Here is a 57,671-nt window from a genome sequence, read left to right as displayed (position 1 = left end):
AAACCGTCTGGCCGTCATGATAAATGAGCGAAGTCTTCCCGTGCATTAATCGCTCCGCACGAATGACTTTTCCCCCGAATACCTGCGCCAGGGATTGGTGTCCCAAACAAACGCCAAAGATCGGAATTTTTCCGGCAAATGCACTAATCGCATCAAGGCTGATGCCTGCTTCATTCGGACTGCATGGGCCAGGGGAAATCATCAAATACTTTGGGTTCATTTCCGCTATATCCTCAAGTGTGATTTCGTCGTTGCGCCGAACAACCAGCTCTTCTCCAAGCTCCCCTAAAAACTGAACCAGGTTATACGTAAATGAATCGTAGTTATCGATCATCAGGATCATGTTGTCATCTCCTTGCCTTCCGCTAAATCTTTTGCGTGCCAAAGGGCTCGTGCTTTTTTTAGTGATTCCTTGTATTCTCTCTTAGGGTGGGAATCAATCACCACGCCTGCTCCTGCCTGAACATGGCCGATTCCCTCCTGGACAAGCATTGTCCGAATGACGATGTTCAGCTCCATGTCTCCATTAAAGCCAATCCAGCCGATTGAGCCTGTATACAATCCTCGTCTGACCGGCTCTAATTCCTCGATAATCTCCATTGTTCTTACCTTTGGAGCCCCAGTGATTGTACCTCCAGGGAAAACAGCACGTATAACGTCCGCTTCATTGTAAGCCGGATCCATTTCCCCACGGACATTTGATACGATATGCATTACGTGTGAATATTTTTCGATTACCATGAACTCATTTACTTCCACCGTTCCGTACCGGCTGACACGTCCAAGATCATTTCGTTCAAGGTCAACAAGCATCACGTGCTCCGCACGTTCTTTTTCGTTTTGAATCAGCTCATCAGCAAGCTCCTGATCCTCCTGTTCATTTTTCCCTCTTGAGCGGGTCCCCGCAATCGGTCTGGTGCTTAATTCATTGCCGGCTTTTTTCACTAGTAATTCTGGAGAGGCTGATACAATTTGAGCGTCCGGCAATTGAATATAAGACATATAAGGAGAAGGATTAAACGAGCGGAGCTCCTTGTAGATGGAAAGCGGTGTTGCAGCCAGCGGTTTTGACTGCCGGACAGATAAATTCACTTGAAAAACGTCTCCCTGGGCAATGTACGCACGAATTACTTCTGCCGCCTTGCTGAATGCTGCCTCGTCCATTGAGTACATCATTTGATCGTCTACATCCGCACTTTTTCCTGCTGAGTCTTCTTGTCGTTCTGCCATCTGTTCCCACGACGCTGCCCATTCATCCAAGCCTGTTTCTCGTTGATTTTTCTCATGAAGCACCATAAAATAAAGCAGATTCGTTTGATGATCGAACACCAGCCATCGGTCAAACAGCATAAAACAAATATCCGGAAGCCCGTGGTCATCTTTTGCGAGTTCTGGCAGCTGTTCAATGGATCTGACGTAATCATACGAAATATATCCCATCGCTCCTCCCTGGAAATCAGGAAGCGCGGGAATAGGGTCCATTTTATAAGGTTTCATCCAGTCAATCAGGCTCCGAAGCGGATCCCCCTGAATTGTATTTTCGGAACCTTTATCATAAATCGTTAACTGATCGTTTTTGCCTTCTGCCCATGCAAATGGACGGATGCCAGCCATACTGTAGCGCCCGCCCCTTCCGCTCTCTAAGAAAATGTGCCGGTCTTCAAGAACGGTTTGCTCGGTATAGCTATGAAAAAACGCATCGTGCGTTGTTTTGGTCGTTCTATATGAAATCGTATATTCACTCATTCTGGTGTCACTCCTAAACGTATTCTTCTTCTCTCATCATACACGATCCCGCCTATTGAATCACCGGAAAAATCCTGCACATCTTCTTGTAGGATCTGTTTAAGATCTTACCCTCATTCTTATCTGCCCAGCTCTTTTTGATCTCTTATTCATCAAAAAAGCAGACCCCCAATTTTGGGATCTGCTTTTGGTTTTATTAATCTTCAAACTGGTAAAGTGGCGTGCTAAGGTAGCGCTCACCATTACTCGGAATAACCGTAAGTACTTTCTTGCCTTTTCCAAGCTCCTTGGCCACCTTTAATGCTGCATAAATAGCTGCCCCTGAGGAAATACCGCCAAGAATTCCTTCTTCTTTTGCTGCTTTTCGCGCTGTTTCAAATGATTGCTCATTTGATACCTGAATGACTTCATTGTAGATTTCTGTATTCAAGATATCCGGAACAAATCCTGCTCCGATTCCCTGAATCTTATGCGGGCCCGGGCTTCCGCCGGATAGAACCGGTGAATCAGTCGGCTCAACTGCATAAATTTTGATATCAGGATACTTTTCACGAAGAACCTGGCCAGCTCCCGTAACGGTTCCGCCTGTTCCGATTCCTGAAACAAATGCATCAAGCTGATCGCCCATCTGTTCGACAATTTCTTTCCCTGTCGTACGGCGGTGAACCTCTGGGTTAGCTGCATTTTTAAATTGCTGCGGCATGAAATAGCCTTTCTCGCCTGCAATTTCTTCTGCTTTAGCAATTGCACCCTTCATGCCGTCAGGACCCGGAGTCAATACAAGCTCTGCTCCATAAGCACGAAGCAGGTTGCGACGCTCCATACTCATCGTTTCCGGCATAACAAGCACAGTGCGGTAGCCTTTTGCTGCAGCCACCATGGCAAGACCAATTCCTGTATTCCCACTCGTAGGCTCAATGATTGTATCGCCTTCTTTAAGGCTGCCTTCTTCCTCGGCTGCTTCGATCATGGCAAGAGCAATACGGTCTTTTACGCTGCTTCCAGGATTCATGTATTCCAGCTTCAAGTAAATCTCAGCTGAATTTTCGTCAGCCAGTCTGTTTAACTTTACAATCGGTGTGTTACCCACTAATTCTGAAATATTGTTTGCGATACGTACCATTTTAACACTCCTAATCCCTAGTAATGTGATCGGTATTTCGTCATGTACCAAATTTACCAACTTTTCAGAACAATTTCAACTACAAAGTTTTATGTTTTTCATATTTCTGCAAAAAGGAGATAAAAAAGAGACACATATTCGCTTGTGTCTCTTTTTTTAATGATTATTTTTACTCGGTCGGTCCATAAAACCAGGTGATCGGTACCTCATTCCAAAAAGATTCAGCGGTGACAGGGACATTCAGCTGCTCAATTGCAAGCTGTCTTTCGATCCGTCCCTTCACGTCATCAAAGCTGAATTCAACGCCTGTCGTTACTTCGTGAAGCAGGACTATCGTAAAGCCCCCGTCCGTTTGGATCGGCTCTGACCATTCTCCGGGAGATAGAGATTTTGCTGCATTCAATATATTTTCATCGATCGCGTTTGAATCCTCCGGAACATAACCAAAAAGTCCCCCCTGGCTTGCTGTTGCCGTATCAATAGAGCGCTCTCGTGCCAATGCTTCGAAGGAGGAATCATTTTCAAGCTCCCCAAGAACCTGGGCAGCCTCCGCCTCTGTTGCGACAACAATCTGGGATAGACGGTACATGGAGGGAACCACATAAAGGGATTTATTTTCCTCATAGTAAGCCTTTAGTTCTTCTTCAGAGAAATCCACTTCATTTGTAATGAGCTTTTCAAGAATCACTTCTGTTTTCAGCTGTTCCTTTAGTACTTCTTCATTCGGAAGAGTCGCCTGATCATTTACATTCAGAACTGATCGCAGCATGGAAAACTCCTGATCCAGTTCTTCCTGAGAAATTGACACATCAAATTTGTCAGCAGACTGCTCCATTACACGCTGATTAATTAATTGCTGCAAAACCTCTTTCCCGTAGCGCAGCTCAATGGCATGGAGCCATTCCTGCCGGGAAATTTCTTCATCACCTACTGTTGCTACAGCCTCAGAAGCACCCTCAGAGCCTTCTTTTGTGACCCATGCAATAAGCGTAAAAAGATTGGTTAACAGCAAAATTCCGATAACATAGACAAGGGGCTTCGCTTTTAAGCGCCGGTTTCTGAGATCTCTCACCATGGTCTGTTATTTTGCCTCTGCTAAAAAGGCTTCTAATTCTTGTTTATCATAACGATAAGTCTCCTGACAGAAATGACATTGCGCTTCTGCCTGACCGTCTTCATCAATCATATCCTGAATTTCTTCTGTTCCAAGACTGATAATGATTGTACCAAATCTTTCCTTTGAGCATTTGCATGTAAAGGAGACCGGCATTGTATCAAGAAATCTCACATTGCCTTCTCCAAGTACTGTCGTTAATACTTCTTCCGGAGAAAGACCGTCCTGAATCATTTTTGAAATAGGCGGAATGGATTTAAGTCTTTTTTCTATCGCATCGATCGTCGAGTCATCTGCTCCAGGCATAAGCTGCACAATAAAACCGCCGGCAGCAAGAATCGTATTATCCGGATTCACCAGTACACCCACACCAACTGATGATGGCACCTGTTCTGATGAGGCGAAATAATACGTAAAATCTTCTCCCAACTCGCCGGATACAAGCGGTACCTGGCCTGTGAAATTATCCCGCATGCCTAGATCTTTCACAATGGTCAGGGAGCCCTCTGTGCCAACTGCTCCTCTAACATCAAGCTTTCCCTGTTCATTTAAATCAAGATGGGTCTGCGGGTTCGTTACATACCCTCTCACCTGTCCCTTGGCATTGCTGTCAACCAGGATAGGTCCAAGCGGTCCATTGCCTTCGACCTTAACCGTAAGATTGTTATCGCCTTTTAGCATGGCCCCCATCATGACCCCCGCAGTCATTGTACGTCCTAATGCTGCAGAAGCGGTTGGCCAGGTATAATGGCGTCCCTGTGCTTCCTGAACAGTGTCTGTTGTATTAACGGCATAGGCACGAACATTGTCATTGAAAGCTAGTGCGCGAACCATATAGTCACTCATAGTAATTCTCCTTTCACTCTTCCATATTCCGTTTGTAAATCAGCTGCAGCCCTTTTAGCGTTAAGAAAGGGTCCACATGATCAATTATATCGGATTCTCTGGCAATTAATGAAGCCAAACCGCCTGTGGCGATGACTTTTACCGGACCTGCTGCTTCTTTTTTCATTCTAGAGACGATACCCTCAACCTGACCGACATAGCCATAGACAATGCCAGACTGCATCGCTGTAATCGTACTCTTTCCTATAACTTGATCCGGACGGGCGATTTCAATACGCGGAAGTTTTGCTGCTTTAGCATATAGTGCCTCTGTTGAAATGCCGATCCCAGGGGCTATAACCCCACCCATATACTGACGGCTTTCATTGATATAGCAATACGTCGTTGCTGTTCCAAAATCCACAATAATCAACGAGCCGCCGTGATCCTGAATGCCTGCGACTGCATTGACAATCCGGTCAGCACCGACTTCTTTCGGGTTATCATATTTTATATTTAAGCCAGTTTTCATCCCGGGTCCTACCACAAGGGGCTTTAGACCGAAATATTTTTGGCACATTCTCTCAAGCGGGAACATTATAGGAGGTACAACAGATGAGATAATAATCCCATCAAATTGATTAAACGAAAGACCCACATGCTCAAACAAACTCTTTATTAGCATACCGTACTCATCTTCAGTCTTATGACGATTGGTTTCAATACGCCAGTGATAATTCATGCGTTCTTCTTCATATACCCCGAGCACAGTGTTTGTATTGCCGACATCCAAGACAAATATCATTGTTTTTCACCATTCCTAAAGAATTTTAACACTGCAAATATCATACCATAATTCTTTCAGTAATCTATGGTCAGGAATTGAATAGAAACTGCTGAATATATACCTGTGAAAATCACAATAAGAAAACAGGCGCCCGGCAAGGGCGCCTGTTGAATTTAGTCTTTTTTGTTCTGGTCACTCGGTCCTAATTTTTGAGGAGGAGTATTATCTTTAAATACCTCATCAGTTTGAGGTGATTTGCCGTCCTTGGATTCTTCCAGCAACTCATCGGATGACTTTTCAGTCGGGCTTACCTCTTCAGAAGTTACCGTCTCATCCTTTACGTTGTTACCATAATCCCGTACCGGTAACTCACCGTGGTCAACCAGATGCTTAATTTGTGCAGCATCAAGCGTTTCAATCTCTAACAGTGTTTCTGCGATTAATTCAAGCTTATCGCGGTTTTCTGTCAGAATGGTTTTCGCACGCTCGTAACACTCTTTAATGATCGATTGAATTTCTGTATCAATGTCATAGGCAATTCGATCAGAATAGTTCTGCTCGCTGTTGAAATCACGTCCAAGGAATACTTGTCCCTGAGACTGTCCAAATTGAAGCGTACCAAGCTTTTCACTCATACCAAATTCCGTTACCATTCGACGCGCAATTCCTGTCGCACGCTGGAAGTCGTTTGAAGCCCCTGTCGAAGCTTCGCCAAAGATAATATCCTCAGCAACACGCCCGCCAAGAAGTCCCGTAATTTTGTCGAGCAGCTCAGGTCTGGTCATAAAGTAACGATCCTCTTTTGGAAGCATGACGGCGTAGCCGCCTGCCTGTCCACGGGGAACAATAGTTACCTTGTGAACCATATCTGCTTCATCAAGCACTACACCAATAATGGTATGTCCTGCTTCATGGAATGCAACGATTTTGCGTTCTTTTTGAGAAATGACACGGCTCTTTTTCGCAGGACCGGCAATGACGCGGTCTGTCGCTTCGTCAATATCACTCATATCAATCGATTTTTTGTCACGGCGTGCAGCCACAAGTGCAGCTTCGTTCAGCAGGTTTTCAAGGTCTGCTCCTGAGAATCCTGGTGTACGCTGTGCAATCGCTTTTAGGTCGATGTTGTCGCCTAATGGCTTGTTGCGCGCATGTACTTTAAGAACAGCTTCACGTCCTGTTACATCTGGACGGTCAACCGTAATTTGACGGTCAAAACGACCTGGACGAAGCAATGCCGGATCAAGGATATCAGGACGGTTTGTCGCAGCAATCATAATGATTCCTTCGTTTCCGCCAAAGCCATCCATTTCAACGAGAAGCTGATTCAGCGTCTGCTCACGCTCATCATGGCCTCCGCCAAGACCTGCTCCACGCTGGCGTCCAACTGCATCAATCTCATCAATAAAGATGATACATGGTGCATTTTTCTTCGCATTTTCAAACAAATCACGCACACGGGATGCACCGACACCGACAAACATCTCAACGAAGTCAGAACCTGAAATCGAGAAGAACGGTACGCCAGCTTCACCGGCTGCAGCACGGGCAAGTAATGTTTTACCTGTACCCGGAGGACCTACTAAAAGAATCCCCTTAGGTATACGTGCACCTACATCTGTAAATTTGCGAGGATCTTTAAGGAAATCAACAACTTCCACAAGCTCCTGCTTTTCTTCATCCGCACCCGCTACATCTTTAAAGCGGACTTTTTTCTTTTCTTCCGTATAAAGCTTCGCTTTACTTTTACCAAAGTTCATAACACGGCCGCCGCCGCCTTGTGCCTGGTTTAATAAGAAGAAGAAGAGAATGAATATAATTACGAAAGGAATGATCGTCGTTAAGAATGTTACCCACCCGCTGGTTTCAGGGGCTTCAAGAACATTGACATTGGTCGGTGTATTTGCAGCCGCCTCATCAATTGCCGGTAATACGGTACTATCCATCGGAATATTTGTGACGAAATATTCGTCTTCGGCATAATCGCTCAGCTGTCCGACAATGTTATAAACACTGCGGTTTGGCTGAATGTCGATTTCCGTTACCTCACCATTTTCCAGTGCGTTGATGAAATCGCCGTATGTGAGTTCCTGGTTCGGCTGATTGCCATTATTAAAGAGCCCGACAATCCCAATAATAACCAGAAATACTAGTAAATAAAATATCGTGTTACGAAATATTCGGTTCATCCCTTACCTCCTCCCACGGTTACAGAAACTAATAACAATAGTATCATAGTGAAATAAAGCATGACAACCATTTAGACCCATAGCTGCATACTTTATACACGGTGCTTTTTCATTCATTTTCATTACTCAGCATCCGCGTAAATTTCAGGCTTTAAAATACCGATATATGGGAGGTTTCGGTAGCGTTCGGCGTAATCTAGTCCATATCCTACAACAAAAGCATCCGGTACAATAAATCCAACATAATCTGCTGTAATATCAGCTTTTCTTCCAGATGGTTTGTCCAGAAGCGTCACAATTTTGATGGATTTTGCTTTCCGGTACTTGAAAAGATCAACTAAATAGCTAAGCGTGAGACCACTATCAATGATATCCTCTAAAATCAGAATATCTCTTCCCTCTACCTTCGTATTTAAATCCTTAATAATCTTAACTTCTCCTGAAGACACGGTTGAATTGCCGTAACTTGAAACATCCATAAAATCCATTTCCAAATACACGTCCATACGCTTAATCAGATCGGCCATGAAAGGAAGTGCTCCTTTTAATACACCGATAGCCAGCGGATATGAATCCTTGTATTCGGCTGTAAGCTCGGCTCCAAGCTCTTTAATTTTTTCCTGAAGCTGTTCTTCTGTATACAATACTTTCTCAATATCCTGATTCAACACGAACAATGTCCCCCTAGAAGTTATCCTTATAGTGAATTAACGTATATGCACGGCTCCCGTCCTTGGGCTTCACTGCAGCTTTTGCTGTGCGCATGCCCGGGATCCAAAGTACCCTCCCGCTGGCGTCTGTAATAATCGGCCACTGGCCGCGAAGATCCACCGGAACCTTTTCATCAATAAATATCTTTTTGATTTTTTTGGGCCCGTCCAGTCCCTTGAGCTCAATTCTGTCTCCATCCTTCCTTGTGCGGACAGTCAGAGGCCAGGCTGTTTGGGATAATTCGAGCCGGCAAAAATCAGCCCTTTCAGGCAGACCCTCCACCAAACCTTCTGCCGCAGTTACATAAGCTCCCGATGGAAGCTTTATGGTTTGCCCGATGTCCAATTGATAGCGAAAAGGTGATGCTGAATTGGAGGGTGCAAATTCAAATACAGCAGTTGAGTACGAACGCTTTACAAGTAAGCCCTCAGGCAAATGAAGCTCGCCTGATGGATGCTTTTGAAGCAGCAGCTTTTTAATAGCGGACGTGTGAGTGGAAGTTAATGACGTGGGTACTTTTGCATAAAGATAATTCAATATTAGATGAATCATTCTTCTTTGTAAAGGAGGAGCCACCTCACTCCATTTTTGCTGGTCCAGCTTAATATACTGATTCTTTTGATGAATTATACAGGCCGGTAAACACTCCTTGGTTTTTTCCTCCATAAAGCGTTCATCCTCGAGCATCTCTTCTGTATAGCGGATTATCTGTTCATGAAGTGAGGGGTTTTCTTCTTTTAATAATGGAATCACATGATTGCGTAACCGGTTTCTTGTATAATCATCCTTTTCGTTGCTCGGGTCTCTTCTTACTTTTATGCGGTGATGTTCACAATATTGTTCGATTTCTTCTTTTGTGACCATTAAAAGCGGGCGTACCAATTCACCCGGCCCAAAGGTGCGTTTTGGTAAAATGCCCGCTCTTCCTTTCATTGTAGAGCCCCGGATTAAACGAAAAAGAACCGTCTCGATTTGATCATCAGCATGATGCCCGAGCACAAGCTTTGAGGCCCCGGCCCTCTTCATAACCTCCTTTAAAAAGGAATAGCGCATTTCACGGGCTGCCTCCTGCAGCCCTATGCCGCTCTCGCTCATTTTCTCCTTTACGTTAACATTGGTGATGTGACAGGGGATCCCCTGCGTTTGGCAAAACCCCTGGACAAACGAAGCATCAGCCGCTGACTCCTCCCCTCTTAAAAGATGGTCGACATGCGCTGCTTCAATCTGAAGCGCCATACCTGCCTCGTTCAGTAAATAATGGAGAAGAGCCATTGAATCCGGTCCCCCCGAAACCGCAACAATGATTTTTTCTCCCTGGGTAAATAATGAATGCTCATCTATATATGAACGTACTTTTGTACTGAATCGGTTCATGTACTGCTTCACCTTTTTCTAAGATTCCTTTTTTAAAAGGAACGGAATGGCTCTATTGTATCAAGACTTTCCCGCCACTCCATAAAATTTTGATTTACTAAAAATTTTACCCTGTTTTTATGGCAGCGGGAATCGCCGCCCATTTTGGCATTTCACGCTGGATCTGAACAGCCATAATGGTCATGTCATCCTCAATTTCCCCTCCCGAGGTCCGGACGGCTGCCTCCATTAAAATATCAGCCACCTCCTGCGGCTCTGCAGTTTTTAATTCTGAGATCTGCCGTTTTATCCACCTTTCCGGATTTTCGATAAATCGCGGACCGTCCAGTACGCCATCGCTTAGCATAATTAACAGATCTCCAGCTTTTAACTGATCCTCGAGCACCTCCATTTCCAGCTCGCTGAAAAAGCCCATAGGCAGATTGCCCGCTTCGATTGTTTTGACTGTCTTCCCCCTTTTTATATAGCTTGGCACTGATCCTACTTTTAAAAATTTTGCTTTTGCGTTTTGTAAATCAATCATAGCTAAATCAACCGTTGAGTACATATCTCCCGTTCGCTTAACGGTTAAAATGGAGTTGACAGATTTTATGGCGAGCTCTTCTTCAATTCCAGCCTGAAGCATCTGCCTCAGCAGCTGAATCGTTTCATCACTTTCAAGCTTGGCTTTTTCCCCATTACCCATCCCATCACTTATGGCGATCGCATATTTTCCTCCATGCAGATGCACCGCTGCGTGGCTGTCTCCAGAAATAAGCCCTCCTCCGTGAGCCGCATGAGCAATGCCCACGCTGACTTTAAATGCTTTTGATGATCTGAACGTTACAACCATCCCTTCATACGGAGAAGGGAGCTCCACCTTTTGATGGACGACAATCGTTTCTTTAAGAATGGATGAGAGCATGGGCGCTATGAGTTTTTCACACTCCCCATGCTTCACGACAAAAGGCAGCATCACATCCACATCAATATGGCCATAATCCATACTGTGAACATCTACATTGTCTACGTTGATTCCAAAATCGTTAAGAGCCTGAAGCATCTCATCCTCCTGTTGATCATGCTTTTCGGTTTCCCTTTGGAGATCCACGGCAAAATCCTTCATCACAGAAGAGAGTCCCCTGAGCTGATTGGACACAAACTGATTGCTCTCCATCATCTGTTTTTTCATTTGAAGCTGGTTTGCCCTTAAGGCTGCCTCATCCAGAAAGGCTGACTGCACCTGCTCAGCCTTCACACATAAATTCTGCCAGGCTTTTGGAGGTTTATGATCATCCGGCGGATCTGCGAGATCCTTCATCCACTCGTACGTTCGATCAAAATGGGTAGACCAGCAATAATCTTTCTTAAAGCACATCTGGCACGTATTTTCCGTTACGCGGCTTAAGGTGTTATCAATCGTGACTGCTTTAGAAAGAGACTCATTCCCTGGATCGGTAAATTGAAAGCTTTTAGAAAGCGTGTCAAACATGTCAGAGAATTTTTGTACTTTCTCTGCAGTCACATCCCTTACATTGCGGGCGTAGCTTTGCTGATCCTGTTCATGCTCAGCAGAACCGGGTATATGGCGCGCAATCGCAAATAAGAAGCGTTTAGGCGTCAAAAATACCGCAAGTCCAGCAAGTGCTGATTCATATAATGAAATTTCAAGCAGGGTCCCCTGATTCATAAACAGACCCATAAGAAGTGTTGCCATCATAAGCCCCAGCGTTACGCCGGTAGCTTTACCGCTCTTCATTAATCCCCCCAATAAGCCTGCTACGGCAAGGACTGCCACTTCAGGCAAATGATTTACTGAAGCAAGACAGAATACAAGCCCTGTGACAATACCAACAGTGGAGCCTACCATTGCTCCAGCTGCAAGTGCAGCAACAATGACGACATAACGGGTAATGATATGGTCTATTGCTAAGCCTCCAACGGTAAAACCGATCAGACCGGTTGCGATGGAGGCTACAACAATCGCAATAGCCACCATCTCCTCAGGCGCATAAGTGCGCTTTCGGGCTTTTGTTATAAGCTGCATGCCCTGTAGGAAGACAAGTGTCAGGATCCCTGCCAGGGCTGCCTCAAACGCCACCATCACCCCATCCACCCAAGTGAAGGTAGCAGGCAGCTCGATACTTAAATAGATCGTTCGGGCGATCACGACGGAGAGTGCGACCGTTCCTGCCAGGACAAAGCGATTTTCCTTCATTTTATTTTTAACGAGTAAGGATCCAAAATAAAAAAGTGCAATTGTACTGAAGGTATAAACCCCCTGCCAGATCCCTAAGGTTGAAGCTCCTAAAACAAGACCGGCCATAACCATTAATGCTTTATTCCGGCTGACCATAAAGATCACCGCGAACATCGGCAGAGCGAATGGAGTGAATTGAGACAAAAATAGAGCTCGTCCTAATAAAATGCTGACCAGAATATGAAGGACTCCTTTATGAAGCATCCAATGCGACATTAGGATCGTTAGACGATTTTTCCATCGTGGAATTCTCTTCTTTGCCTGCATTAACGAAATCGAATCTGTCACTTTCATGTTTACTTCATGTACATTCTCCATTTACTCCACTCCCTAACGTTTCGTTGCGATTGATTATAGAAGAGAAATACCCAAAGAGTTTGTCAAAATACAGAGCCGATTTACTTGAATCGTTCGACGTTTTTTTGAAAAACCTATGTTTTCGGTAATGATTTCATCCATTCGCCTTTATCTTTTTTAAAAGCAGGTCGAAGGGTCGTTCTTTTTCTCGGAAAGTAAGGGAAAGAAAAATGTTTGAACCGGATTATGCTTGAAATGAAACGAGTATACTGAACGTTATCGTCAATTAGGCGGCATTAAATCTGCCTGTGAACCTGTTTGACCAATGCTGGATAAGTGATGAGGAACAAAGGGAAAAGAACCTGCGCAACCCAATAGTTGAGGGGAACGATGACTTGTGACTACTATATAGAAAGTTTTCAAGAATAAACAGAGCAGGCACAGGCAATAAATGGTCCAGGTGGACTTGTAAAATCTTTTCAAAAAAAGATTGACACTTTTTACAGCGCTATGTATTATATAACTTGTGCTTCAATTTGCTTTACGAGCAAAAGCGAAGGCTCAGATAAGATTTGGCGGCGTAGCTCAGCTGGCTAGAGCGTACGGTTCATACCCGTGAGGTCGGGGGTTCGATCCCCTCTGCCGCCACCATATAGGCCCGTTGGTCAAGCGGTTAAGACACCGCCCTTTCACGGCGGTAACACGGGTTCGAATCCCGTACGGGTCATCATATAAGAAGAAAAAACACATCAGCGTAGATGCTGATGTGTTTTTTAGTATGAAATTTTATCCTTTTGTTCAAGTAGAGGTAATTGACGATGGGCTAATTCGACCTTCAGCTTTTCAGTTTCCAGCAAAAAATTCTCATGGCGCAGCTTTTCCAGCTCAAGCTCATCTTGAACGATGGATTTCTTCATTTGTGTCAGCCGTTGAAAGTGCATCGTAATAATCGCTGTGATCGGTATGGACAAGCCAAGCACAACCGCCACAAGACCCGTAATATCTTCGGCATTCATTATTCTTCCTCCAATTCTTTATCTTCTCTTTAATTCAGCTTCTTTTGCTCAGAGATCTGATGGCGCTGCTCCAATTCCAGCCTCAGCTTATCTGTTTCAAGCAGGAAGTTTTCGTGCTTTAACTTTTCCAGTTCAAGCTCTTCTTTAATTGCTTTGCGTTTATTTTTCGCCTGTTTTTGCAAATGGTCTGTAATGATGCTCGTGATGGCAATGGCCCCTATGATCACAAAGAATGTCATCTAACACCCTCCTTCCGGGCTTCCCTGCTTTAGCCAGAGAATGGTTTTCCTTTTATACGGATAACTCCCTGATTTGGTTTCGGTGATGATCATCGTGCTGCATAAAATCGGTCAAATATTCCTGCATGGTGATGGTTGTGTTCCTGATTGAACAACTGGCATGGTATTCCCGGTCATTTACATTTCGCACCAGGTCTGTAAGCTCTGTTCTTGCCTGTATCGCACCATCTATTACTTGTTCTTTTGTTTGTCCATTATGCGCTCTTTCTTCAGCTTCTTTATTAAATGAATGAAAATCAGGAGACGGTTTAAGCTGTGCGCCTTCCTTCATATATGGAAGCCTTTCTTTAAGCGTGAAGAGATCCCATGCCTCGAGATGGGAAATCACCGCTGCAACCGACCACTTACCCTCTTTAATAGGTGAAAAAAATTGCCCGTCCTCCATTGTTTTTAATTCTTCAAGCCAAAAGCGGTAATCTACGCTGTGCTGAATCCATTGTTCCTTATTCATTTCGTTGTCATCCCTCCGGAAAAATTCTTTATCTATTAGCTTCTACGAATGAGGAGAAAAGTCCTCTTTTACCACCTAACCAACTACAAAAAGAGTGCGAAGGGTGCTGATACTAGATGTTTCGATTTCCTCTTCCGAAAGAGTTGGCAGTGTTGTGCCTTTTTTAAAACAGGTGAGCAGAGATAGATGTTAGAAATTGTTAAAAAAGAAAGAGGGTCATTGAGCAGCTTTTGAGGGGATGGTCTTTTGTATGTGGGTTTGCAGAAAGAGTCTTCAGCGGAAATTGGTTAGCTGCGTTGCAGCAATTGAGCATTCATTTAAACGAAAAAAAGGTAAACAGAAAAGAGCCGGCGTCTATAGCCGGCTCTTTTCACTATTGCACTGTATCGATAGATCAAGATTATTGATGCCATCTAAAAATACGAAATTGACAGCTTATTATCCTTTTTTAGCACCTCTGCCGCCTCGTTTTGACTCTGTGTGGCGCTTAAGTGATGTCAGGCGATCCTCACTATCTTTCAGGAAACGAGCCATTTTTTGTTCAAATGTTTCTCTTCCTACAGCACCCCCGCCGCTATTGCTGCTTCGGCCTCCGCGCTGATCATTACTGCGGTTGGGTCTTGGACGCTGCTGAGCTTGCTGAGGCGGCTGATCTTTTGCTTTGCGAATGGACAGACCAATTTTGCCGTCCTTCTCCACATTCAAGATCTTTACTTCAACCTCGTCTCCTACTTTAAGATGCTCATTGATGTCCTTGACATAGTTATCCGCAACTTCACTGATATGCACAAGTCCTGTTGAACCTCCTGGCAATTCAACGAATGCCCCGAAATGAGTGATGCCTGTCACTTTACCTTGTACCTTGCTGCCTACTTCGATTGACATAAAAAAAATGATCCTCCTTAGAAAAATAAAAAATAGACCTTACTTATTATTATAGCTAACATAAAAAAAGAGTGTCAACATACCGACACTCTATTTGTAAAATATTCTATTCAGATGTATTCCACAATTGATCAGTTTTCCTGATCTGAAGCGGTTTGACCATCCTCGGGAATATTAAAAATAATTTCACCTTCATCTGATAAGAAATAGTCTCTTCTGGCTAATTTGGCTATGTACTCATCGTCATTCAGCTTTTCGATCTCGTTATTAAGTTTCTTTTCGTCCTTTTTCAGCTGAACTAATTGTTCATCCAGCTGGACTTTTTGCGCCTGTTTTTCCTCCAGTACATTCGCTCGGGTCACCATGGAAGAAATAAGCAGGCCGCTAACAACCACCGCAAAAACGATAAAGAGTGATAGCCTTCGAATAAGTCTCTTTTTATGAAGTTCTTTTCGATGCTCTGAATTTTTCTGATCCACAATGTACTGATTTTCCAGGGAGGTTACATTTTTGCGTTTAGTTCCCATATGTGGTTGCCTTCCTCCTTCTTATCCAACTCGTGAGACTTAGCCACGGAATCCTTATGCTTATTCCCTATTATATAACAGATTAAGCCACTTTTTTATCTTTTTTGCAAAAAAAATTCCCTTTTTACGAGAAAACTGGATAAATGGCCGGAATGGAAAGGCCACAATTCGTCCCACAACCTGCAAAATACGACAAAAAACGGTAAATCCCCCAATGGCAATCAGCAGAATCAGTTTCCAAATCCACAAAATTGGCGTAAAAACGAAGATGGTAAAAATGGAAGTAATGACTTTAACGACCCACTTAACCACCCGGTCCACAATCCCAAGAAGGTAAATAAAGCTTTTTTTCACTAAGGCCTCATAGCCAGCAAATCCGCACAGGATGGAGAGAAGCACATAAAGTCTCCACTCCCCGCCATTCACATTAAATAATAAAATAAATACGAGCAGGGCTTGTACGACCCAAAAAACGCCATCTGTAACCCAGCGCCAGCCGGTAGAGCCTGACCGGGTAATATACCGGTCATAAAGGGTCAGGTTCAGCCCGATAACCAATCCGGCGGCAAGCATCGTTGACATTACCTGGAGCTGCAGATCAAGAATCATCGAAACAGCTTACTGAACAGCCCTTTCGCTTCCTGCGGGCCCGGTTCATCAATATAAAGCAAATCATCAATTTTGCCTTTAAGGGAAACCTCGCCTTTATCCACATCTAAATTGACCATCTGCAGATTCTTTCCCTTAATAGACAAAAAGCCCTGAACCGTTTCCAATAAAAATTCTTCATTGTCAAAGCTTTCTACCTGCCGAACCCCTGTTATGGATAACGTTTGTCTTTTACTCATAATAATTTCGTGCTCCGGTTTATTTGCCTGAGGCTCCATTGAGTAAGGCACTTCATCCACCCCGCTTTGAAAATTCAAACTGTTACTTAGCACATTGTATGCAGCAGAAAGGGGATGTATGACGCTTATTCATGATGCCTCCTATTATTCTTCCGATCCTAATCGCTCTTCCTTTGTAATCGTGTACATCGTCGCAGCTTCTTCTTTTCGCGTAGTTTCCTGCAGCCGGTCTACAGTTGCCGTTACCACACGCTGTCCAAAGCGAATGACAAGCTCGTCTCCGGGCTTAACGGTGGAACTTGCTTTTGCCTGCTGGCCGTTGACAAGTATGCGTCCTTTATCTGCTACTTCTTTTGCCAGTGTTCTTCTTTTAATTAAACGAGAAACCTTTAAAAATTTATCTAATCTCATGTTCTTTCCCCCGCCTTCTATAGTCCTTTTCGTTTAGCTTCATCCCAAAACTGATCCAGCTCCTGCAATGTATGGGCGTTAAATGGCTTTCCAGATGCCTGCACGCATTTTTCCACATGCATAAACCGGGCTTTAAACTTTTGATTGGTCATAATGAGTGCTTCTTCTGCATGAATATCATGAAAGCGTGAAACGTTCACGAGAGCAAATAACACGTCTCCGAATTCCTTCAGGCTTGCTTCTTTATTGCCGTTAGCTACTTCCTCCTGAAACTCCTGCCACTCTTCTTCAAATTTATCCCACGCACCGGAGTGGTCCTCCCAGTCAAATCCTGCTTTTGCTGCTGCTTTTTGAATCTCAGCTGCCTGAATAAGAGCGGGCTTTCCTGCACCAGTGTCTTTTAAAAAGGACGTATACTCCTTTGTATCCCCTTTTTCTTTCTGTTTAATGGCTTTCCAGTTTTTCATTACATCCTCAGTCGTTTCAGCTTTTACATCGCCAAACACATGAGGGTGTCTCCGGATCATTTTTTCAGAAAGAGTTGAAATGACGTCCTGAATCGTGAAATAGCCATCGTCCTCGCCAATCTGGGCATGCAGCATGACCTGCAGCAGCACATCGCCTAGCTCTTCGGTTATATGATCGTAATCCTTTTGGTCAATTGCCTCAAGCAGCTCGTAGGCTTCCTCGATTAAATGCTTTTTTAAGGACTCATGCGTCTGTTCCCGGTCCCACGGACAGCCAGTCGGACTTCTCAGTGCCGCTATAATTTGACGCAGCTTAAAGAACTCCCCGTTTAGCTGATCCTCCTTTAACGGTGGAACGTAGACGCTTGTCAGGTTACTAAGGGCCATTCCATGATCCAGTTCATAAAGCGGCACCGTAGTCATTTGCTGCCCACTGCTTCCTGCAGCTGTAACAATGGTAACAGGATGTTCATCAGGATACTTTTCCATCAGGGTAAGCTTAACCTCTGATGCGATAAAGGCATCATACACCTGTCCAATAATGATATGCTGGGTAACCTGCAGGCCATCTCTTTCAAGTGCTGTTCCGTCCAGCAGCTGAAAGCCTTCAATAGGATCTATTTCTACAGCAGTAAATAAATCATCCAGAAAGCTTTGGCCGCCGTGAACCGTTACAGTAACGATTCCCTTACGCTGATATTCTAAAAGGATCTGAACGGTCTGCTCCGCCACCAGGGGATGACCTGGGACAGCATACATCACCGGTCCTTCCTCTGCCTGCTTAATAAGCGTACCGGCTATTTCCTCATAGACATCTTCAAAGCGGTCATGTGCTTCATACACATAATCGAAGGAAGAAAAGGCTAGGCCCTCTTTTTTTAATGCTTCGATCACCGGGTGTGACAGTGTTCGCGCTATAATGGATGGTGCTTGTGTAAGTTTTTTATAAATACCAAGCGGCAGCTGATCCAGATCCCCTGCCCCAAGGCCAATAATGTCAATGTGTTTAGCCACAAAACTGCCTCCTTTATGGTTTACTTTTCTATATAGTTATGGCAATCTGCCAAATAATCGTTCGAGTTTTCTTCCAAGAGGAATTTGTTTTACCTCATCCTGCGTAAACAGTCCTTTTCTCCAGCTTACTTTAAAAAAGACCCATGCTCCAGCTGTTACACCAAGTAAGCACATAATAACTGCTGTCAGCCGGCTGTCTGGGAAGGGAACCGGCAAATGCAGCAACGTCTGCACCGTCAATGTCATAGCAAGAAGCCCCAGAGCAAGCCTCATATAAAAAAGACGCGAAAGTAAATAACCGACTTTCCTTCTGAGTCTCCAAACAACTGCAGCTGTGACAAATACGAGAGCTGCTACAGTAGAGATTGACGCTCCCATTGTGCCATAAGAAGGGATTAAAAGCCCATTTAAGCCATATTTTATCACCAGACTGAAAACAATCGACCACGCCGCTAAATGGTAATCTCCCACACCCTGCAAAACTGCGCTTATCGTCAGGATGACAGAAGCAAAAAGGACTGAGGCACTAAGGACAGCAAGAACAAGTGAACCCTGAGAATCCTGAAAAAGCATGTGATTGAGCGGATCTATTATGTTCATTAACCCTGCTGCAGCTGCAGCGCCAAATAACAGCCCAACCTTAACTGCTAGCCTGGCCTGCTGCCTGACGATCTCCAATTTTTTATTTTCATGCGCAGAAGCAATAATCGGTACGATAGCCAGGGACAGTGAAGTGGCAACCACTACCCCCATTTGAAGCAATGGCTGTCCCCGGTCATATACACCTTTTAATGACTTCGCCGCCCCTTCTTCAATCCCTCCTGCAACAAGCATCGAGTACACATTTAATGAGTCCATCAGCTGGTACAATACGAGCAACATACTGCCCATGCCAATCGCTGTTCCGGTTATGGTCAGCTGACGGATCACCGACCAGTCTTCTCTTCTAATGGTGAATGAACCAAGCGACCGCCAATTAATGTCCTGCTTTTTTAAGAAAAATAGAAGGATGCCAACACCGGTTACAGCACCGGCAAGGGAGCCAAGAACCGCTCCTTTCCCCACATCATAAAGCGAGGATTCAAGAGTCATAAGCAAAATGGACAAGCCCAGGATAACGATTACCCGGATTAATTGCTCACCGGTTTGTGAAAAGGCTGAAGGAACCATATTATAATTTGCCTGAAACCACCCTTTACTTGTCGATAAAATAGGCATCAGTAAAAAAGGATACGCCATTAAACCAATTAACGGTGCCAGCAGGGGATCCCCCATCCAGCCCGCAATCGAATTTGCTCCTAGACGCAAAAAGAGAAAGATGACAATGCCGACAAAGGTTAAGTAAAGAAACGATAGTTGAAGTACGCGCAGCACTTCCTTTTCAGACGAATGCTCCTTTTTATCAACGACCATTTTTGAAATCATAACGGGAAATGCATACGTACAAAGGGCCAGCAGAATGCCATACAGCGGATACACCTGCTGATAAATATAAAACCCTGTATCGCCTACAATATTTTGAAAGGGAACGCGATATAATGCGCTTAAAATTTTAGAGAAAATGGCTGCCAGCGTTAAAATGGCCGCTCCTTTCATCATATTGCCTGATGTTTGACCCATCGGGATGCCACTCGCCTTTCGTTCCGTTCCAGTATTCATACTTGTCAATTATAGCAAAATCCATGATTCCTGTCGTTTAATGCCTGTTTTCAGACCCTTTTTAAATAAAATAAACGCAGTCCTGTTAAGGCTGCGTTTTTTTTCGATTATTAATGCTCCATTTGACGTCCAAGGAAGCTTGCTGCTGTTTCACAGGACTTCATTTCAACTTCACTGAGCGCCTGATCCTTTGAAAAAATGATCACCGCGCCGATTGGATCTCCTGATGAAACGATTGGAGAAATCGCATAAGAAGCTGCTTCATCATCCTGGTGCTCAATTACTGCTAAGCTCGTTTGTTTTTCAGATAGGATGCTTTTACGAGCAGCCATAATTTCTTCTACCCCGGAGCCGATTCTGCGATTCAGGTATTCCTTCTTGGAGACACCGGCAATCGCGATAACATTATCCCGGTCACAAATTAATACAGGATGGCCAAGGCTGTCCTGCAGTGCTTCTGCATATTCCTTTGCAAAGCTTCCCAGCTCGTTAATAGGAGAATATTTTTTTAAGATGACTTCCCCTTCACGATCAACAAAGATCTCAAGCGGATCTCCTTCTCGGATGCGTAAGGTTCTTCTGATTTCTTTTGGAATTACCACACGTCCTAAATCATCAATTCGACGGACAATACCAGTAGCTTTCATTTCGTGGTGCCTCTCTTTCTGTGAGCGAATTTTTCCTGTCCTGTTTATCACACTGCTTGTTACTTACTTGCTAGTATTAATTAAATGGACATATTTATACCGATTCCACGCAATTTCTCCAAAAAAAGTATTTATTTGATTAAAATATGCATTTTTTTTGCGTTTAATTAGGTATTTTGAAAAATTCGCTTCAGACAGCAGACCCGTTGAATGAACGGCTGTTTAATTCGTTTATCCCTTCACGCTTCCCGCAGCAAGCCCTTCTATAAAGAAACGCTGCAAGAACAGGAAGACAATGACCATAGGAAGAGAGGCCATTAAAGCTGCCGCTGCAACAAGATTCAGCTGACTGCCATTTTGACCAAAGAAGCTTGCCAGAACAACTGTGAGTGTCTGCACACTGGAATCCTGTAAAAAGAAGATCGCAAATTGATAATCATTCCAAATATAAACGGAAGAAATAATTAATACAGTGGCAGTAATCGGTTTGAGCAGCGGGAAAATGATTTTGAAAAAGATGCTTAGAGTATTTGCTCCGTCAATTTTCGCTGCTTCTTCAAGTTCTTTCGGAATGGTAGATCTTATAAACCCTGCATAGAGGAAAATTGTTAATGGAAGAAAAGCAGCAACATTATTTAACACTGCTACTAAATGCGTATTCATAAGACCAAAATTAACAACCATTCGATATAACGGGACCAAAGCGGTCAGTGGCGGAATAACCATAACACCTACAAAAAGGATGTAGATATATTTATTTAATTTGGTTGTTCTTCTTGCAAGAGCATATGCCGCCAGAGACCCAAACAGGATCAGAACGATAGCAGCAAAAGAAGTAATAATAATGGAGTTAACAAGCGCATTTCCCAGATTGGCCTGTTCCCACGCAATCGTAAAATTTTCTATGTTTACATAATCAGGGAATGACCATTTCGAAGAGAAATCCCCTGTTCTTTTAATGGCTGTTGTAAGAAGGATGTAAAAGGGTATAAGGTGAAAAGCAGTAATCAAGAGAGCCGCTAAAGTAAGGATCCACGTTTTCCGCGATGTTCTTGCTTTCATTATGCTTCTACCTCTTTTCGTTTAAAATAGAGCAGTGCAGCCATACTGATGACCAGGATAATTAACGCCATCAAGACCCCTTGTGTTGCAGCATAGCCTGCATCTTGCCTTGAAAAATATAAATTGTACATAAAGGTGGACATTGACTGAGAGGCATTTCCAGGGCCTCCATTCGTCAGCGCAACGATCACATCAAATAACTTCAACCCTCCAATAATATTTAAGACCAAATTAATCGTAATAGAGGGCATCAGCAAAGGGATGGTAATAGCTTTAAATTTCTGCCAGCTGTTTGCACCATCTATATTCGCTGCTTCGTAGTACTCTTTTGAGATACTCTGAAGACCGGCAAGATAAATAATCATCGCAATACCGACAAACTGAAATGTATTAACAAAGACAATAATATATGGATTTACAGCAGGATTTCCCAATGCATTAACTGGTTCACTTCCAAACAAGACAAAAAGATCGTTTAATGCGCCTCCATTATAAGCAAAGAAAAAATACCATATGTAGCCCATAATTAAGGGGGATATAATAACAGGCAAATAAATGATCGTTCTGGTTAAGCTTCGAATCTTCAAGTTCTGGTTAAGCAATAAAGCATAGCCAAGTCCCACGATATTTTGCAAAATGGTGCTCCCAATACCGTAAAGCAATGTATTCTTTACCACCAGCCAAGTATCAGGATCAGAAAACATTCTCTTGTACTGATCAAATCCAATATAGCTATAGGTTTGTGAGAATCCGTTCCAATTGGTAAAGGATATTCTTATTCCGTCTATAAATGGAAAAACAATAAACAAACAGACGATAAGCAAGCTGGGTAAGTACATCCACCACAGGGAAGAATCTCCCCTTTTTTTATACATTTTTGCATTTTTATTCTTCACTTTTACTGCTGTTTTTGTCACTGTTTGGACCATTTCTTCAACCCCCTTTGCTGAATAAGGAGGGAATGAAGCAAAGTAATTGCTCCATTTCCCTTTTCTTTATTCACTTTTCAAGCGTGTATACTCCTGGGCCATTTTTTCAGAAACCTGTTCAGGTGTCATTGTACCGGCAATGAGCTCCTGGCCGGTCGAGCCCATGGGATCCCACATTCCGCTCGGCAGGAAAACGCGATCAAAATAGGGCTGAATTTCAATGCCTTCATACTCGTTATAAAACTCAGCAAAATAATTATCCGCCTCAACATTCGTCAGTGCATCAGGAAGTGACGTTCCTTCTGCTAATCTTTTAGCGATTTCAGGTTGCGAAATAAATTCTATAAACTGCTTTGCCTCCTCTTTGTGCTCAGAGTTATTGGCAACAGCGAGGGTAAAACGTTCTCCTCCAATCCATACCGGAGAATCACCTTCATGGATTGCCGGAACCGGCATGGTACCAACCTGTACTTCCGGATTAAGCCCTGTAACCTCGCGGCCGATTGATCCGTTCAGCATGACAAAAGCTACTTTATTTTGTGCCATGAGTTCAGCGCCCTGTGTTACCTGTGCTGTTAAAATATCGGTGTTCAGCAATTCTTTATCATGCATTTCTTTTAGCTTCTCAGGAAGATAAGTATAAGCAGACCAATCAAAGGTGCCATCTAAAAGTTCCTCTTCGTAATTGTTGTTTTCATCTGTAATAAGCAGAGGTGTAGCGAATTGGTCAAAATACTGTCCAAATTGACTTTTTTCTGCCCCTCCCAGCCAAAGAGGAATGACTTCACCATTGCTTTTTTCTTTAACCGTTTCCAAAGCTGTCATAAATTCATCAAAGGTTGAAGGTGCCTCAATTCCATATTCATCAAGAAGTGTTTTATTGTAAGATAGGCCATCCAGCGCTTGATTGACCGGATATGCATGAAGCTTTCCATCTTCATCCGTTAATATTGATTCCATCGCAGGTTCTAAATGCTCGACCCAATCCATATCGCTTAAATCCTCTGTATATTCACTGTATCGATTAGTCGACCAACCATGTGTATCAAACAGATCAGGCATGTCATTTGCCGCCATTTTGACACGCGCCAAGTCTTCGTAGCCATCGCCTGGATAAGAATCTTCGATAGCTATATCAGGATTCGCTTCTTCAAATTCCGCTACAATTTCTTTGAAAATATCCTGGTCTGCCTTAGTAGTGGCAGTAGAGGTGAGAGTCAGCCTTACCTGGTCACCGTCTCCTCCGTTTGCATTGCCGCTTCCGCAACCTGCTAAGACAATAACTCCTGATAATGAAAGAACCGATAACATTCCTATTTTTTTCATTACTTTTTCCTCCTTAAATAAAATGAGTCAAAGTGAAAACAACTTTTAGAGCGCATGGTTTTCGCTTAAATGCAGCTTTCTCTGACGACTAGTTCTGCAGGTACAAGAACCTTTAACGGCAGCTCCCGCCCCTGAAGCCGATCGATCATCAGCTTGACACCCATGCGCCCCATCTCTTCGGTAGGGATTTTCACCGTCGTAAGCGGCGGTGAGGTATATTGTGCGATCTCTATATCATTAAAACTGACAATTCCTATTTGTTCGGGCACACGAATATTTGCTTCCTGCAGAGCTCTTAAAGCTCCAAGGGCCATTGAATCACTTGCGATGAAGAACGCTTCCGGTAAATTCCCTTTTTCAATAGCAAGTTTCATTAAATCGTATCCTGATTGGATGGTGTATTCTTTTACATAAACCAGTTCCGGGTCAAAGGAATTTCTTTGTCGCATTTTGTTTTCATAAACGATTTTTCTTACGTCTTTTGTATTATTCTTTTTTAGTGCCTGAAGCTCTGCAACCGTTATTTTTTCTTTACCGCCAATATAGCCAATGCGGCTATATCCCCTTTTAGTTAAGTGGTCTAATGCTAAACAGGTGGCTTTGTCGAAATCAAAAACCACAGAATCATATTCTGCTGCTTCCTGATTGATTAGCACAATATTGCGATTATAGAGATTTAACGATTTTAAGATGGCACCATCCACTCTTCCAATAATGATTAAGCCATCCAAATCGGAAAATTCTTTTTCGGCACCTGTTAACTGCTGAAGGCGAATTAACTTCACCGAGCTGATCCCCCGGAGAGCACATTCTTTCTCTACACCTTCCCTTATTGAGAGCCAAAACGGATCATTTGTTTCTTCTTCCTTTGAGTGAAGCAAAATCATGGCTAACCTAAATTGAAGACCTTCTGCTGTTTGTTTTAAAAGAAATTGATTTTGCTTACGTCGGCTTCGTAAGGTTTGATAGTTTAATTCTTTTGCTGTGGAGAAAATTTTTTCTTTAGTAGCGGGTGAGGCTGATAGGGTTTCATCGTAATTTAGAACTCTTGATACTGTTGCAGCTGATACATTTACTCGTTTAGCAATTTCTTTGATCGTAGCCACCTATTTCCCCCTCCCAGGTATGAAGTTGACTGCAAGCCTGTAAAGATTTTGAAGTTAAGCGCTTACAATTTTTTATAAAACGATCAAACAGATTACTGTTTGATCGTTTCCTTATCAGATTGGTATTCAGGAAGCATTTCGCCATGTGCTTCAATCAGCTCATCGCAAAGGCTGATGATGTCATCCATGGAAAGCTCACTTGCTGTATGCGGGTCGAGCATGGCAGCCTGATAAATCTTTTCTCTGGATTTAGTGATTGCAGCTTCAATTGTAACAAGTTGCGTATTAATATTTGTCCTGTTTAGGGCAGCAAGCTGTTCAGGAAGTTCTCCCATATAAGCTGGTGTAATTCCATTTCGATTTGCGATACAAGGAACCTCTACTACAGCTTTTTCGGGCAAGTTGGAAATAAGACCGCCTGTATTTAACACATTTCCACCAAATACAAATGGTTCATTCGTTTCCATCGCTTCGATAATTCGAGAGCCATACTCTTTTGACCGTTCATGTGTCAGGTTTTCTTCTTTTAACAGACTTTCCTTCGTTTTAACCCAATTTTCAATTTGTGCCTCGCATCTTCTCGGGTACTCATCAAGTGGAATATTAAACCGTTCAATGAGTTCCGGATAATTGTTTTTAATAAAATAAGGGTGGTACTCTGCATTGTGCTCAGAGGATTCCGTTACATAAAAACCGAACTTATCCATTAGCTCATATCTAACCATGTCGTAGTGTTTAGTTTTTTGTTTTTCTTTAGCACGCTTTTTAATTTCAGGATACAGGTCTTTGCCGTTTGATTTAATTTCAAGGAGCCAGGCCATGTGATTGATTCCTGCAATGCGTTCTTCAATATTTTCATAGGGGATTTCCAAGTCTCTTAATAAATGACTCGTACAAATCTGGACACTGTGGCATAATCCAACCATTTTAACATTTGAATAACGGGAAACTGCTCCAGTTAACGCGGCCATTGGATTGGTATAATTCAAAAGCCAGGCATCCGGGCAAATCTCTTCCATGTCCTTTGCGATATCGAGCATTACAGGGATGGTGCGAAGTGCACGAAAGAGTCCTCCAATGCCAATTGTATCGGCGATGGTTTGACGCAATCCGTATTTTTTGGGAATCTCAAAATCAATGATAGTGCTCGGTTTATAGCCTCCAACCTGAATGGCGTTAATTACATATTTCGCGCCCTTCAGTGCTTCTTTACGATTTGTATACGTTTTGATTTCTACTGTTGATCCCACTGTTTTTTTAAGCGCTTTCAATAATACTTCTGATTCGGAAAGGCGATTTAAATCAATATCAAATAGAGCAAATTCAAAATCCTGCAGAGCTGGCGACAGCATACAGTCACCTAATACATTTTTTGTGAAGATGGTACTTCCCGCGCCAATAAATGTGAGTTTTTTCATTTGCTTTCCTCCATAGATTAATTTGTTGAAAATTTAGTAAATTTTAATTAATGTAAATCTTATAACAAATGATACAGGGGTAAAAATTGTTAGACAATGGTAAATAAAATTTAATAAGGGGGTAAAATATTGCTTTATCGTCAAAATGAAATTCATCACAGCTTCGTCTATCACTCCTCAAATGACCCATTAACCGAGGCCGCCCGTATTGTTTCGATCGGCTTTGAGAAAAGGGCTTCTACTGACTATTACTGGGATGGCCGTATGCGTTTAAACGATGGAAATACATGTATTTTTCAATATACGATCAATGGTTTTGGCAGATTTCAGGCTGCGGAAAGAACGTATACAATCGGTCCCGGGGAGGCTTTTATTGTTAAAGTGCCGAGTGAGCATTGCTATTATCTTCCGGAGGAAAGTGCGGAATGGGAGTTTCTCTTTATTACTCTCGAAGGAACCAAAGCACAGGAATGCTGGGATCTGCTGCTAAAGAAATATGGCCATGTAATTAAGGCTGACGCAAACGATCCGCTTATTTTTCTTTTGCAAAAGATCTATCAATTTGTCTTAAAAGAGGGCATCAATGATACATTTATCTCTTCAGCTCAAGGGTATGAGTTCATCATGGGGCTGCATCGATTCTCAAGGGGTCTTAGCCGTCCGCAATCTGAACTGCCTGAGGATATTCTTAAAGCAGCAAACTATATGAAAAACCATTACGAAAAACATTTATCCCTTGATGACATTACTGATTATGCAGGGCTGTCCAAATACTATTTTACAAATAAATTCCAAAAGCATATGAAAACAACCCCAATGCAGTTTTTAGCCAAGGTGCGACTGCAAAAATCGATGGATCTATTGATCACTACTGATAAAACTGTCCAAGAAATTGCGGTCGAAACAGGCTACACAAATGCCAATTATTTTAGTAAAGTTTTCAGGAAAATGATCGGCATGTCTCCTGACCGCTTTCGAAAAGATAAGAAAATGGTGGATTTTAACCATGTAATTTTTTAACAAAAAAAGAGTTGAGACAAATGTTTGTCTCAACTCCTTTATCCGGTTCTAAAACGAGTAGTCATGAAATGTGTACTTTTTAAAGCTCCCGTTATGTCCCGAGCTCTTACTTTATTTATTAAGCCGTTTCTTTTACAGCCTCAGGCAGTCCGCAGACCACCTCGTGAACAATGCTGAACCATTGCTCCGGTTTTTTATTGCGAATTTGAACAGTGACTTTCAGCTTATTATTATCCATACCAAGGCCAACGTCCCGTCCAAAGCGGCTGCTGATTTCAAAGGCTTTTCCACCGTCAATTCGGCTCGTTCCGTCCTCGCTCAGCTCAAGCTTGATCGCATCCTTGGTCTGATGAATAGCTTCGAGGCCAATTTCATTTCCAAAGGCTTTAATCTCAGCAATTTGAAACAGGGTTTGCACTTCTTTTGGATAGTCTCCAAAGCGGTCGATCATTTCATCCTTTAATTCGGCTACGTCCGCAGCAGTTGCTGCCCCTCTGAACTTTTTGTACATCTCAATCTTCTGATGCCCGTCCGGAATGTACGTGGAAGGAATATACGCATCCTGCTTAACATCCAAATCAATTTCAACCGCGGGCTTTTGAGGCTCTTTGCCGCGGGAGGCTTCCGGAAGCTGATCCTTTCTCTCTTCAATTGCTTCCTTAAGCATTTGAGAATACAAATCAAATCCTACAGAATCAATAAATCCGTGCTGCTGGGAGCCAAGCAGATTCCCTGCTCCCCGAATTGTTAAGTCTCTCATCGCGATTTTAAATCCGGAGCCAAGCTCTGTGAATTCCTTAATGGACTGCAGGCGTTTTTCTGCAACCTCTGTTAAGACCTTGTCCTTGCGGTAAGTAAAATAAGAGTAGGCTACGCGGTTTGACCGGCCGACACGTCCCCGCAATTGATAAAGCTGTGATAATCCCATTTTGTCCGCATCAAAAACAATAAGCGTATTAACGTTCGGTATATCCACCCCTGTTTCAATAATCGTGGTCGTCACTAGAACATCATATTCTCCTTCTAAAAACTGCAGGATAACAGATTCCAATTCCGTTTCGGTCATTTTCCCGTGGGCTACAGCAACCCGTGCGTCCGGTACAAGGGTAGCAATCTCATCTGCTTTTTTCGCAATATCCTCAACCCTGTTGTAAAGGAAATAAATCTGTCCGTCGCGGGCAAGCTCCCGCTCGATCGCTTCACGTATCAGCGCTCCATTGTATTCCATTACATAGGTCTGAACCGGAAAACGGTTCTCCGGCGGCGTTTCAATTACAGATAAATCACGCACACCGAGCATCGACATATGGAGTGTTCTCGGAATTGGTGTTGCGGTAAGGGTAAGAACATCAATATTGGTTTTCAGCTGCTTAATTTTCTCTTTATGCGTTACACCAAACCGCTGCTCTTCATCAATAATTAAAAGACCGATATCCCGGTATTTAATATCCTTCGAAAGCAGACGATGTGTCCCTACAACGACATCAATGGTTCCTGCCGCGAGTCCCTTCATTGTTTCCTGCTGCTGCTTTCTTGTTCGGAAGCGGCTTAAAAGTCCGATATTAATCGGAAAATCCTGCATGCGTTCCATCATGGTTTCATAATGCTGCTGGGCAAGAATCGTCGTTGGCACTAAAATGGCCACCTGCTTGCCGTCCATAATGGCTTTAAATGCAGCTCGAATCGCTACCTCTGTTTTCCCGTAGCCAACATCACCGCATAACAGCCTGTCCATCGGGCGGTCGCGCTGCATGTCCTGCTTAATTTCTTCAATTGAGCGGAGCTGGTCATCAGTTTCCTGATAAGGGAAGGATGATTCAAATTCCTGCTGTTCATTTGTATCTTCCGTAAACGCAAAGCCTTTGGCCGATTCCCGCTCAGCATAAAGCTTAATAAGGTCGTCGGCGATATCTGCTACAGAGGACTGAACCTTGCTCTTCACCCGTTTCCATTCTGTTCCGCCAAGTTTATAAAGCTTTGGTTCTTTTCCTTCGGAGCCTACATATTTTTGGACAAGCTCAATCTGTTCAACCGGCACATAAAGCTGATCATTCCCCTGATAGCGGATATTTAGATAATCCTTGTGCAAACCATTAATTTCGAGGGTTTCAATTCCTAAATACTTCCCGATGCCGTGGTTAACATGAACAACATAATCCCCGACATTCAACTCTGAATAGCTTTTAATCCGCTCAGCATTTGACAGCTTTTGCTGACGCTTTTTCTTTCTTGTTTTTTGTCTGAAAAGCTCTTCCTCTGTCATAACCGCAAGCTTATGCATTGGCAGCTCAAACCCTGATTGGAGGGTACCGCTGAGGATTTGAACAGCATTTGAAATAAGCGGCTGCCCATCTTGAATGATTGCTGCATCAATATCGTAATCCGCAAGCACCCGTTCAAATTTTTGCAGTCTCTGTCCATCCGGAGCCAGGAGAACAACGGTATACTTGCTGTTTTTCCAGCGCTCAAGCTCAGCCTTAAGCACATGCATCTGACCGTGAAAGCTCTGCATCGGCTTGCAGGAGAACGTATGCACTTTTTTAGGGCTTGTATGAGGAATCTGTCTTGTGAACAAAGAAAAGTAAATCTTTCTTTGCTTAGCCAGTGCCAGAATTTGAGCGAGACTATGAGATACCGGTACATCGTGAATGATTTTCCCTTCCTCGAGGAGAGAGATATACCAATCCGTTTCTTCCTTCTCAAGCGTTTCATCCATTTCATGAATCCGGCTCATTTCATCAAAGAAAACTAGTCCGTTTTCCGGAAGATATTCTACTAAGCTCGTATCTTCTTCAAAAGCCAGAGATTGATATTTGAATAGCTGATCCGGCTTCTGCCCGTTTTTTAATAAGCCGATTTCATATTCGGCCTGCTGGGCCATCGCTTCTTTGATAGAGGCTTTTTTCACTTTCTTCAGGCTGTTCTTAAGCCTCTTTGACAATTCATCGGCAACAAGCTTTAGATCCTCCTGCTCCATAATGACCTCGCTTGCAGGACTGATGGTTATTTCCTGGAGGGTATCGATGGAGCGCTGATCATCAGCTGAAAAGGTACGGATAGAGTCTACTTCTGTATCAAATAATTCAATTCTCACAGGATTTTGAGAGGTTAGCGGATAAATATCAAGAATTCCGCCACGAACACTGAACTCACCCGGCCGGCTGACCATATCGGAACGGTCATATCCCATTTTCAGTAAAGCGTTTAGCGTATCCTGCACATTGATATCATCTCCGAGGTGAATGGCAAACTGATTTATTGTCCATTTATCCTTAGGCGGTACAATCTTTCGCAGACCAGCCATCGGGACGATATAGAAGCCACTGCCATCCGTCGCAAGGTGATTCATGGTATCCAGGCGCTGTGCAAGAAGCTCAGGGCTTGCGATACTCATCTCTGCTGCAATCAGCTCATTTGCCGGATACAAAAACAGCTCGTCCTCCCCGATATACTGAAGCAAATCCTCATATAAACGCTGCGCCTGCAGCAAATTATGCGTAACCACCATCATCGGCCGGTTTAATCGCTTATAAACCCCTGCCATAAACGAACTTCGAGCCGATCCCGACAAACCTGAGATCAGCTGTTCACGAGTCCCGCTATCCAAATCCTCAATCACAGACGAAATCTGCGCATCATTCAAAAACCCATCCAACAAAGAATTCAAAACACTCTCCTCCTATAACTAAAAGCGGAAACGGGCGTTCAGCTCCGACAGACGTAAGAGGATCAGCCAATCAGGCGCTTTTTACCTGAATGGATGAGCAGCTTACGATCCGAGGAGCTGCCCGTTGCAGCTGGATAATAACTAAAAGCGGAAGCAGGCGGTTAGGGGCGACAAGCACAAGGCGAGTGCGGACAGAAGGCGCTCTTTGCCTTCAGTTCGCGCTCGACTTGTGACCTCGAGCCCCTGCCTGCTGCAGCTGGATAATCTAAAAGCGGAAACGGGCGTTCAGCTCCGACAGACGTAAGGCGAGTGCCCAATTAGGCGCTTTTTGCCTAAATGGGTGCTCGACTTACGATCCGAGGAGCTGCCCGTTGCAGCTGGATAATCTAAAAGCGGAAGGCGCTTGCTCAGCCCCGACAAGCATAAGGCGCTGTGTCCAAGTGGACGCTCTTTGTTCACTTGGACAGCGTGACTTATGACCTCGAGGGGCTAGCGCCTGCAGCTGGATAATCTAAAAGCGGAAACTGGCGTTTAGCTCTGACAGACGTAAGATGATCAGCCAATCAGGCGCTTTTTGCCTAAATGGGTGCTCGACTTCCGATCCGAGGAGCTGCCATGTTCCGCATATAGTGAAAAACGCCTTGGATGGCGACATCCAAAGCTGCTTATTGTATAAACTGGTCTAATTCGTGGTAGTCCGGGTTACGCTCAAGTGATTCCTGGCAATCCTCGCAGATTGTCTGAATCTCAACGTGCCCTTCCTTTGTATAAGATACCATGCTTTGACGCTCTTCATTGGACAGCTTGTGAATGCCAAGCTGTTCCGAATTAACCGTATGTGTATCCAATTTCCCAACAGTGTTTCTGCAATGACGGCACTGATAGTGAATCGCCATCTCGGTCAGCTCCCTTCAATAAGGCTTGATAACTTAGTATAAGCCGCTTAAAGAAGAGATATTCACTCATCCGCCATTAAATTCATTCATGACTTCAAGAAATGGTTTTTCGAGCCACTTTTCACAAGCCTCTGCGCTGCGCTTAACGACATTCTCCATCTCAGCCCATTCTTCCTTTGAGAACCGGCTCAAGACATAGTCAGGAACCTTCATACCTTGAGGAGGCCGGCTGATTCCGATCCGAATACGATTAAAATCCTGAGTGCCTAAATGAGCGATCGTGCTTTTAATTCCATTATGCCCGCCCGCACTTCCTTTTTGACGAAGCCGAAGCCCGCCGAGCGGTAAATCCAAATCATCATAAATTACTACGACATCCTCCAACGGAATATCAAAATAATCCATTAGTGGACGAATGCTTTCACCAGATAAATTCATATACGTAAGAGGCTTAAGCAAAATAATCTTTTCCCCGTTCCGGTGGACCGTTGCGAACGCTCCTTTAAACTTGCTTTGCAAAAGTGGGGCATTCCATCTTGCTGAAAGCTCATCTATCACTTCAAAACCAATATTATGCTTTGTTTTATCATACGTTTTTCCCGGGTTGCCTAAACCAACAATTAATTTCATCTTTTCTACACCTCATTACAATACAGTGAGAGTTTTTCCCTCTCATCTATCATAAACCATTTTGGGCGTAACCTCCAAAAAGGTTACGCCCAAAATTAAAACATTATTCGACTGATTGTTCCTCAGGCGATTCTTCTGTTTCATTTTCTTCTGATTCATCTGCTTCTTCCTCGGTTGTTTCTTCCTCAACACGCGGAGCTAATACAGAGGCAATCGTTTCTTCGTCTTCGTGATTAATCGTTACATTGTATGCTGAACGAACATCGCCAACTGATACGGAATCGCCAATCTCAAGTCCGCTGATGTCTACCTCAATCGACTCAGGAATATCGTCTGGTTTAGCAGAAACAGATAGTTCATGAAGGGTTGTCTGAACGACACCGCCTTCCTTCGTGCCAGCAGCCTCACCAGTAAGATTTACTGTTACTTCAACATCAAGCTCGGATGCCATATTAACTGCCAGGAAGTCTGCGTGGATAATTTCATCCTTTAAGAAATCTGACTGGTAGTCACTTAGGACTACTTTTTGTTTGTTGCCATCAATATCCAATTCAATAATTCCGTTACGTCCTACCTCACGTATAACCTTGATTAAATCAATTTCATCAACAAAAATAGATGTGTTGTCGACTTTATATCCATAAACAACAGCAGGAAGCTTTCCTGCACCTCTTAATTCAGTAAGGTCTGATTTTTTAAATCCGTCGCGTTTTTTAGCTTTTAATAAAGAGCTCATAGTTATAGTCACCTTTCAATAATGAATTTTAGATTATAAATCCCTATCATCAAGTTACCCATGAGTGCCTTCACTTAAACATTCTATTTTAATTAAGCATGATGTTTTTTGCAGATATTATTACAATATACGACTTATTTATTGATTTTATGACAAAAAAACCACCCGATATTCAACTTGAATACCGGGTGGTTTTGACAAATTAATCAAAAAGCATACTGACAGATTCTTCCTCAAATACGCGAATAATCGCTTCAGCAAGGAGATTGGCTACAGAAAGCTGAACAATTTTTCCGCCCTTTTTTTCTTCACTTAACGCAATGGAGTTTGTTACCACTAATTCTTTGATTGGAGAGTTATTAATACGTTCCATCGCAGGACCGGATAATACAGGATGCGTACAGCTTGCATAAACATCCTTTGCTCCATTTTCAATTAGCGCATTTGCCGCTAATGTGATCGTACCAGCCGTATCAATAATGTCATCAATTAAAATGGCGGTTCTTCCTTCAACGGATCCGACAATATTCATAATTTCTGCAACATTCGGCTTCGGACGGCGCTTATCAATAATAGCAATAGGCGCTTTCAGACGCTCTGCCAGCTTTCTTGTACGCGTAACTCCGCCGTGATCAGGTGATACGATGACAATTTCATCAGGATTAAAGTTTTTCTTAATAAAGTACTCAGCAATAATCGGAACTCCGCGAAGATGGTCAATCAGAATATCAAAGAACCCTTGAATTTGAGGTGCATGCAGGTCTAGAGTAATAACGCGAGTGGCACCAGCGGTTTCAAGCAGGTTTGCAATAAGCTTAGCTGTGATTGGTTCACGTGCCCGCGCTTTGCGGTCCTGTCTTGCATAGCCGTAGTACGGCATAACAATATTGATCGTTTTAGCAGAAGCCCGCTTCAGCGCATCTACCATGATCAGTAATTCCATTAAGTTTTCGTTTACAGGAGTAGAAGTGGACTGCACAACGAACACATCGCAGCCGCGAATACTTTCTTCAATATTGATTTGGATTTCCCCGTCGCTAAAACTTGTGACAGAACATTTACCCAGCTTGGTACCCACTGCAGTTGCAATATCTCTCGCTAACTCTTCATTTGAGTTTAAAGAAAAGATTTTCAATTTCGAGTCTTTATATTCTCTAGACATGATAGCCTCCATTATTTTTTAGTATGAATTCTGCTCGCGTATCCTTCTTTATTTTCCTGACGCGCCCGCGCAATGGATAATGAATCCCCCGGCACATTTTTCGTAATTGTTGAACCAGCTGCTACGTATGCGCCTTTCCCCACCGTTACAGGAGCTACCAGATTTGAATTACAGCCGATAAAAACATTATCTTCAATTTTCGTCAGATGTTTGTTTTTGCCGTCATAATTAACCGTAATAGATCCGCAGCCGATATTTACGTCACTTCCTACTTCAGCATCTCCGATATAGCTTAAGTGGGAGGCTTTGCTTCCTTTGCCAAATTGAGCTTTTTTAATTTCAACGAAGTTTCCGATCTTTACTTCGTCTTCAATAGCTGATTGCGGACGGATGTGAGCAAAAGGCCCGATTGAAACATCCGAACCGATAGAGCTGTCATGAACGACCGATTGCTTGATTACGGTTCGATCAGCAATCTTGCTGTCCTTAAATTCACTCGCCGGTCCAATCACACAGTCTTCACCTATCACGGTTTCACCAAGAATAACGGTTCCCGGATAAACAACGGTATCGCGGCCAATTTGGGCTTCACTGCTGATATACGTGTTTTCTGGATCAATTAACGATACACCATTACGCATATGCTTTTCATTAATGCGTGCTCTCATTAGTTTTTCTGCTTGAGCCAGCGCTACCCGGTCGTTGACGCCAAGCGTCTCACTTGCATGAGCAGTCTGGAATGCACCGATCGTTTCACCCTCTGATTGAAGAATTTCAATCACATCAGGCAAATAGTATTCACCCTGAACATTGTCATTGTTTACTTTTTCAAGCGCTTCAAAAAGAGCACGGTTGTTAAAGCAATACGTACCGGTATTCACTTCATTGACTGCAAGCTCTGCTTCACTTGCATCTTTATGCTCGACAATGCGTTTCACAAGACCAGCTTCATCCCGAATGATACGCCCATATCCAGCCGGGTCTTCCTGATGAGCAGTTAAAATCGTCGCTTTAGCCTGTTGCTCCTCATGATGCTGAATAAGAGAAGACATGGTTTCAGCTGTAATCAAAGGAGTATCCCCGCATACGACCAATGTAATCCCATCTTTATCTTGTAAACGATCTTTTGCCTGCATCACGGCGTGCGCTGTTCCCAACTGCTCTGCCTGTAATACAAACTCTGAACGATCGCCAAGCTGAGCTTGAACGAGTTCAGCACCATGACCAACAACGGTTACCACTTCATTCATATTTGCATGTTTTACCTGCTCAAGTACATGTTCAACCATCGGCTTGCCACATACCGGATGTAAAACTTTATAAAGCTTTGATTTCATACGAGTTCCTTGACCCGCTGCTAAAATTACGGCAAATCGATTCGACATTGTCGGTCCTCCAGTCAACATTTTTCCCCTTCGAATATATATTAAAAAAGCGTTTATTTCAAGGAAACTAGCGATTTCAGAAGAATCTGTCATCCATTTGTCATATCTTCTGCCTAAAAACAAAAAAAATAGGATTAAAAATTAAGCCGCAAATTGGTATTTAAATAGTGTAAATAGAAAAAAAAGGCAAAATCAAAAAACCTAGCTGATTAAATAAGCTAGGCTCTCTCTTCATTTCTTATAATCACTCCATTAAGCCCCAGCTTCTTCAAGCTGTTCTGCTTCTTCGGCAGTTCCAACACGTATGTATTCTTCAAGGACAGACGCTTGAATCATCTCTCTCGTGTTAGAGTTTATCGGGTGAGCAATATCACGAAATTCACCGTCTGGCGTTCGCTTGCTTGGCATCGCAACAAAAAGTCCGTTATTCCCATCGATTACACGAATATCATGTACCACAAACTCATTGTCAAGCGTTATGGAAGCGATTGCCCTCATCCTGCTGTCGGTATTTACTCTTCTTAATCTTACATCTGTAACTTCCATTCATTACCACCACCTTTCCCCATAGATGACGCTCCCTTTTTTAATTCGTCATTTAACTGTCATTTTCCTACTTAAAAATGAAAAAAGTAGAAATTATTTTGATTTATTTGATTTTTTGCAATCATTTGCCTATTTTTCCTCTCCTGAATAAATTGAAAAAGATCCCTTTAGCATAGGCTAAAAGGATCTGATAATTTTTATTTAACGAGAGCGATAACTTCTATTTCAATTCCGGCGCCTTTTGGCAGTTTTGCCACCTGAACGCACGATCTTGCCGGCCTATGCTCGCCAAAGTAGCTGCTGTAAATCTCATTTACCTTCCCAAAATCCTCCAGGTCATGTAAAAACACGGTTGTTTTAACAACAGTTGAAAAAGAAGCTCCTGCCTCCTCCAGTACTGCCTGCAGATTTTTGAAGACCTGATGTGTCTGATCTTCAATCTGCCCCGTAATTAAGTCCCCTGAGGGCGTCAGAGGGATCTGACCAGAGCTGTAAAATAGGTTATTGACGACTACTCCTTGTGAATAAGGACCGATTGCAGCAGGGGCATTGCTTGTTTCAACAAATTTCATTTTGATCTCCTCCCGGAACGTTTACTTTTTATCGTCTAAAAAAGATTGGACTTTATCAAAATAATTACCTGTCTTCACTTGAATCGTTTTTCCTTTTTCATCAACGCCTGTTAGATTTAACAGCGAAATCCAATTATCAACTAATCGTTCTTCACTGTATTCAGACTCAATAAAGATTCCCACGCCGACAGCCTTCGCAGAAAACTCCTCGAGCAGGTTGATCATCCCTGCAGCTGTTCCACCGGCGCGCATAAAATCATCGACGATTAATACACGTGCTCCCTGGGCAATACTGCGCTTGGACAATACCATGGTCTGAATGCGTTTTGAAGAGCCGGAAACATAATTAATACTCACCGTTGATCCTTCCGTAACTTTGCTGTCCCGACGTGCAACCACGACCGGCACGCCAAGATATCTGGCAGCTGCATGAGCAATGCCAATGCCTTTGGTGGCAACCGTCATGATCATATCGATTTCCTGGTCAGCAAAAGCAGCAGCAAAGAGCTTACCAACATGATTCATTAAATGAATATCCCCAAGAATATCAGTCATGAATAAATACCCGCCAGGCAGCAAACGATCGGAATGAGAAACATTGGTCCGTAAAGATCCGATAAGCTCCTCTGCGTGCTTGCGTTTTATGCCTGGGATGTATTTTACGCCTCCCGCTGCTCCAGGAACCGTTTGGAGGGTCCCAACACCGCGCAGCTCAAAGGTTTCTTTTACAATCACCAAATCCTCACTAATCGAGGATTTAGCTGATTGAAATCGATCTGCAAAAAAAGTGAGTGATACTAATTCTCTTGGATGTTCCATTAAATAATGAGTCATATCAATAAGACGTTCACTGCGTTTGACCTTCATTGCTGTCCTATACCTCCTAAAACCCGAATAATTTATAGTAACTATATCATCATTATCCGGATCTAAGCAAGGGGGTTCCGTTCACCGAGCAGCCGCACGGCGAATACCTGATCACAGAAGCCGCGAAGGCCATTATAGACCCGCTGAACCTTTGACTCATACTCAACAAGACCAAAAACCGTCGGGCCGCTTCCGCTCATCAGCACCGCATCCGCACCAAACCGCTCCATCTGATCTTTTATATGAGCTACCTCAGGATGCATTTTTAACGTAACATCCTCCAGAGCATTTCCTAAATTAGCGCACATTTCCTTGTAATTCTGGTCATGAATAGCCTGGACCATTGCTTTTGTATCAGGATGCACAATTCTATCTGTCTTTAAGCTTCTGTACACATCAGCTGTCGACACGCCTATTGATGGCTTAGCAAGGATCACCCAGCACTTAGGAGGACACGGAAGCTCCTGTATGATCTCCCCTCTTCCCGTAGCAAGAGCTGTTCCTCCATAAACGCAAAATGACACATCTGAGCCGATCTCAGCGCCAATTTCTGCAAGCTCTTCAAGCGACAGTTCTAAATTCCAAAGCGTATTGAGCCCGCGAAGAGTAGCCGCTGCATCGCTGCTTCCTCCTGCTAAGCCTGCCGCAACAGGGATTTGCTTCTGGATCGTAATCGCGACGCCCTCCTTAACCTTAAAACGCTCCTTTAAAAGGTCAGCCGCCTTATATGCCAGGTTCCTGTGGTCACCGGGAACAAACCGGTCCTGGGAAAGGATATGGATCGCACCATTCTTCACCAGCTCAAGCTCAATCCGGTCAGCTAAATCCACCGTCGTCATCACCATCTCAACCTCATGAAACCCATCAGGTCTCTTCCCAAGCACATCCAGCGACAAATTAATCTTCGCCGGCGCCTTCACCATCATCTTCAACCTACCTCACCTCAATCATCAAACAGTTCAATGAAGCTATTGTAGCATAAATAAAGAAAAGTGGAAGCAGGCGCTTAGGGGCGACAAGCACAAGGCGAGTGCGGACAGAAGGCTGCTCTTTGCCTTCAGTTCGTGCTTGACTTGTGACCTCGAGCCCCTGCCTGCTGGAACTGGATCAAGAAAAGCGGAAGCAGGCGTTTAGCTCCGACAGACGTAAGGCGAGTGCCCAATTAGGCGCTCTTTGCCTAAATGGGTGCTCGACTTACGATCCGAGGAGCTGCCTGCTGGAACTGGACATCAAGAAAAGTGGAAGCAGGCGTTTAGCTCCGACAGACGTAAGAGGATCAGCCAAGCAGGCGCTTTTTGCCTGCACGGATGAGCAGCTTACGATCCGAGGAGCTGCCTGCTGAAACTGGATCAAGAAAAGTGGAAGCAGTTTAGCTCCAACAACCGCCGTCCCCTGAACAAAAAAACCAACGGAAAAATTCCCGTTGGTTTTCGGCTTGTACCTATTCATTTTGATGAACCTACACTCACCCTAGCGATCGTCTACGAAAAGCATTCCATTGGCAGTTAATTTACTGCTGTGGTTTTCCCGCTAATTGACTTTCAGCCATTTCGATGGCACGCTTCACCATATTACCGGCATCACGAGCTTTGATTCCGCCCCAGCCTTCCTGCTGGACCGTGTCATAAAACCCAAGCTCCTTGGCGATTTCTTCCTTGAGTCGATCAGACATCATTCCTCTACGTCTACTCATGTCAGTTGTCTCCCTCCGTCGGTACAGCCATCTTTACTATGTACAAAAAAACGCAGCCTATGCGCTGCGCAAATAAAAAAGCAGTAAACGACTGTCCACTGCTAGCTTACATTAATGGCTTCAGAACCTTCGTCAATGAAGGTTAATTCCACAGATTCAGTTAGTACATCGGTGTAGCTATACGATACCCGTTCAAATGCGTTCTCGTCCTGATCTAATTCCACAATGAAAATAGATGGATACGTTTCAGTTAGAACTCCCGAACGCTCGATTGTCTTGCGTCTTCCACCATTGGCTTTTAACATTAGACGTTTTCCAAGATTTGAATCAAGTGACTTTTTAATATCGGCTAAAGTTTTTGGCATTCCGCTTCCACCTCACTGGCTTTAGTATAACACATTGTTCCTGCGAGGTCAAATAAATAAGTTATTTTATCAATATTTTATTATAACTGTCAATGTTTTTTATTCTGCAAATACCGCAGTTTTTCGTCAGATTCAGAAGAATTTATCAATCCTGGTACATTTCGGCTCTGTAAGGGGTCCCAATTCTAAGGACTCCCTTTGTTTCGACACCGCCAATTCCGTCTTCATTCGCCAGGGTGTGACGCAAAATATCTTCCATGAAGATCGAATCTTTAAATGAGGTGTAGCTGATTTTTCCTACAGTATACACAGGATCGAGCGCATGAATATTTACCCGTAAAGGGGAGCTTGCAAAATTAGCGCCTGCATGAATTAACGACTCAAAATGAGACTGACAGGCGCCGGCAAAAATGACAAGCTGGTCAAGACTCGGCATTTTTCTTCTTGCCTCCTGTACAGCTTTTACAAAGGAAACAGAATTTCTATACGCATTAATATCGGATTTTTTCCCGCGTGAAGACAGGTAAGCATCGTGCCCGGTCAGCACCAGTATTTGAGGCTGATATTGGTCAATTAGTGACGAAACGCGTTCCGGCATTTCTTTTTCCTGACAGTGAATTCCAATCACCGGAACACTTAAAGAGGTATAGGCATCAACACATTTTTTCAGATACCGGGGGTCTCCATCCATATGAAGCACACGTCCCGGTAAATGAAAAGATAAGCTGGAGGAGGAATTTTTACGATCCTCATTCTGCTTGGTGTCAGCAGTGAATGAGTGAAAGGATTCCTCCTCAAGACTTCTGTATTCTTCTTCAAATTTTTCAATTTCTTTGTCTGTCATTAAAGCCAGGTCACTAATTGGTGCGTCTGCGACTAACCGGATATCTGCTCCATATAAAATAGCTATTTCTTCTCCATCTCTTTCCAGCACATCCACCACACGAAATAGCACGTCACACCCGTAAGACTTGCGTCCAACTAATTGGTCGTTCCATTCCATCCCTTGGCCTCCTGTCATCCTGACCTCTCTTTACTATATGCAGGAGCCTAGCAAGGGGTGTTAACCAAAAACCCCTGATTGCTACTCTTTGCAATCAGGGGGTATTAATTTAATGAAAATAAGGGTAGAGTGCATCCGCTAAAGCGCCAAATTCCGGAATAGAAAGACTTTCTCCGCGTCGCGTGGGCTCAATTTGCGCTTTTGACAAAGCAGTGAGAATATCATCCTTTTTTAACTTGCCGTCCGGCAATTGGCTTGTTAAGTTATTCAAAATCGTTTTTCTGCGCTGGGCAAAGGAAGACCTTGTAACCAAAAAGAAGAATTCCTCATCAATAACCTCAACTGCAGGTTTATCAAGCTTCATGAGCTTAATGACGGCTGAATCTACGTTAGGCTGAGGCATGAATACCGTCTTTGGAACGATCATCACCGTTTCGGCCTGCGTGTAATACTGAATCGCAATTGAAAGGGAGCCGTAGGTTTTTGATCCAGGCTTTGCAGCGATGCGTTCTGCCACTTCTTTTTGCAGCATAACGACCATCCCTTTTATAGGAAGATTTTCCGTCAGCAGCTTAAGAATAATCGGCGTGGTTACATAATAAGGAAGATTCGCGACAACCATAATATCCTCAACCCCGGAAAATTCCTCATTAATGGTTTCCTTCACATCGGCTTTCAGTACGTCTGAATGAAGAATTTTCACATTCTCATAAGGAGAAAGAGTGTCTTCTAAAATAGGCAGCAGACGCTGATCGATTTCAAAAGAAACCACCTTTTTGGTAGCTCTGGCCAAATGCTCTGTTAACGCGCCGATCCCAGGTCCAACTTCAATTGCGCCGTGCTCTTTTGTAAGCCCGGCGTGTTCAACAATATTCACAAGTATATTGGGATCAATTAAGAAGTTTTGACCCAGGCTTTTTTTAAACGAAAACCCGTACTTTTTCATTATTTCCTTGGTTCGGATAGGGGTTGCAATATCCTTAGTCATGTTGTTCCTCCTGTAGTATACGTGACATTTCACGAATGAACTCTTCTCTTGAGATTTCGAATTGTACTAAACGATTGTATAATTGTTTGCCGTTGGAATAGCCGATATTTAAGCGGGCGCCAAGCAGCTCTCTTCTAGCCTTGGCTTTAGGGCCGCCTATTAGTCCCGCTTCGATTAATTCTTCCTTGGAGATGATCTCCTGCGGCTCCTCAGCCATCGTATGAGCATGCTTTAAGGCCTCCCGGATGACTTCTGGACTTGCATGCTCCACACCGATCCCTCTGCCGTGTTTACGCAGTGCATCCTCACGGTTAATAAAGGCGTGCATGCAGCCCGGAACATACTCCTGGACAATCTGCCTGATGCGCTGACCGGGATAATCGGGATCTGTCAGGACAATGACCCCTCTTTTTTCATGTGCATGCCGAATTTTCTCCAGCACCATTTTTGGCACTGCAGATCCATTTGTTTCGATTGTATCAGCATTTACAGCTCTTTTTATAGCTGTCGTGTCATCTCTGCCTTCTACAATAACTACTTCTTTTATTTTTGCTGATTCTTTCATTCAACTTTCACCTGTTTCTTCTATAAATAATCTCCATGAGCGTGCAGATCAATTTTCGTATCTTCTTAGTATAAAACAATTTCGCCGAAAACACACAAAAAACAGGGAGATCGCTCCCCCTGTCCGCATTTTTTATAAATTTCTTCCGTTAAGGCAGGATTTTAATCTTCACTTGTCTATTTCCCCAACGGTAGGCATCTTCCTTGTTCGGCAGGAAGACATCTATTTTGTTGCCCTTAATCGCTCCGCCTGTGTCTCCGGCTACTGCATAGCCATAGCCCTCTACATATACTTTTGAGCCTAGAGGGATCACCGATGGATCCACCGCAATGACCTTAAGATCCGGATTCGCTTTCAGGTTGATACCTGTTGCAGTAATCCCTGAACAACCGTTACAAGAAGCAGTATAAGCGGTCGATGATACATAAAGCTCTCTGCCCGCAGGCTCTTCCTTTTTTTCCTCAGGAGCTGAAGCTGCGGTTGTTGTTGCAGCGGTTTGCTGTACTGCCGGCTGAGCAGTTTCCTGTGCCGGTTTTTCAGCCGGCTCATCTGAAGCTGTCGTATTGACAGCCGCGGCTGCCTGCGTTCCACGTGAAACCTCCGCTACCAGAACCTTAGTACCTACTGCCACAACCTCGTTCACACTTTCCTTTATAACCTTTTCACTTTGGAGCTTGCGTGATTTTTCTTTGCCATTTTCGAGTACTACCTCGTAGGTTTTCTCAATTACTCCCTTTTTCCCTTCCTGGACAATTTCTTCTGTCCCGGATACAAGGGATTCATCCTTGCGCGTTTCCACAGCAAAGCTTTTATCCTCTTCCACCACATCGGTGACCTTTTCAACACGAACGATCTGCACTACAGCTCCCTGAGAAAGCTTCGTTTCAAGGGCTGGCTCAACACGATCATCTTTATCCAGCGAAATATTCTGCTGCTTTAAAAAGTCAGCGACAGTGATCGAAGTGGACCATTCCTCCAGCTTTTCCTTTCCGTCAACCAACGTGAAAGCAAACGCCTTATCCAGAGAAATTGTCATGTTTTCACTTATCTTTGTTTTTAGATCATGAGAAAGCTCATCCTGCTCGGACACATTTATTTTTTCTTTACGTAAAAAATCCCCTACTGTTTGAGCATTTGTCATGATAATATGCTGCTCACTTCCTGAGGTAAAAGCAACCTGCGCTGCCGGTCTCCATTGAACTTTCATATCATGGTAAATGGCTGTATCTGCTGCTGGCTGCAGATAGTCCTTTGAATGTGTATCAACTTCAAGCTCAGCTAACAGACCCTCCACAGTTGTTGCATTTGTACGGATTAATTGTTCCTCTCCGTTTAGTGTCAGAGCGACTGTTTTTTTCATTCCTTCCTGAAATAAAAAGCCGATCACGAGCACAAATACGGTAATGGTTAACAGATTATAAATCCAATTCTTTTTTTCCTTCGTTTTTGGATATTCGTTTTTCATCTTATTCGATTGCATGAAAAACTCCCCCTTTACTCCGAGTGATTTAACAGCTATTGAGACCTGACTTTGCCAATCTAGTAATCTATTTTTTACAAACATCTGAAACATGCTCTATTATGCATAGCCTCCTGAAGCTTGAAAAGATTTTTTCTTCGACAAAACCAAATCCTATCTCAAAGAATTATTGGGAATTATGTCGCCCACACAATCGAATTCTAATGAAAGTAAACCAATAAAGTCTTCATGTTGAGATAATTTATAGATTAAAAATTCTTTTAGCGTTTTCTGTCGTTTGATTTCCTACTTTTTCGTAAGAGATTTCTTTTAATTCTGCGATCTGTTCCGCTACTAATTTAACGTAGGCCGGCTCATTTCGCTTTCCGCGATAAGGGTGAGGCGCAAGAAAAGGTGCATCCGTTTCAATTAAAAGATGTTCCAACGGAATTTCAGCTGCTACTTCTTTTGGCTTTTTTGCGTTTTTGAACGTTACTGGTCCGCCAAGTGAAATCATAAAATTCATTTCAATACACTGCTTTGCAATTTCTACACTGCCGCTGTAGCAATGCATGATTCCGCCTACCTCAGCCGCGTTTTCCTCCCGAAGGATATCCACAACATCCTGTGTGGCATCACGGTTATGTATAACGATCGGCAGCTTTACCCTTTTAGCCAGGGCTATCTGCTTTTTAAACACTTCCTGCTGAATCTCTTTTGGAGACTTGTCCCAGTAATAATCAAGTCCTGTTTCACCTATTGCTACGACCTTTGGATGCTGAGCAAGCTCCTCAATCCAGGCAAGTTCTTTGTCGGTCAGATCAATTGCATCTACAGGGTGCCAGCCTACTGCTGCATATATAAAGTTATACTTCTCAGCAAGCTCGATCGCTTTATTGATCGTCGGCGTATCAAACCCTACAACTGTCATCCATTCGACTCCAGCTTCCTTTGCCCGGCCGATTACTTCCTCTACATCCTCTTCAAACTGATCTGCATTTAAATGTACATGAGTATCAAATAGCATACAGCTCTCTCCTTTATCAGCAAATTTAGTGTAATCAAAAACCCTATGACATGCTTCTCAATCATGTAACAAATACATAACAAATTCGTCACAAACTTAATTATAATGATGTGCAATAGTAATTATGTTTCGTTATTCGACCTGTCAATCGACCTAATTTTAATATATAAATATATTTTTAAATATGTTTAATCATTGATAAATAACTTATATACGAAATAAAAAGTATCTCAAGATAATTTATTCGATGATATTTCCTTTATATGTCTAAATAACGTGTATTTTAGGGTTTTTACGCTTTTAGGCTCTTTTATTTCGACTTCTTCATACGGGTAAACTTACTGTTATATTCCTGTAACAAAAGATATGTTTCTGTAAACTCTCTTTAAAAAGTAAAAAGGAGGACTAATCACGCTGATTAGTCTCTCCTTTTATTGCTTTTTACTCTTATTTAACCCGTGCTCCGTTTTGCAGTGACTCCGCTACCTGAGCGAGTGCAAGTACACCATCTTTTTCTCCTGCAAGGATCATCCCCTGCGAGAGCTCTCCTCTCAATTTTACCGGCTTTAGATTTGTTACACAGACAACTTTTTTGCCAATGAGGTCCTTTGGCTGATAAAATTTTGCAATTCCTGAGACAACCTGGCGTTTTTCAAAGCCCAGATCCAGCTGCAGCTTTAATAGCTTGTCGGTTTTTTTCACCGGTTCACAATCTGTTACTGTAGCAACGCGGAGGTCTACCTTCATGAAATCCTCGATAGTGATTTCTTCCTCAAGCTCCGGAATATCTTCCGTTGCAGCTTCAGGGACTGCTGTACCGCCCGTCATTTTCCCTTGAATATAAGCAACCTCATCTTCAACCTCAAGTCTCGGGAAGATCGGCTCCCCCTTTTCTACGACTTTAACACCCTCTGAGATCGCGCCAAATGAAGAAAGGCTATCCCATGTTAAGTAGCGCTCTTCCGTTAACTGAAGCTGCTGCAGGATAAATGCAGGTGTTTGAGTAAGGAACGGCTGAAGCAAAACAGCAATACGGCGCAATGTTTCTGCCAGATGATTCATTACTGTTGCAAGCTCTTCTTTTTTACTTTCATCCTTTGCCAGCACCCAAGGCTGCGTTTCATCAATGTATTTATTTGTTCGGCTGATAAGCTGCCAAATAACAGAGAGTGCAACGGAAAACTCCATTTTCTCCATTGAATCCTGGTAATTTTCAACTGTTGCTTCATTCAGCTCAAGCAGCTGACGGTCATATAACCCTTCAGATCCTCTGTAAACAGGGATTTCACCGTCGAAATACTTGTTAATCATCGCAACGGTTCTATTTAACAGATTACCCAGGTCATTAGCCAAATCAAAATTAATACGCTCAACAAAGCCTTCCGGCGTAAAAATGCCGTCTGATCCAAACGGAACTTCTCTTAGTAGGTAGTAACGAAGAGCATCCAGGCCGTAACGGTCAATTAAGGTAACAGGATCTACGACATTTCCTTTCGACTTGGACATTTTACCGTCCTTCATTAGAAGCCAGCCATGTGCAAATACTTTTTTAGGCAATGGCTGATCAAGCGCCATTAGCATAATCGGCCAATAAATCGTATGGAAACGGACAATTTCCTTACTCATTAAATGAACATTTGCAGGCCAGAATTGCTTATACTTCTCTTCATTATCAGAGCCGTAGCCGAGTGCCGTAACGTAATTAAGCAACGCGTCGATCCATACATAAATAACATGCTTTGCATTGCCCGGAACCTTTACTCCCCAGTCATATGTCGTACGTGATACAGCTAAATCTTCAAGACCCGGCTTAATGAAATTATTAAGCATTTCATTTTTACGGGACTCAGGCTGGATAAATTCAGGATTTTCCTCATAATACTTTACCAAACGGTCGGCATACTTGCTCATACGGAAGAAATAAGACTCTTCCCGCACCTTTTCAACCGCATGGCCGCTGTCAGGACTGTTCCCGCCGATCACCTTGCCGTTTTCATCAAGCTTTTTATCAATCAGCTGGGTTTCAGTATAAAAGGTTTCATCCGGAATTGAGTACCAGCCCTCATATTCGCCTAAATAAATATCTCCCTGATCCAAAAATCTCTGGAATACCTTTTCAACAATATCTTCATGACGCTTTTCTGTTGTGCGGATAAAGTCATCGTAGGAAATCTCCATCGTTTTCCAAAGATCCTGAATGCCTTCTACAATTTCATCCACATAAGCCTGAGGAGAAATTCCTTTTTCTTTTGCTTTTTCCTGGATTTTCTGACCATGTTCATCCGTCCCGGTCAGATACATCACATCAAAGCCGCGTAATCGCTTATAACGCGCCATCGCATCGCCAGCCACTGTTGTATAGGCGTGCCCAATATGCAATTTGCCGCTTGGGTAGTAAATAGGGGTAGTAATGTAAAATGTCTTATTAGACTGACTCACCGAAAATCCTCCTCACGTTGCTTCACATTTACCGTCAGAAAACCAATGCTGACGCGTATTCATATGCTAAAAAATATACCGGAAAATAAACGCTATTGCAACCAATGGAGTGAAACAGTTACGTTTCTGTCAGACTTCCTGGGACTCAAAAAAAGACACAATCTTACATACATGGATTAAAAAAATGCCGCGCGGAAGTTTCTCGCGCAAGCATTTTTTACCAGCTTAAAATCGCATTGATGGTCTTCTGTTTATTTTTTTACGTAGTGCAGCATTACAATTTGATTATAGATTTCCGTTCCTTTAAGCCTTAATTCAGTAAATGCAGTCCCTTTTGGAAACAGCGGGATCCCTCCACCTAACACTACCGGGATCACAGCAATATAATATTCGTCGATCAGCTCTGATTCTATACATGCTTTTACAATTTCTCCGCCGCCCACCACCCATACGGGACCACCATGCTTTTTCTGTAAATTCGGCAGCAGGGTTTTGACTGTTTCTGATGTAAAGGAGGCATATCCATCCTCCATCTTTGTCCGTGACAGCACATAAACCGGACGATCCTGGTAGGGTTTTTCCTCTGTCATTTTCAGGACTTCCTGATACGTCCGGCTGCCCATCACTATGGAAGAAATTCCACTGTAAAAGTGCTCGTATCCATTATCCCCCTCTCCCTCAGCTTCAAGCAGCCAGTCAAGCGAATGATCCTCTTTTGCAATCATGCCATCGAGACTCATAGCAATATATAAGACGTTTTTACTCATGTCTTTCATCTCCTTTCTACCGTTAGTGTATACTTTAATTATGACAATAAACGTCGTAATTAAAAGGAGTACGTATTATATGAATAATCGCCAACTGACCATCATGCGCATGCTCGAGCCAAACAGAAAATTCACTGCTTCAGAACTAGCCGGACGCTTTGGTGTATCACTAAGAACCATCCAGCGAGACCTAGAAAAACTTCAGCAAATCGGCTTCCCTCTTTATTCCGAGCCAGGCAGACATGGGGGGTACCGGGTGCTTCCCAACCGATTGCTGCCGCCGCTTCAGTTAAATGAAAATGAAGCACTGGGGCTTTATTTAATGCTGCATTACTTTCAACAACTGCCTGATCTTCCATTTAATGAAGTGCGAAGCCATCTTGCTGAAAACTATTTTGCTGAATTGCCTGATTCTACAAAGGAAAAAATCAGGCTGGTTGAAACGAAAGTAGTATTTAAGCTATCTGCTCAAGCGGGCAAACATAATTGGACGACCCTCATCTTGCAAGCAGCGCTCGAACAACAGGAGCTCTTCATCACGTATGAATCTCCAAATGGACAAAAAGATGTCACGGTTTTCCCTCTGGGCCTTTATTTTGATCAAGCATGGTATATGCCGGCCTTATATAAAGATCATGTATTATTGTACCGCGCCGACAGAATCCATTACGCAAAAATAGGGGATAAGATAGATCATCAGCTCCCATTATTAACTGACTGGCTGAATCGTCCTGAGGACCGACCTTCTGTCCAAACAGTACTAGCGTTCAGTTCTGAAGGCGCGCGCCGTGCAAAAGCAGACCCGTTATTCAAAGCAGTATCAGAAGGCATTTGGAGAGGAAGTATTCCTTATGCGGAGTTATCCTATACAGCATCTCAGCTTCTTTCCTACGGGCCTCACGTAAAAGTATTGGAGCCTCAAGAGCTTGCAGAACAGATAAAGCAGCATTACACAGAAGCACTTAAGCAGTACGAGTAAACCAATGAGTGGTCTAAAAAGGCGGATTTAAGCTTAGGGAGATGACAAACGTCGAGAAATAAAATGATCGATAGAATACTAGCTTTATTTCCAATTTTCCTCGAAATAAAATTATATTTTGAATAGTTTCTCGTTAGCATTTGTCGAGCAAATATACTTTTATTTGAAATTATGTCGAACCTACTGCACATGTTGAAGATTTTGTCGAACAGTCCAATAGTTTGAATTAAATTCATTTCATTTACACTTACATATATTTCATGATATAGTGATAAATGTAGAAGTAAAATACTGTTAAAATCCTATGAACCTAGTATTATCAGTCATTCAGCCAATAGTAATTTTTTTGGTATTTGCACCACTTATTTATTGACGTATATGGGAAACGTTGGTATGATGATAGCACAAAGAGAAATTTGTCGAATGTTGACGAAAAAGTTTAAATAATAAAAAAACTATTTTGAGAGGGGATTTTCAAATGAAATCAACAGGAATTGTTCGTAAAGTAGATGAATTAGGCCGTGTGGTTATTCCAATCGAGCTTCGCCGTACACTAGGTATTGCCGAGAAGGATGCTCTTGAAATTTACGTGGATGACGAAAAAATTATCCTAAAAAAATATAAACCAAGCATGACTTGCCAAATTACTGGTGAGGTTTCCGATGATAATCTGAAGCTTGCCGGCGGCAAACTAGTTCTTAGCCGTGAAGGTGCAGAATTACTTATTAAAGAAATTCAAAACAACCTTCAAGACGCTTAATTAACAAAAATGTAAAGCCTGTTCAAGCTTTTGCTTGGACAGGCCTTTTTTTATGCATTATCTACATGATACGCTTGATAAATATCTCTTTTTGATTGCCCGCGATCCTTAGCGGCTTCCTTAATCGCTGCTTTAGAAGATAAGTGATCATTTTCGATGTAGTGGTTGACGTGCTGTTCGATGGATAAATCCTCCCACCAGATTTCTTCCGTCTTATTCCATTCCTCAAACGGGGCTCCTTCAACGATTAAACAAAATTCACCACGTAGTTCATTCTCCTCTGCCCAGGCAAGTCCATCTTCCAGACTCCCCCGAATAAATTCCTCGAATTTCTTCGTTAATTCTCTTGATATAACAATTTTACGTTGACTTCCGAGGATTTCCTTCATCTCCTTTAACGTGTCCTTGAGACGATGAGGAGATTCATAGAGGACAAAGGTTGCAGGAATCGTTGATAAAAACGACAGCTCTTCTCTTTTTTCTTTTTTCCCTCTCGATAAAAACCCATAATAATAAAAAGGCTGCGGCACAAGACCGGATGCGATTAATGAGGTTAGCGCTGCATTTGCACCCGGCAGTGGAACCACATTTATTTTTTCTTCAAGTGCCTGACGGACAAGCTCAAAGCCTGGATCAGAAATACATGGCATCCCGGCATCACTTACTAATGCCACCTGCTCCCCTTTTAACAGACGCTCGATCACTTTTTCACCGCTCGTCTCTTTATTGTGCTCGTGATAGCTGATAATAGGAGTGGAAATTTCAAAATAATTGCAGAGCTTTCTTGTGTTTCTTGTATCCTCAGCAGCAATGACATCTGCTTCCTTTAGCAGCCGGACTGCCCGGAAGGTCATATCTTCTAAGTTCCCAATAGGAGTGGGCACTAAATAGAGCCTGCCTTCAGTCATCTCATTAAAGCTTTGCTGTGTCGAAATCATGCAGTGCCTCCCTTTCTAAAAGATATTGGTTTTTTTTGGCTCTTGAAAGCTGCTTGAAGGAGTATTCAGCCTGCATTGCTTCTCTTTTTGTTTCAAAGCGCTCTGAATGCAAAAGGGAAACCGGAAGACGCGTTCTTGTATACTTCGAAGCCTTGCCCTCATTATGCTGGTTCAGCCGCCGCATCAGATCAATCGTATATCCTCCGTAGTAGGAATTGTCCGCACAGCGGAGTACATAAAAGAAATGACTATTCAGAGTCTCCATATAAGATCTCCTTTATCTCTTTTGTGTATTCTCCTTTATCATCATAGACATAAAGAGGTGGGAGTATTTTCACATCTACTTTTCCGTCTTTTGTTCCTTCAATTAATACCGTGTTTGCTTCCTTTCCCATTTTGGGATACACAAACCGGATTCGCTTCGGCTCCAGACGGTATTTTCTCATAAGCGTGATAATATCAAGCAGCCGGCCAGGACGATGAACAAATGCAGCTTTGCCTCCCTGCTTTAAAAGCTCACTGCTCACCTTGATCGTATCTTCAAGGGTGCACATAATTTCGTGCCGTGCGATCGCGAAATGTTCATTTAAATTTTTCTCCTCAGATGAAGGTGTCAAAAAATAGGGCGGATTACAGGTGACGACATCATATTTGGCATAGCCGAGTGCCGGTGTTACCACCTTTAGATCCTCATGCACCATTGATAGCTGCTGGTCCAGCTGATTGTGAGCAATGCTTCTGACCGCCATATCATATAAACGCTCCTGGATCTCTACTCCGACAATCTTTCCCTTAGTCCGGGTGCTGAGCAACAGAGGAATCACCCCATTGCCTGAACATAAATCCACGAGGCTTCCTTTTTGAATCGGAACCTGAACAAATCGGGCCAGCAGGACAGCATCCAGCGAAAAAGCAAAAACAGTCGGGCTTTGAATGATGGTCAAATCCTCTGCCAGCAAATAATCCAGCCGCTCATCTCCAATTAGCTGCATGAAAAGCAACCTCTCTTTCTTCATAAAAAAAGAGCCGGCGATTATGCCCTGGTCCCTTGACGCTTTTATGCGCGACAGAGAAACCATGGTCATTAAACGCAAGCCCCCATTTATTGCTGATTTATTTCTTGTTTAAAAAGGACAAGCAAAACAAACAATCTTCATCCTTGCGAGGACTTCCAAAATGGATATTACAGATATGAAAGCCTTCCTGATAAAGACGGGCCAGATTGTCGTAGCCTTCGCCAATATCTGAAGCTTGTCCTTCTCCTGCCTTATTCTTCCCCTTAGCCGCACCGGCTTTTTTCCGGGAGTTTTCAAGCTGCTCCAAGCGCCGGCGTAAATGATCATTTTCAATTTGAAGCGAATGGTTCTCTTCCATCATTTCAGCCAGATGCTGCTTTAGCTCCCCCAGCTGCTGATACAAGTGTCCTATTTGCTGCTCCATATTGGTGACGGAATCAAAGAACTCCTTCTTATCCACGAACTCCACCTCATTACTCTGTGGCTTGAATTGATGCAATATCGCTGTTCATAATTTCTTCAAGCGTGTATTCCAGGGTGCGGTCCTGGCCCTTCATTTCAATCTGCATCACACGCTCCAGCATATTAAGACCAACCACTTTCCCTTTGCCCTCAGGCGTATCAACAAATTGGCCCAGATCAGGCATTTCCTCTTTTGCTGCTTCATATTCATCATTCTCATATTTCAGGCAGCACATAAGACGACCGCAAAGACCTGAGATTTTTGCCGGGTTCAGCGAAAGATTTTGATCTTTGGCCATCTTAATGGACACAGGTTCAAAATCGCCTAAAAAGGTGGAGCAGCAAAGCATGCGTCCGCACGGACCAATACCGCCAAGCATTTTCGCTTCATCCCGTACACCAATCTGTCTTAGTTCAATCCTTGTTCTAAATACGGAAGCCAGGTCTTTAACCAGATTTCTGAAATCAACGCGTCCATCTGCTGTAAAATAAAAGATGACTTTGTTACGGTCAAATGTGTATTCTACATCGACAAGCTTCATATCTAAATCATGCTCACTGATTTTGCTGGAACATACCTCATAAGCATGAAGGGCTTCATCTTTATTTTCCTGAACCGATAACCGGTCCTTCTGATCTGCAATGCGCACGACCTTTTTCAAAGGCAGTACGACATCATTTTCATCTACCTTCTTGACGTCTACAACAACTTTTCCATATTCTACTCCGCGCACAGTTTCCACGATGACATAATTATCCTTCGCTATTGGAAGCTGGTTTGGATCAAAATAATATATTTTGCCCGCTTTCTTAAAACGGACGCCTACTACCTCATACAAGTGCAGATCCCCCCTGCAGTTTAAGCATCAGCTGCTCCATAAGCAGCTGTGTATTCATATTTTGGTGTAACTTTCTCTTGGCTTCCAAAATGGTGGTCAATTGATCTGATAACTGCTTCGTTGACGTTTGAAGCGCATCTTTTTGAAAAACTTCAAGCTGATCAGGATAAGAAAGGTGGTCAAGCTTGTCCGTCTGAATGTAAAGGAGATCTTTGTATATATGAAGAAACAAATCTAATGATTGTTCAATTTGTTCTTTTTCTTTAAAATGCGGCAAGTACTCACTTTGAAGACGCGTCATCGCTTCAAAGGGATGAACTTTTTGCACTTCATACAATTTTAACATGATTTTTCGCGCTTGTACAAACCACTCATCTGTGCTTAGCCGAATAGCTTCCTCCTGCTGGTTTGTCAGCTTGGAAAGCAGCGCCGCCATTGTTGGATGCACTTCCTGTTCAATCAGGCGTTCCTTAAATAAAACAGGCGACAGCGATTGAAACGGAATATGCTGGCATCTGGATAAAATAGTAGGAAGCATTAGCTGCATTTGTTCGGTAAGCAAAATCGCGGTTGTAGAAGGATGCGGTTCCTCTAAAAATTTCAGCAGTGAGTTGGCAGCCTGGGAGGTCATTTTATCAGCGAAATTAATAATATAAGTCTTTCGCTTCGATTCCACCCCTGATTTACTGAATTCCTCCTGCAAGGCCCTGATCTGATCTTTTTTAATCGACAAACCATCCGGCTCAACCACATGCACATCCGGATGGTTGCCGCTTGTGATCCGCTGGCATTGATCACAGGTCTTACAGGGGATCCCTTCAGTTGGGCGTAAACAAAACAACCCTTGCGCGAGAAACAGTGCCATATCCTTTTTACCCGTGCCGCGTGCGCCTTCAAATAGATAAGCATGCGCAACTCTATGTTTAGCGAGACTATGCGCAAGCATTTGAGCAGCAAGCGGCTGCCACTGCTGTAGCTCATTCCAGGTTGCAGCCATTTCAATCCCTCATCTACTTATATTAGTCAATTAATTTCTTTTCATTAACGTCTGGCTTAAAACTGATGGAACTGTTCAATCGGCAGAACGAAAACCGTCGCACCGCCAACCTCTACTTCAACAGGATAAGGAATATAGGAATCAGCATTTCCACCCATTGGTGAAACAGGCGCCACCATTTGCTCCCGTGAACGGCAGCTCTCATCGATCACCTTAAGTGCCTTATCGACAAGATGGTCCTCTGTTCCAATCATAAACGTGGTATTCCCTGACTTTAAGAATCCACCTGTACTAGCAAGCTTTGTCGCACGGAAATTATTTTTCATTAAAGCAGTGGACAGGCGGCTGCTATCCTGGTCCTGTACTACAGCTACTACCAGTTTCATGAATTCCACCCTCTTTCCTTCTAGAATTAGTTCCAATTATTATTTCTATTATAACAAGAATGTTAAAGCATTACTAAATCATTCTTGAATCTTATTTATAAGCTATTCATCTGTCAGTACAGCAGTGATCATTCCAAGCGCTTCTTCGCTTACTTTTTCAATTAATTTTGAAGCGTCAACCGTCTTTATTCTTTCCGGGAACCGCTCTAGCAATAGCTGATATCCCTCATATACCTTTTGATGAAACGACAGTTCCTCAAGGTCGAGGCGGTTTACCTCACGCCCCTGGTTTTTCATAATTCGCTCCATTCCCTTTTCAGGATCAAGATCAAAATAAAGCGTACAATCAGGCATCTGATCATCAATGGCAAATTGGTTGATGCTCCAAACCTCATCGATCCCTAGTCCTCGGGCATGACCCTGGTAAGCAAGGGAGCTGTCAATAAAACGGTCACATAAGACAATTTTGCCCTGTTTCAATGCCGGCAATACCTTTTCCACTAAATGCTGACGGCGGGCTGCAGCATACAGCAGGGCCTCTGTACGGCTGTCCATTGCGGTGTGCTCAGGATTTAATATGATCTCCCGAATTTTCTCCGCAATATCAATGCCGCCCGGCTCTCTCGTAAGCAGTACATCATATCCTCTTTTAATTAACGCTTTTTCCAGCTGCTTAATAACCGTCGTCTTTCCCGCGCCCTCTGGTCCTTCTACTGTTATAAATTTCCCTGTAGTCATGTGGTTCCTCCAAAATCTTTTACAATCTTTATTTCTCCGCTGTCAATACGCTGTTCTCCCTGAAAGCGAAGATGCCTGCCAGCCCAATGTAACAGCCGGATAATTTTATCATTCGTAAGTCGTTCTCCTGCTATTATAAAAGGAATGCCCGGAGGATATGGAATAATCGAAGCCGCTGCAATCTTTCCTTCAGCATTTTCTAGTTTAACCCACTCAGCCTGTGCATTTTCTGCCTCTGCTGCCGGCATCGAAAGCTCCTTAACAGGCTCGCCTCGTGCCACTTCATACACAGGTAGGTCCTTTACGCCGGACTTTACATCCCTAGAAATTTCCTTTAGTGCCAAGATCATACGTTTAAACGCATCCTGATAGGATATCCCTTTTTTAAGTAAGGGAAGAATCAGCAGCACCTGAAGAGGATCAGCCAGTTCAGGGTAAATAAACCGCTCCTCAAGCTTCTGCTGAAGCTCATATCCCGTTAAGCTCCTGACACGAATCATAAGCTTTAAAGGGTCCTCTGCTTCAATCACTCTTACTCCTTCTATAGCTTCAAGCTCCGATAAAAACCAATCACGCTCTGCAGTAAACCAGCTGATATCGTCCTGCGTATAACCTGCGAGAAAAGCACGCGCTTCATCCAATGAAGCCATGATTAAGTAGGAAGGGCTGCTTGACTGCAGCATCGAAAGCACACGCTCAACCTTTTTCTGATCAATCGCTGCCTCCTTGCCAATGTGAAGATAGGAGCCCATTGTTAAAGCAGGAAGTGTCTTATGTGCAGAATGCACCACCAGATCCGCCCCGGCCAAAAGAGCCGATTGAGGAAAAGGGGCACCAAGCGTCAAATGAGCGCCATGTGCCTCGTCCACTAATACAAGAAGACGATTCGCTTTAGCAGCCTGTATAAGCCCCTCGATATCTATTGTATGGCCGTAATAAGAGGGATACGTAATCACCAGTGCCTTTGCTTCCCGGTACTTCATGCAAGCCTGTTGAAGAACCTTTGCAGACAATCCGCTTGCCGTACTGGTTTCAAAATGGACCTCAGGCTCCAGGAAAACCGGTTTAACCCCGCTTAACGAGCAGGCATTCATAATAGACTTATGGCTGTTGCTTGCAATCAGCACCGTATCACCTGGATTACAGCAGGCTAAAAGCATCGTCAAATTCCCTACGGTAGACCCATTAACTAAAAAATAGCTTGCAGCTGACTGGTAATGAGAGCGCAGTAACTCCATCGATTCCTTAATCGCTCCCTCAGGTGCGTGCAGATCATCCAAAGTAGAAAGTTCTGTCATATCAAACTGACCGGCAGCCTGAAGAAATGCAGCTTGTCCGATCAATCCGTTTTTATGGCCCGGCACATGAAAAGAAACCGGACTGTTCGTTTTAAATTTTTCAAGCGCTTCAACTAAAGGTTTTTGTTCCTGATTCATTTTTTTCACCTGTCTTTATCTACCCTTGATTGTACCATCTCATTTCATTAAAAAATAGCCAGACCTGAAGTCTGGCTACCTCTGTATCATCTTCTATGAATCAGCATGATCTCTCCGCAAAATATGAATCCAGCGATCATACGAGTGATCGTCCATTTTCAAGGTAATAAGTGATTGCTCGCACCAGGAGCAAATTAGTTTATTCTGCACCTGTATTCCCCGTTTATACCTTCTGCTGCACGCTTTGCACACCTTCATCCCACTCCACTCCTCCACTTCTCGATGTCTTTTATCATCAAGTATGGACACGAATAATCGAATCTAATCCTAATTATAGTATTCGAAAGGATAGGGAATGTGCCTACAAAGATTGTCTGATTGTTGTGTACGAAAAAGGCGAAAAATTTTATACTCGTTTACAACCCTGTGCTGTTTCAGTCCTTATCAGGGGTGTTGAGACGAATGTGCATCTCATCCCATTTACCGGTTCACTGCGCTTCAGATGGACGCTTTCCGCGGGGCGGGGCTTGAGCTAACTTGCTAACGCAAGTGGATCTCAAGCTCCCGCTTCATCCCGCAGGAGTCGCCATCTTCCGCTCCGTTCACCTCCCGTTTCTTAAACGAATAGTCATATAACTTGTACTTTACAGTTATCACTATATCTCAAACTCACTGGGTACCATCTGCGCTCGCTGCGGCTTCCAAGCCTAGCGACGTCCTACTCTCACAGGGGAACCCCCAACGACCATCGGCGCTGGCTGCGGCTTCCGATACACGTCGAATCTCTTCGTCCGCTTCGCTCACTCGGCTCCTCACGTGCGCTGCACGCTCCGGTCCTCCCTCACTCACGTCCTCGACCTTCT

General features: G+C 43.3%; 58 protein-coding genes and 2 tRNA genes (1 of these 60 running past the window's edge). 5 read left to right on the top strand and 55 right to left on the bottom strand.

Annotated features, from left to right (window positions below; translation table 11 throughout):
- From pabA to spoIIE, 10 genes are all read right to left on the bottom strand, one after another.
- Positions 1–343 carry the 5' portion of an aminodeoxychorismate/anthranilate synthase component II gene (pabA, locus tag C4B60_RS20605; protein WP_104059845.1) on the bottom strand. It extends 254 nt beyond the left edge of the window, so only the first 343 of its 597 coding nucleotides appear in the window; it begins with the start codon at positions 341–343; its stop codon lies beyond the left edge, outside the window.
- On the bottom strand, positions 340–1,746 hold the full coding sequence (gene pabB / locus C4B60_RS20600; protein WP_104059844.1) for an aminodeoxychorismate synthase, component I: 1,407 nt from the start codon (positions 1,744–1,746) through the stop codon (positions 340–342). Before pabB ends, pabA begins: the two co-directional genes overlap by 4 nt.
- 196 nt (positions 1,747–1,942) lie before the next feature.
- Positions 1,943–2,869, bottom strand: a complete 927-nt coding sequence (cysK, locus tag C4B60_RS20595; RefSeq protein WP_104059843.1) for a cysteine synthase A — start codon at positions 2,867–2,869, stop codon at positions 1,943–1,945.
- Positions 2,870–3,038: 169 nt separating this feature from the next.
- Positions 3,039–3,944 (bottom strand): peptidyl-prolyl cis-trans isomerase, encoded by a 906-nt coding sequence (locus C4B60_RS20590; RefSeq protein WP_104059842.1) that lies wholly within the window; start codon positions 3,942–3,944, stop codon positions 3,039–3,041.
- A gap of 6 nt (positions 3,945–3,950) precedes the next feature.
- A complete protein-coding gene (gene hslO, locus C4B60_RS20585; protein ID WP_104059841.1) occupies positions 3,951–4,829 on the bottom strand; it encodes an Hsp33 family molecular chaperone HslO in 879 nt (292 codons plus the stop codon).
- A 13-nt stretch (positions 4,830–4,842) separates the two neighbouring features.
- The gene (locus tag C4B60_RS20580; RefSeq protein ID WP_104059840.1) at positions 4,843–5,613 is read right to left on the bottom strand and encodes a type III pantothenate kinase; all 771 of its coding nucleotides are present in this window, start codon (positions 5,611–5,613) and stop codon (positions 4,843–4,845) included.
- Between the two features lie 155 nt (positions 5,614–5,768).
- On the bottom strand, positions 5,769–7,784 hold the full coding sequence (gene ftsH / locus C4B60_RS20575; RefSeq protein ID WP_104059839.1) for an ATP-dependent zinc metalloprotease FtsH: 2,016 nt from the start codon (positions 7,782–7,784) through the stop codon (positions 5,769–5,771).
- A gap of 122 nt (positions 7,785–7,906) precedes the next feature.
- Positions 7,907–8,455, bottom strand: a complete 549-nt coding sequence (hpt, locus tag C4B60_RS20570) for a hypoxanthine phosphoribosyltransferase (RefSeq protein WP_104059838.1) — start codon at positions 8,453–8,455, stop codon at positions 7,907–7,909.
- Positions 8,456–8,468: 13 nt separating this feature from the next.
- Positions 8,469–9,869, bottom strand: coding sequence for a tRNA lysidine(34) synthetase TilS (gene tilS, locus C4B60_RS20565; protein WP_104059837.1), 1,401 nt, complete (start codon positions 9,867–9,869; stop codon positions 8,469–8,471).
- 106 nt (positions 9,870–9,975) lie between these two features.
- A complete protein-coding gene (spoIIE, locus tag C4B60_RS20560) occupies positions 9,976–12,426 on the bottom strand; it encodes a stage II sporulation protein E (protein ID WP_104059836.1) in 2,451 nt (816 codons plus the stop codon).
- Between the two features lie 553 nt (positions 12,427–12,979).
- On the opposite strand from spoIIE, the gene C4B60_RS20555 reads away from it, so the two are divergent.
- Positions 12,980–13,056: transfer RNA gene (locus C4B60_RS20555), tRNA-Met, on the top strand.
- Positions 13,057–13,060: 4 nt separating this feature from the next.
- Positions 13,061–13,132, top strand: a tRNA-Glu gene (locus C4B60_RS20550).
- A gap of 46 nt (positions 13,133–13,178) precedes the next feature.
- Here C4B60_RS20550 and C4B60_RS20545 read toward each other — a convergent pair.
- From C4B60_RS20545 to melA, 16 genes are all read right to left on the bottom strand, one after another.
- Entirely contained in the window at positions 13,179–13,421 is a 243-nt protein-coding gene (locus C4B60_RS20545) for a hypothetical protein (protein ID WP_245154069.1), read from the bottom strand.
- A 29-nt stretch (positions 13,422–13,450) separates the two neighbouring features.
- Positions 13,451–13,660: a hypothetical protein gene (locus C4B60_RS20540; protein ID WP_104059835.1), complete on the bottom strand. Its 210-nt coding sequence runs from the start codon at positions 13,658–13,660 to the stop codon at positions 13,451–13,453.
- Positions 13,661–13,712: 52 nt separating this feature from the next.
- Entirely contained in the window at positions 13,713–14,171 is a 459-nt protein-coding gene (locus C4B60_RS20535; protein ID WP_104059834.1) for a DinB family protein, read from the bottom strand.
- Positions 14,172–14,609: 438 nt separating this feature from the next.
- Positions 14,610–15,056 (bottom strand): S1 domain-containing RNA-binding protein, encoded by a 447-nt coding sequence (locus C4B60_RS20530; RefSeq protein ID WP_104059833.1) that lies wholly within the window; start codon positions 15,054–15,056, stop codon positions 14,610–14,612.
- A gap of 131 nt (positions 15,057–15,187) precedes the next feature.
- Positions 15,188–15,583: an FtsB family cell division protein gene (locus C4B60_RS20525; protein ID WP_104059832.1), complete on the bottom strand. Its 396-nt coding sequence runs from the start codon at positions 15,581–15,583 to the stop codon at positions 15,188–15,190.
- 60 nt (positions 15,584–15,643) lie between these two features.
- Positions 15,644–16,192, bottom strand: a complete 549-nt coding sequence (gene yabQ / locus C4B60_RS20520; RefSeq protein ID WP_104059831.1) for a spore cortex biosynthesis protein YabQ — start codon at positions 16,190–16,192, stop codon at positions 15,644–15,646.
- Positions 16,189–16,470, bottom strand: a complete 282-nt coding sequence (gene yabP / locus C4B60_RS20515; protein ID WP_104059856.1) for a sporulation protein YabP — start codon at positions 16,468–16,470, stop codon at positions 16,189–16,191. Before yabP ends, yabQ begins: the two co-directional genes overlap by 4 nt.
- Before the next feature lie 105 nt (positions 16,471–16,575).
- Positions 16,576–16,842: an RNA-binding S4 domain-containing protein gene (locus tag C4B60_RS20510; protein ID WP_104059830.1), complete on the bottom strand. Its 267-nt coding sequence runs from the start codon at positions 16,840–16,842 to the stop codon at positions 16,576–16,578.
- Positions 16,843–16,859: 17 nt separating this feature from the next.
- Positions 16,860–18,323 (bottom strand): bifunctional methyltransferase/pyrophosphohydrolase YabN, encoded by a 1,464-nt coding sequence (gene yabN, locus C4B60_RS20505; RefSeq protein WP_104059829.1) that lies wholly within the window; start codon positions 18,321–18,323, stop codon positions 16,860–16,862.
- A gap of 36 nt (positions 18,324–18,359) precedes the next feature.
- Positions 18,360–19,982, bottom strand: a complete 1,623-nt coding sequence (locus tag C4B60_RS20500) for a putative polysaccharide biosynthesis protein (RefSeq protein ID WP_245154068.1) — start codon at positions 19,980–19,982, stop codon at positions 18,360–18,362.
- Between the two features lie 110 nt (positions 19,983–20,092).
- Positions 20,093–20,629: a stage V sporulation protein T gene (gene spoVT, locus C4B60_RS20495; RefSeq protein WP_104059828.1), complete on the bottom strand. Its 537-nt coding sequence runs from the start codon at positions 20,627–20,629 to the stop codon at positions 20,093–20,095.
- 231 nt (positions 20,630–20,860) lie between these two features.
- Positions 20,861–21,691 carry a carbohydrate ABC transporter permease gene (locus C4B60_RS20490; protein ID WP_104059827.1) on the bottom strand — a complete coding sequence of 277 codons (831 nt, stop codon included), beginning with the start codon at positions 21,689–21,691 and terminating at the stop codon, positions 20,861–20,863.
- A complete protein-coding gene (locus C4B60_RS20485) occupies positions 21,691–22,620 on the bottom strand; it encodes a carbohydrate ABC transporter permease (protein WP_104059826.1) in 930 nt (309 codons plus the stop codon). The genes C4B60_RS20490 and C4B60_RS20485 overlap by 1 nt, the downstream gene beginning before the upstream one ends.
- A gap of 66 nt (positions 22,621–22,686) precedes the next feature.
- Complete coding sequence (locus tag C4B60_RS20480; RefSeq protein ID WP_104059825.1) at positions 22,687–23,946, bottom strand: ABC transporter substrate-binding protein; 1,260 nt, start codon at positions 23,944–23,946, stop codon at positions 22,687–22,689.
- Between the two features lie 65 nt (positions 23,947–24,011).
- On the bottom strand, positions 24,012–25,052 hold the full coding sequence (locus C4B60_RS20475; RefSeq protein WP_104059824.1) for a LacI family DNA-binding transcriptional regulator: 1,041 nt from the start codon (positions 25,050–25,052) through the stop codon (positions 24,012–24,014).
- A 92-nt stretch (positions 25,053–25,144) separates the two neighbouring features.
- A complete protein-coding gene (melA, locus tag C4B60_RS20470) occupies positions 25,145–26,470 on the bottom strand; it encodes an alpha-glucosidase/alpha-galactosidase (RefSeq protein WP_104059823.1) in 1,326 nt (441 codons plus the stop codon).
- Between the two features lie 129 nt (positions 26,471–26,599).
- Here melA and C4B60_RS20465 point away from each other — a divergent pair, with 129 nt between their 5' ends.
- A complete protein-coding gene (locus tag C4B60_RS20465) occupies positions 26,600–27,490 on the top strand; it encodes an AraC family transcriptional regulator (RefSeq protein WP_104059822.1) in 891 nt (296 codons plus the stop codon).
- Positions 27,491–27,608: 118 nt separating this feature from the next.
- Here C4B60_RS20465 and mfd read toward each other — a convergent pair whose 3' ends face one another.
- The 19 genes from mfd to C4B60_RS20365 all read right to left on the bottom strand — a co-directional run bounded on the left by mfd (position 27,609) and on the right by C4B60_RS20365 (position 48,257).
- On the bottom strand, positions 27,609–31,157 hold the full coding sequence (gene mfd, locus C4B60_RS20460; protein WP_245154067.1) for a transcription-repair coupling factor: 3,549 nt from the start codon (positions 31,155–31,157) through the stop codon (positions 27,609–27,611).
- A gap of 665 nt (positions 31,158–31,822) precedes the next feature.
- Complete coding sequence (gene fin / locus C4B60_RS20455) at positions 31,823–32,053, bottom strand: anti-sigma-F factor Fin (protein WP_104059821.1); 231 nt, start codon at positions 32,051–32,053, stop codon at positions 31,823–31,825.
- A 66-nt stretch (positions 32,054–32,119) separates the two neighbouring features.
- Positions 32,120–32,683, bottom strand: coding sequence for an aminoacyl-tRNA hydrolase (gene pth, locus C4B60_RS20450; protein ID WP_104059820.1), 564 nt, complete (start codon positions 32,681–32,683; stop codon positions 32,120–32,122).
- Positions 32,684–32,786: 103 nt separating this feature from the next.
- Positions 32,787–33,419 carry a 50S ribosomal protein L25/general stress protein Ctc gene (locus tag C4B60_RS20445; RefSeq protein WP_104059819.1) on the bottom strand — a complete coding sequence of 211 codons (633 nt, stop codon included), beginning with the start codon at positions 33,417–33,419 and terminating at the stop codon, positions 32,787–32,789.
- Positions 33,420–33,621: 202 nt separating this feature from the next.
- Positions 33,622–34,581, bottom strand: a complete 960-nt coding sequence (locus tag C4B60_RS20440) for a ribose-phosphate diphosphokinase (protein WP_104059818.1) — start codon at positions 34,579–34,581, stop codon at positions 33,622–33,624.
- Between the two features lie 11 nt (positions 34,582–34,592).
- The gene (glmU, locus tag C4B60_RS20435) at positions 34,593–35,966 is read right to left on the bottom strand and encodes a bifunctional UDP-N-acetylglucosamine diphosphorylase/glucosamine-1-phosphate N-acetyltransferase GlmU (RefSeq protein WP_104059817.1); all 1,374 of its coding nucleotides are present in this window, start codon (positions 35,964–35,966) and stop codon (positions 34,593–34,595) included.
- Positions 35,967–36,218: 252 nt separating this feature from the next.
- Positions 36,219–36,512: a septation regulator SpoVG gene (spoVG, locus tag C4B60_RS20430; protein WP_104059816.1), complete on the bottom strand. Its 294-nt coding sequence runs from the start codon at positions 36,510–36,512 to the stop codon at positions 36,219–36,221.
- A gap of 197 nt (positions 36,513–36,709) precedes the next feature.
- Positions 36,710–37,084: a RidA family protein gene (locus C4B60_RS20425; RefSeq protein ID WP_104059815.1), complete on the bottom strand. Its 375-nt coding sequence runs from the start codon at positions 37,082–37,084 to the stop codon at positions 36,710–36,712.
- Between the two features lie 21 nt (positions 37,085–37,105).
- Positions 37,106–37,951, bottom strand: coding sequence for a pur operon repressor (purR, locus tag C4B60_RS20420; protein ID WP_104059814.1), 846 nt, complete (start codon positions 37,949–37,951; stop codon positions 37,106–37,108).
- Positions 37,952–38,013: 62 nt separating this feature from the next.
- Positions 38,014–38,883, bottom strand: coding sequence for a 4-(cytidine 5'-diphospho)-2-C-methyl-D-erythritol kinase (gene ispE, locus C4B60_RS20415; RefSeq protein ID WP_104059813.1), 870 nt, complete (start codon positions 38,881–38,883; stop codon positions 38,014–38,016).
- Between the two features lie 578 nt (positions 38,884–39,461).
- Positions 39,462–39,644 (bottom strand): small, acid-soluble spore protein, alpha/beta type, encoded by a 183-nt coding sequence (locus tag C4B60_RS20405; protein WP_104059811.1) that lies wholly within the window; start codon positions 39,642–39,644, stop codon positions 39,462–39,464.
- A 101-nt stretch (positions 39,645–39,745) separates the two neighbouring features.
- On the bottom strand, positions 39,746–40,009 hold the full coding sequence (veg, locus tag C4B60_RS20400; protein ID WP_104059810.1) for a biofilm formation stimulator Veg: 264 nt from the start codon (positions 40,007–40,009) through the stop codon (positions 39,746–39,748).
- Positions 40,010–40,154: 145 nt separating this feature from the next.
- Positions 40,155–41,012 carry a sporulation peptidase YabG gene (gene yabG / locus C4B60_RS20395; RefSeq protein ID WP_167578721.1) on the bottom strand — a complete coding sequence of 286 codons (858 nt, stop codon included), beginning with the start codon at positions 41,010–41,012 and terminating at the stop codon, positions 40,155–40,157.
- A 109-nt stretch (positions 41,013–41,121) separates the two neighbouring features.
- Positions 41,122–42,000, bottom strand: a complete 879-nt coding sequence (gene rsmA / locus C4B60_RS20390; protein ID WP_104059808.1) for a 16S rRNA (adenine(1518)-N(6)/adenine(1519)-N(6))-dimethyltransferase RsmA — start codon at positions 41,998–42,000, stop codon at positions 41,122–41,124.
- Entirely contained in the window at positions 41,993–42,565 is a 573-nt protein-coding gene (gene rnmV, locus C4B60_RS20385) for a ribonuclease M5 (RefSeq protein ID WP_104059807.1), read from the bottom strand. Before rnmV ends, rsmA begins: the two co-directional genes overlap by 8 nt.
- Before the next feature lie 148 nt (positions 42,566–42,713).
- Positions 42,714–44,045, bottom strand: a complete 1,332-nt coding sequence (locus C4B60_RS20380) for a resuscitation-promoting factor (RefSeq protein ID WP_245154066.1) — start codon at positions 44,043–44,045, stop codon at positions 42,714–42,716.
- Between the two features lie 241 nt (positions 44,046–44,286).
- Entirely contained in the window at positions 44,287–45,051 is a 765-nt protein-coding gene (locus tag C4B60_RS20375) for a TatD family hydrolase (RefSeq protein ID WP_104059806.1), read from the bottom strand.
- Positions 45,052–45,498: 447 nt separating this feature from the next.
- Entirely contained in the window at positions 45,499–47,490 is a 1,992-nt protein-coding gene (metG, locus tag C4B60_RS20370) for a methionine--tRNA ligase (RefSeq protein WP_104059805.1), read from the bottom strand.
- A gap of 251 nt (positions 47,491–47,741) precedes the next feature.
- On the bottom strand, positions 47,742–48,257 hold the full coding sequence (locus C4B60_RS20365) for a dihydrofolate reductase family protein (protein WP_245154065.1): 516 nt from the start codon (positions 48,255–48,257) through the stop codon (positions 47,742–47,744).
- A gap of 79 nt (positions 48,258–48,336) precedes the next feature.
- On the opposite strand from C4B60_RS20365, the gene C4B60_RS20360 reads away from it, so the two are divergent.
- A complete protein-coding gene (locus tag C4B60_RS20360) occupies positions 48,337–49,236 on the top strand; it encodes a helix-turn-helix transcriptional regulator (RefSeq protein ID WP_104059803.1) in 900 nt (299 codons plus the stop codon).
- 478 nt (positions 49,237–49,714) lie between these two features.
- Positions 49,715–49,996, top strand: a complete 282-nt coding sequence (locus tag C4B60_RS20355; protein ID WP_041054547.1) for a transition state genes transcriptional regulator AbrB — start codon at positions 49,715–49,717, stop codon at positions 49,994–49,996.
- A gap of 50 nt (positions 49,997–50,046) precedes the next feature.
- Here the strand turns inward: C4B60_RS20355 and rsmI are convergent, their stop codons facing one another.
- The 10 genes from rsmI to C4B60_RS20305 all read right to left on the bottom strand — a co-directional run bounded on the left by rsmI (position 50,047) and on the right by C4B60_RS20305 (position 57,066).
- Positions 50,047–50,931, bottom strand: a complete 885-nt coding sequence (rsmI, locus tag C4B60_RS20350; RefSeq protein WP_104059851.1) for a 16S rRNA (cytidine(1402)-2'-O)-methyltransferase — start codon at positions 50,929–50,931, stop codon at positions 50,047–50,049.
- Positions 50,909–51,199, bottom strand: a complete 291-nt coding sequence (locus tag C4B60_RS20345; protein ID WP_104059802.1) for a GIY-YIG nuclease family protein — start codon at positions 51,197–51,199, stop codon at positions 50,909–50,911. Before C4B60_RS20345 ends, rsmI begins: the two co-directional genes overlap by 23 nt.
- On the bottom strand, positions 51,183–51,926 hold the full coding sequence (locus C4B60_RS20340) for a tRNA1(Val) (adenine(37)-N6)-methyltransferase (RefSeq protein WP_104059852.1): 744 nt from the start codon (positions 51,924–51,926) through the stop codon (positions 51,183–51,185). The genes C4B60_RS20345 and C4B60_RS20340 overlap by 17 nt, the downstream gene beginning before the upstream one ends.
- Positions 51,927–52,047: 121 nt before the next feature.
- Complete coding sequence (yabA, locus tag C4B60_RS20335; protein ID WP_104059801.1) at positions 52,048–52,410, bottom strand: DNA replication initiation control protein YabA; 363 nt, start codon at positions 52,408–52,410, stop codon at positions 52,048–52,050.
- 13 nt (positions 52,411–52,423) lie between these two features.
- Positions 52,424–53,251 carry a PSP1 domain-containing protein gene (locus tag C4B60_RS20330; RefSeq protein WP_104059800.1) on the bottom strand — a complete coding sequence of 276 codons (828 nt, stop codon included), beginning with the start codon at positions 53,249–53,251 and terminating at the stop codon, positions 52,424–52,426.
- Positions 53,244–54,248 carry a DNA polymerase III subunit delta' gene (gene holB / locus C4B60_RS20325; protein WP_104059799.1) on the bottom strand — a complete coding sequence of 335 codons (1,005 nt, stop codon included), beginning with the start codon at positions 54,246–54,248 and terminating at the stop codon, positions 53,244–53,246. The genes C4B60_RS20330 and holB overlap by 8 nt, the downstream gene beginning before the upstream one ends.
- A gap of 56 nt (positions 54,249–54,304) precedes the next feature.
- Positions 54,305–54,634: a cyclic-di-AMP receptor gene (locus tag C4B60_RS20320; RefSeq protein ID WP_104059798.1), complete on the bottom strand. Its 330-nt coding sequence runs from the start codon at positions 54,632–54,634 to the stop codon at positions 54,305–54,307.
- 102 nt (positions 54,635–54,736) lie between these two features.
- Positions 54,737–55,372 (bottom strand): dTMP kinase, encoded by a 636-nt coding sequence (gene tmk / locus C4B60_RS20315; protein ID WP_104059797.1) that lies wholly within the window; start codon positions 55,370–55,372, stop codon positions 54,737–54,739.
- Positions 55,369–56,808 (bottom strand): aminotransferase class I/II-fold pyridoxal phosphate-dependent enzyme, encoded by a 1,440-nt coding sequence (locus C4B60_RS20310; RefSeq protein ID WP_104059796.1) that lies wholly within the window; start codon positions 56,806–56,808, stop codon positions 55,369–55,371. The genes tmk and C4B60_RS20310 overlap by 4 nt, the downstream gene beginning before the upstream one ends.
- Before the next feature lie 93 nt (positions 56,809–56,901).
- Positions 56,902–57,066, bottom strand: coding sequence for a sigma factor G inhibitor Gin (locus tag C4B60_RS20305; protein ID WP_104059795.1), 165 nt, complete (start codon positions 57,064–57,066; stop codon positions 56,902–56,904).
- Positions 57,067–57,671: the final 605 nt, after the last annotated feature.

This window comes from Jeotgalibacillus proteolyticus, from assembly GCF_002926065.1.
Classification (GTDB): Bacteria; Bacillota; Bacilli; order Bacillales; family Jeotgalibacillaceae; genus Jeotgalibacillus; species Jeotgalibacillus proteolyticus.
The sequence above is the reverse complement of the archived record's forward strand: the minus strand, read 5'-3'. Positions and strand labels throughout refer to the sequence as shown.

Bases quoted from the DNA above. Each gene is read 5' to 3' on its own strand.
- C4B60_RS20380 (WP_245154066.1), bottom strand. From the start codon at position 44,045: ATGCAATCGAATAAGATGAAAAACGAATATCCAAAAACGAAGGAAAAA.
- C4B60_RS20485 (WP_104059826.1), bottom strand. From the start codon at position 22,620: ATGGTCCAAACAGTGACAAAAACAGCAGTAAAAGTGAAGAATAAAAAT.
- C4B60_RS20360 (WP_104059803.1), top strand. From the start codon at position 48,337: ATGAATAATCGCCAACTGACCATCATGCGCATGCTCGAGCCAAACAGA.
- spoVG (WP_104059816.1), bottom strand. From the start codon at position 36,512: ATGGAAGTTACAGATGTAAGATTAAGAAGAGTAAATACCGACAGCAGG.
- yabQ (WP_104059831.1), bottom strand. From the start codon at position 16,192: ATGATTCTTGATCTGCAGCTCCAGGTAATGTCAACGATGCTTGCCGCC.
- C4B60_RS20305 (WP_104059795.1), bottom strand. From the start codon at position 57,066: ATGAAGGTGTGCAAAGCGTGCAGCAGAAGGTATAAACGGGGAATACAG.
- veg (WP_104059810.1), bottom strand. From the start codon at position 40,009: ATGCCAAAAACTTTAGCCGATATTAAAAAGTCACTTGATTCAAATCTT.
- tilS (WP_104059837.1), bottom strand. From the start codon at position 9,869: ATGAACCGATTCAGTACAAAAGTACGTTCATATATAGATGAGCATTCA.
- C4B60_RS20525 (WP_104059832.1), bottom strand. From the start codon at position 15,583: ATGGGAACTAAACGCAAAAATGTAACCTCCCTGGAAAATCAGTACATT.
- C4B60_RS20480 (WP_104059825.1), bottom strand. From the start codon at position 23,946: ATGAAAAAAATAGGAATGTTATCGGTTCTTTCATTATCAGGAGTTATT.
- yabP (WP_104059856.1), bottom strand. From the start codon at position 16,470: ATGGAGCCTCAGGCAAATAAACCGGAGCACGAAATTATTATGAGTAAA.
- C4B60_RS20530 (WP_104059833.1), bottom strand. From the start codon at position 15,056: ATGTCAATCGAAGTAGGCAGCAAGGTACAAGGTAAAGTGACAGGCATC.
- C4B60_RS20490 (WP_104059827.1), bottom strand. From the start codon at position 21,691: ATGAAAGCAAGAACATCGCGGAAAACGTGGATCCTTACTTTAGCGGCT.
- fin (WP_104059821.1), bottom strand. From the start codon at position 32,053: ATGGCGATTCACTATCAGTGCCGTCATTGCAGAAACACTGTTGGGAAA.
- purR (WP_104059814.1), bottom strand. From the start codon at position 37,951: ATGAAGGTCAAACGCAGTGAACGTCTTATTGATATGACTCATTATTTA.
- yabG (WP_167578721.1), bottom strand. From the start codon at position 41,012: ATGGAATGGAACGACCAATTAGTTGGACGCAAGTCTTACGGGTGTGAC.
- C4B60_RS20510 (WP_104059830.1), bottom strand. From the start codon at position 16,842: ATGAGATTAGATAAATTTTTAAAGGTTTCTCGTTTAATTAAAAGAAGA.
- C4B60_RS20375 (WP_104059806.1), bottom strand. From the start codon at position 45,051: ATGCTATTTGATACTCATGTACATTTAAATGCAGATCAGTTTGAAGAG.
- rsmA (WP_104059808.1), bottom strand. From the start codon at position 42,000: ATGACTAAGGATATTGCAACCCCTATCCGAACCAAGGAAATAATGAAA.
- hslO (WP_104059841.1), bottom strand. From the start codon at position 4,829: ATGAGTGACTATATGGTTCGCGCACTAGCTTTCAATGACAATGTTCGT.
- C4B60_RS20545 (WP_245154069.1), bottom strand. From the start codon at position 13,421: ATGAATGCCGAAGATATTACGGGTCTTGTGGCGGTTGTGCTTGGCTTG.
- C4B60_RS20310 (WP_104059796.1), bottom strand. From the start codon at position 56,808: ATGAATCAGGAACAAAAACCTTTAGTTGAAGCGCTTGAAAAATTTAAA.
- cysK (WP_104059843.1), bottom strand. From the start codon at position 2,869: ATGGTACGTATCGCAAACAATATTTCAGAATTAGTGGGTAACACACCG.
- C4B60_RS20365 (WP_245154065.1), bottom strand. From the start codon at position 48,257: ATGAGTAAAAACGTCTTATATATTGCTATGAGTCTCGATGGCATGATT.
- glmU (WP_104059817.1), bottom strand. From the start codon at position 35,966: ATGTCGAATCGATTTGCCGTAATTTTAGCAGCGGGTCAAGGAACTCGT.
- pabB (WP_104059844.1), bottom strand. From the start codon at position 1,746: ATGAGTGAATATACGATTTCATATAGAACGACCAAAACAACGCACGAT.
- C4B60_RS20345 (WP_104059802.1), bottom strand. From the start codon at position 51,199: ATGGAGACTCTGAATAGTCATTTCTTTTATGTACTCCGCTGTGCGGAC.
- C4B60_RS20405 (WP_104059811.1), bottom strand. From the start codon at position 39,644: ATGAGTAGACGTAGAGGAATGATGTCTGATCGACTCAAGGAAGAAATC.
- C4B60_RS20340 (WP_104059852.1), bottom strand. From the start codon at position 51,926: ATGCAGCTAATTGGAGATGAGCGGCTGGATTATTTGCTGGCAGAGGAT.
- holB (WP_104059799.1), bottom strand. From the start codon at position 54,248: ATGGCTGCAACCTGGAATGAGCTACAGCAGTGGCAGCCGCTTGCTGCT.
- C4B60_RS20535 (WP_104059834.1), bottom strand. From the start codon at position 14,171: ATGAATAAGGAACAATGGATTCAGCACAGCGTAGATTACCGCTTTTGG.
- C4B60_RS20320 (WP_104059798.1), bottom strand. From the start codon at position 54,634: ATGAAACTGGTAGTAGCTGTAGTACAGGACCAGGATAGCAGCCGCCTG.
- ftsH (WP_104059839.1), bottom strand. From the start codon at position 7,784: ATGAACCGAATATTTCGTAACACGATATTTTATTTACTAGTATTTCTG.
- spoVT (WP_104059828.1), bottom strand. From the start codon at position 20,629: ATGAAAGCTACTGGTATTGTCCGTCGAATTGATGATTTAGGACGTGTG.
- C4B60_RS20355 (WP_041054547.1), top strand. From the start codon at position 49,715: ATGAAATCAACAGGAATTGTTCGTAAAGTAGATGAATTAGGCCGTGTG.
- rnmV (WP_104059807.1), bottom strand. From the start codon at position 42,565: ATGAAAGAATCAGCAAAAATAAAAGAAGTAGTTATTGTAGAAGGCAGA.
- C4B60_RS20425 (WP_104059815.1), bottom strand. From the start codon at position 37,084: ATGAAATTTGTTGAAACAAGCAATGCCCCTGCTGCAATCGGTCCTTAT.
- spoIIE (WP_104059836.1), bottom strand. From the start codon at position 12,426: ATGGAGAATGTACATGAAGTAAACATGAAAGTGACAGATTCGATTTCG.
- C4B60_RS20580 (WP_104059840.1), bottom strand. From the start codon at position 5,613: ATGATATTTGTCTTGGATGTCGGCAATACAAACACTGTGCTCGGGGTA.
- tmk (WP_104059797.1), bottom strand. From the start codon at position 55,372: ATGACTACAGGGAAATTTATAACAGTAGAAGGACCAGAGGGCGCGGGA.
- C4B60_RS20445 (WP_104059819.1), bottom strand. From the start codon at position 33,419: ATGAGCTCTTTATTAAAAGCTAAAAAACGCGACGGATTTAAAAAATCA.
- C4B60_RS20540 (WP_104059835.1), bottom strand. From the start codon at position 13,660: ATGACATTCTTTGTGATCATAGGGGCCATTGCCATCACGAGCATCATT.
- pth (WP_104059820.1), bottom strand. From the start codon at position 32,683: ATGAAATTAATTGTTGGTTTAGGCAACCCGGGAAAAACGTATGATAAA.
- melA (WP_104059823.1), bottom strand. From the start codon at position 26,470: ATGAAAAAACTCACATTTATTGGCGCGGGAAGTACCATCTTCACAAAA.
- C4B60_RS20590 (WP_104059842.1), bottom strand. From the start codon at position 3,944: ATGGTGAGAGATCTCAGAAACCGGCGCTTAAAAGCGAAGCCCCTTGTC.
- C4B60_RS20500 (WP_245154068.1), bottom strand. From the start codon at position 19,982: ATGAATACTGGAACGGAACGAAAGGCGAGTGGCATCCCGATGGGTCAA.
- C4B60_RS20440 (WP_104059818.1), bottom strand. From the start codon at position 34,581: ATGTCTAGAGAATATAAAGACTCGAAATTGAAAATCTTTTCTTTAAAC.